Annotated in this window: 51 protein-coding genes and 1 tRNA gene; 42 read left to right on the forward strand and 10 right to left on the reverse strand. The window is 66.1% G+C overall.

Going from position 1 to position 54463, the window contains the following annotated elements; genetic code table 11:
• Positions 1-13: 13 nt before the first annotated feature.
• The 5 genes from GNZ21_RS02920 to GNZ21_RS02940 form a co-directional block, all read right to left on the reverse strand.
• Positions 14-1147 carry a Fic family protein gene (locus GNZ21_RS02920; protein WP_229659574.1) on the reverse strand — a complete coding sequence of 378 codons (1134 nt, stop codon included), beginning with the start codon at positions 1145-1147 and terminating at the stop codon, positions 14-16.
• Between the two features lie 114 nt (positions 1148-1261).
• Positions 1262-1729: an RES family NAD+ phosphorylase gene (locus GNZ21_RS02925; RefSeq protein WP_157321187.1), complete on the reverse strand. Its 468-nt coding sequence runs from the start codon at positions 1727-1729 to the stop codon at positions 1262-1264.
• Positions 1730-1763: 34 nt separating this feature from the next.
• Positions 1764-2549 (reverse strand): ABC transporter permease, encoded by a 786-nt coding sequence (locus GNZ21_RS02930; protein WP_157321189.1) that lies wholly within the window; start codon positions 2547-2549, stop codon positions 1764-1766.
• A complete protein-coding gene (locus GNZ21_RS02935; protein WP_157321190.1) occupies positions 2542-3318 on the reverse strand; it encodes an ABC transporter permease in 777 nt (258 codons plus the stop codon). The genes GNZ21_RS02930 and GNZ21_RS02935 overlap by 8 nt, the downstream gene beginning before the upstream one ends.
• A gap of 4 nt (positions 3319-3322) precedes the next feature.
• A complete protein-coding gene (locus GNZ21_RS02940; protein WP_157321192.1) occupies positions 3323-4093 on the reverse strand; it encodes an ABC transporter ATP-binding protein in 771 nt (256 codons plus the stop codon).
• A gap of 75 nt (positions 4094-4168) precedes the next feature.
• Between GNZ21_RS02940 and GNZ21_RS02945 the strand changes: the two genes are divergently transcribed.
• A complete protein-coding gene (locus tag GNZ21_RS02945; protein WP_157321194.1) occupies positions 4169-5614 on the forward strand; it encodes a helix-turn-helix transcriptional regulator in 1446 nt (481 codons plus the stop codon).
• Here GNZ21_RS02945 and GNZ21_RS02950 read toward each other — a convergent pair.
• Positions 5601-6506: a LysR family transcriptional regulator gene (locus GNZ21_RS02950; RefSeq protein WP_157321195.1), complete on the reverse strand. Its 906-nt coding sequence runs from the start codon at positions 6504-6506 to the stop codon at positions 5601-5603. The genes GNZ21_RS02945 and GNZ21_RS02950 overlap by 14 nt on opposite strands.
• Before the next feature lie 81 nt (positions 6507-6587).
• Between GNZ21_RS02950 and GNZ21_RS02955 the strand changes: the two genes are divergently transcribed.
• The 21 genes from GNZ21_RS02955 (at position 6588) to nucS (ending at position 28336) form a co-directional block, all read left to right on the forward strand.
• Complete coding sequence (locus GNZ21_RS02955) at positions 6588-7259, forward strand: LysE family translocator (RefSeq protein WP_157321197.1); 672 nt, start codon at positions 6588-6590, stop codon at positions 7257-7259.
• Between the two features lie 16 nt (positions 7260-7275).
• On the forward strand, positions 7276-8952 hold the full coding sequence (gene argS, locus GNZ21_RS02960; RefSeq protein WP_188503762.1) for an arginine--tRNA ligase: 1677 nt from the start codon (positions 7276-7278) through the stop codon (positions 8950-8952).
• 17 nt (positions 8953-8969) lie between these two features.
• Entirely contained in the window at positions 8970-10430 is a 1461-nt protein-coding gene (gene lysA, locus GNZ21_RS02965) for a diaminopimelate decarboxylase (protein ID WP_157321199.1), read from the forward strand.
• 51 nt (positions 10431-10481) lie between these two features.
• The gene (locus GNZ21_RS02970; protein WP_157321200.1) at positions 10482-11858 is read left to right on the forward strand and encodes a homoserine dehydrogenase; all 1377 of its coding nucleotides are present in this window, start codon (positions 10482-10484) and stop codon (positions 11856-11858) included.
• A gap of 13 nt (positions 11859-11871) precedes the next feature.
• Positions 11872-12987 carry a threonine synthase gene (gene thrC, locus GNZ21_RS02975; RefSeq protein WP_157321202.1) on the forward strand — a complete coding sequence of 372 codons (1116 nt, stop codon included), beginning with the start codon at positions 11872-11874 and terminating at the stop codon, positions 12985-12987.
• The gene (thrB, locus tag GNZ21_RS02980) at positions 12984-14033 is read left to right on the forward strand and encodes a homoserine kinase (protein WP_157321204.1); all 1050 of its coding nucleotides are present in this window, start codon (positions 12984-12986) and stop codon (positions 14031-14033) included. Before thrC ends, thrB begins: the two co-directional genes overlap by 4 nt.
• A gap of 207 nt (positions 14034-14240) precedes the next feature.
• Positions 14241-16154, forward strand: coding sequence for a transcription termination factor Rho (gene rho, locus GNZ21_RS02985; protein WP_373868457.1), 1914 nt, complete (start codon positions 14241-14243; stop codon positions 16152-16154).
• A gap of 125 nt (positions 16155-16279) precedes the next feature.
• Positions 16280-17362, forward strand: coding sequence for a peptide chain release factor 1 (gene prfA / locus GNZ21_RS02990; RefSeq protein WP_157321261.1), 1083 nt, complete (start codon positions 16280-16282; stop codon positions 17360-17362).
• Complete coding sequence (prmC, locus tag GNZ21_RS02995) at positions 17355-18239, forward strand: peptide chain release factor N(5)-glutamine methyltransferase (RefSeq protein ID WP_157321205.1); 885 nt, start codon at positions 17355-17357, stop codon at positions 18237-18239. Before prfA ends, prmC begins: the two co-directional genes overlap by 8 nt.
• A complete protein-coding gene (locus GNZ21_RS03000) occupies positions 18236-18892 on the forward strand; it encodes an L-threonylcarbamoyladenylate synthase (RefSeq protein ID WP_188503761.1) in 657 nt (218 codons plus the stop codon). The genes prmC and GNZ21_RS03000 overlap by 4 nt, the downstream gene beginning before the upstream one ends.
• A complete protein-coding gene (locus tag GNZ21_RS03005; RefSeq protein ID WP_157321207.1) occupies positions 18889-20034 on the forward strand; it encodes an MraY family glycosyltransferase in 1146 nt (381 codons plus the stop codon). Before GNZ21_RS03000 ends, GNZ21_RS03005 begins: the two co-directional genes overlap by 4 nt.
• Positions 20031-20426: a hypothetical protein gene (locus tag GNZ21_RS03010; protein WP_157321208.1), complete on the forward strand. Its 396-nt coding sequence runs from the start codon at positions 20031-20033 to the stop codon at positions 20424-20426. The genes GNZ21_RS03005 and GNZ21_RS03010 overlap by 4 nt, the downstream gene beginning before the upstream one ends.
• Positions 20427-20613: 187 nt before the next feature.
• Positions 20614-21423, forward strand: a complete 810-nt coding sequence (gene atpB, locus GNZ21_RS03015; RefSeq protein ID WP_373868456.1) for a F0F1 ATP synthase subunit A — start codon at positions 20614-20616, stop codon at positions 21421-21423.
• A gap of 83 nt (positions 21424-21506) precedes the next feature.
• Positions 21507-21710 (forward strand): ATP synthase F0 subunit C, encoded by a 204-nt coding sequence (locus tag GNZ21_RS03020; protein WP_150460167.1) that lies wholly within the window; start codon positions 21507-21509, stop codon positions 21708-21710.
• Positions 21711-21796: 86 nt separating this feature from the next.
• Positions 21797-22357, forward strand: a complete 561-nt coding sequence (locus tag GNZ21_RS03025; protein WP_157321211.1) for a F0F1 ATP synthase subunit B — start codon at positions 21797-21799, stop codon at positions 22355-22357.
• Complete coding sequence (locus tag GNZ21_RS03030; protein ID WP_157321213.1) at positions 22357-23184, forward strand: F0F1 ATP synthase subunit delta; 828 nt, start codon at positions 22357-22359, stop codon at positions 23182-23184. Before GNZ21_RS03025 ends, GNZ21_RS03030 begins: the two co-directional genes overlap by 1 nt.
• 84 nt (positions 23185-23268) lie before the next feature.
• Positions 23269-24891 (forward strand): F0F1 ATP synthase subunit alpha, encoded by a 1623-nt coding sequence (atpA, locus tag GNZ21_RS03035; RefSeq protein WP_157321215.1) that lies wholly within the window; start codon positions 23269-23271, stop codon positions 24889-24891.
• Between the two features lie 46 nt (positions 24892-24937).
• A complete protein-coding gene (locus tag GNZ21_RS03040; protein WP_157321216.1) occupies positions 24938-25819 on the forward strand; it encodes a F0F1 ATP synthase subunit gamma in 882 nt (293 codons plus the stop codon).
• A gap of 15 nt (positions 25820-25834) precedes the next feature.
• Positions 25835-27292 (forward strand): F0F1 ATP synthase subunit beta, encoded by a 1458-nt coding sequence (gene atpD / locus GNZ21_RS03045; protein ID WP_157321218.1) that lies wholly within the window; start codon positions 25835-25837, stop codon positions 27290-27292.
• A 6-nt stretch (positions 27293-27298) separates the two neighbouring features.
• Entirely contained in the window at positions 27299-27565 is a 267-nt protein-coding gene (locus tag GNZ21_RS03050; protein ID WP_157321220.1) for a F0F1 ATP synthase subunit epsilon, read from the forward strand.
• A gap of 78 nt (positions 27566-27643) precedes the next feature.
• Positions 27644-28336, forward strand: a complete 693-nt coding sequence (gene nucS / locus GNZ21_RS03055) for an endonuclease NucS (RefSeq protein ID WP_188503759.1) — start codon at positions 27644-27646, stop codon at positions 28334-28336.
• A 158-nt stretch (positions 28337-28494) separates the two neighbouring features.
• Here the strand turns inward: nucS and GNZ21_RS03060 are convergent, their stop codons facing one another.
• Entirely contained in the window at positions 28495-28806 is a 312-nt protein-coding gene (locus GNZ21_RS03060; RefSeq protein WP_229659573.1) for a hypothetical protein, read from the reverse strand.
• A 140-nt stretch (positions 28807-28946) separates the two neighbouring features.
• Between GNZ21_RS03060 and GNZ21_RS03065 the strand changes: the two genes are divergently transcribed.
• Both GNZ21_RS03065 and GNZ21_RS03070 read left to right on the forward strand, forming a co-directional pair.
• Positions 28947-31037, forward strand: coding sequence for a hypothetical protein (locus GNZ21_RS03065; RefSeq protein ID WP_157321224.1), 2091 nt, complete (start codon positions 28947-28949; stop codon positions 31035-31037).
• Between the two features lie 22 nt (positions 31038-31059).
• Positions 31060-31998, forward strand: a complete 939-nt coding sequence (locus GNZ21_RS03070; protein ID WP_157321225.1) for a co-chaperone YbbN — start codon at positions 31060-31062, stop codon at positions 31996-31998.
• A 173-nt stretch (positions 31999-32171) separates the two neighbouring features.
• On the opposite strand, the gene GNZ21_RS03075 is transcribed toward GNZ21_RS03070, so the two are convergent.
• A complete protein-coding gene (locus GNZ21_RS03075; protein ID WP_157321227.1) occupies positions 32172-32687 on the reverse strand; it encodes a DUF3515 family protein in 516 nt (171 codons plus the stop codon).
• A 68-nt stretch (positions 32688-32755) separates the two neighbouring features.
• On the opposite strand from GNZ21_RS03075, the gene GNZ21_RS03080 reads away from it, so the two are divergent.
• The 12 genes from GNZ21_RS03080 to GNZ21_RS03135 are packed head-to-tail and all read left to right on the forward strand — an operon-like array spanning position 32756 to position 44141.
• A complete protein-coding gene (locus tag GNZ21_RS03080; RefSeq protein ID WP_157321229.1) occupies positions 32756-33847 on the forward strand; it encodes an LCP family protein in 1092 nt (363 codons plus the stop codon).
• Positions 33848-33875: 28 nt separating this feature from the next.
• A complete protein-coding gene (locus GNZ21_RS03085) occupies positions 33876-34889 on the forward strand; it encodes a DAK2 domain-containing protein (RefSeq protein ID WP_157321231.1) in 1014 nt (337 codons plus the stop codon).
• Positions 34886-37069, forward strand: coding sequence for an ATP-dependent DNA helicase RecG (locus GNZ21_RS03090; protein ID WP_157321233.1), 2184 nt, complete (start codon positions 34886-34888; stop codon positions 37067-37069). Before GNZ21_RS03085 ends, GNZ21_RS03090 begins: the two co-directional genes overlap by 4 nt.
• A gap of 19 nt (positions 37070-37088) precedes the next feature.
• Positions 37089-37646, forward strand: a complete 558-nt coding sequence (gene rsmD / locus GNZ21_RS03095; protein ID WP_157321235.1) for a 16S rRNA (guanine(966)-N(2))-methyltransferase RsmD — start codon at positions 37089-37091, stop codon at positions 37644-37646.
• 56 nt (positions 37647-37702) lie between these two features.
• Positions 37703-38920: a glycosyltransferase family 4 protein gene (locus tag GNZ21_RS03100; RefSeq protein ID WP_157321237.1), complete on the forward strand. Its 1218-nt coding sequence runs from the start codon at positions 37703-37705 to the stop codon at positions 38918-38920.
• Positions 38921-38933: 13 nt separating this feature from the next.
• A complete protein-coding gene (coaD, locus tag GNZ21_RS03105; RefSeq protein WP_157321238.1) occupies positions 38934-39413 on the forward strand; it encodes a pantetheine-phosphate adenylyltransferase in 480 nt (159 codons plus the stop codon).
• A 34-nt stretch (positions 39414-39447) separates the two neighbouring features.
• Positions 39448-40371, forward strand: a complete 924-nt coding sequence (gene galU / locus GNZ21_RS03110) for a UTP--glucose-1-phosphate uridylyltransferase GalU (protein ID WP_157321240.1) — start codon at positions 39448-39450, stop codon at positions 40369-40371.
• 20 nt (positions 40372-40391) lie between these two features.
• Positions 40392-40976, forward strand: coding sequence for a YceD family protein (locus GNZ21_RS03115; protein WP_308805469.1), 585 nt, complete (start codon positions 40392-40394; stop codon positions 40974-40976).
• Between the two features lie 33 nt (positions 40977-41009).
• Complete coding sequence (rpmF, locus tag GNZ21_RS03120; protein WP_044494594.1) at positions 41010-41213, forward strand: 50S ribosomal protein L32; 204 nt, start codon at positions 41010-41012, stop codon at positions 41211-41213.
• A 55-nt stretch (positions 41214-41268) separates the two neighbouring features.
• On the forward strand, positions 41269-41970 hold the full coding sequence (rnc, locus tag GNZ21_RS03125) for a ribonuclease III (protein ID WP_229659572.1): 702 nt from the start codon (positions 41269-41271) through the stop codon (positions 41968-41970).
• A 16-nt stretch (positions 41971-41986) separates the two neighbouring features.
• Positions 41987-43204 carry an LCP family protein gene (locus GNZ21_RS15820; RefSeq protein WP_157321244.1) on the forward strand — a complete coding sequence of 406 codons (1218 nt, stop codon included), beginning with the start codon at positions 41987-41989 and terminating at the stop codon, positions 43202-43204.
• The gene (locus GNZ21_RS03135; protein ID WP_157321246.1) at positions 43194-44141 is read left to right on the forward strand and encodes a glycosyltransferase family 2 protein; all 948 of its coding nucleotides are present in this window, start codon (positions 43194-43196) and stop codon (positions 44139-44141) included. The genes GNZ21_RS15820 and GNZ21_RS03135 overlap by 11 nt, the downstream gene beginning before the upstream one ends.
• Here GNZ21_RS03135 and GNZ21_RS03140 read toward each other — a convergent pair.
• Entirely contained in the window at positions 44101-45159 is a 1059-nt protein-coding gene (locus GNZ21_RS03140; RefSeq protein WP_157321248.1) for a glycosyltransferase family 2 protein, read from the reverse strand. The two genes, GNZ21_RS03135 and GNZ21_RS03140, sit on opposite strands and share 41 nt — an antisense overlap.
• A gap of 85 nt (positions 45160-45244) precedes the next feature.
• Between GNZ21_RS03140 and GNZ21_RS03145 the strand changes: the two genes are divergently transcribed.
• Positions 45245-45315: transfer RNA gene (locus GNZ21_RS03145), tRNA-Gly, on the forward strand.
• Between the two features lie 61 nt (positions 45316-45376).
• A complete protein-coding gene (locus GNZ21_RS03150; RefSeq protein WP_157321249.1) occupies positions 45377-46492 on the forward strand; it encodes a glycosyltransferase family 4 protein in 1116 nt (371 codons plus the stop codon).
• 95 nt (positions 46493-46587) lie between these two features.
• On the opposite strand, the gene GNZ21_RS03155 is transcribed toward GNZ21_RS03150, so the two are convergent.
• Positions 46588-47103 carry a hotdog fold thioesterase gene (locus GNZ21_RS03155; RefSeq protein WP_157321252.1) on the reverse strand — a complete coding sequence of 172 codons (516 nt, stop codon included), beginning with the start codon at positions 47101-47103 and terminating at the stop codon, positions 46588-46590.
• Positions 47104-47256: 153 nt separating this feature from the next.
• Between GNZ21_RS03155 and polA the strand changes: the two genes are divergently transcribed.
• The 4 genes from polA to rpsA all read left to right on the forward strand — a co-directional run bounded on the left by polA (position 47257) and on the right by rpsA (position 54152).
• The gene (gene polA, locus GNZ21_RS03160) at positions 47257-50022 is read left to right on the forward strand and encodes a DNA polymerase I (protein WP_157321266.1); all 2766 of its coding nucleotides are present in this window, start codon (positions 47257-47259) and stop codon (positions 50020-50022) included.
• Positions 50023-50139: 117 nt separating this feature from the next.
• On the forward strand, positions 50140-51033 hold the full coding sequence (locus GNZ21_RS03165; RefSeq protein WP_157321254.1) for a polysaccharide deacetylase family protein: 894 nt from the start codon (positions 50140-50142) through the stop codon (positions 51031-51033).
• A 16-nt stretch (positions 51034-51049) separates the two neighbouring features.
• Positions 51050-52432 carry a GNAT family N-acetyltransferase gene (locus GNZ21_RS03170; RefSeq protein ID WP_157321255.1) on the forward strand — a complete coding sequence of 461 codons (1383 nt, stop codon included), beginning with the start codon at positions 51050-51052 and terminating at the stop codon, positions 52430-52432.
• 220 nt (positions 52433-52652) lie between these two features.
• Positions 52653-54152, forward strand: a complete 1500-nt coding sequence (gene rpsA, locus GNZ21_RS03175) for a 30S ribosomal protein S1 (protein ID WP_157321257.1) — start codon at positions 52653-52655, stop codon at positions 54150-54152.
• Positions 54153-54463: the final 311 nt, after the last annotated feature.

The following is a 54463-nucleotide window of genomic DNA, read 5'->3' on the forward strand; positions in this document are numbered from 1 at the left end:
CATAACCCTCAAATTACACGCTTGAAGGATCACCACTCATACACCACACCACCGGACTTGACCACACGCGATTCCGCTTCAAGCCTGAGCGTTCCTCAAGCACTCTCCGGTCCACCAGTTGGGACAGTGCTCGCTGAGCGGCCACCTGGTTGAGTCCCAGCCGCCGTTCGAGAAAGGCCGCGTTGATCACCGGGTGGGCCACCAGATGCGGCAGCACTTTCCAGGCTGAAGCTTGGCGTCTCAGTCCCTGCATCGCCTGAGCAGAGGCCTCCAGTTCGGCGCTCAGATCGTCGACGAGCTGGGTGCCTGAGGATGCGGCGAACAGGGCAGCCTCGGTGAAGCAGGTGACCAGGGGAGCGGCCTCGCCCTCCCGGTAGGTGGTCAGAGCCCTGTAGTAGGTGGAGGTCTGCTTCAGCAAACCTGCCGAGAGCGGAGCTGTGGTGGTCGTGACCAGTCCTCTGGCCTTCAGCAGAGCGTGCACCAGGGCGCGCCCCGTTCTTCCGTTGCCGTTTTCAAACGGGTGGATCGTCTCGAACTGAGCATGGGCCAGAGCCGCCTGCAGCAGTGTGGGCAGGTCCAACCGGTCCATGAAACGGACGAGATCCGCCATCGCGGGTCCGATGTACTTGGCTTGGGGAGCAATATGGCTGGCTCCAATGGGTGAGACCGCAGATGTCCCGACCCAGACCAGGGAGTCCCGATAACGGCCGGCGTACCGTTCAGACGCTGGCTGCTCCTCCACCAGGATCCGCTGCATCGCCAGAATTGCCTCTTGGTCTAGTTTCTCGGCCAGGTCCAATGCCGCCTCCATCGCGCGGACATTGCCCATCACGATGCGTGCATTCTGACTGGTGGTTTGCTCCAGTTCCGCAAGCGCCAGCTGCCGCGCCCCAGCGGTGAGCTGCTCAATCTGGGACGACGATGCCGACTCAGTGCGCAGCAGAATGGAGCTCATAGGTCCCAGAGTGGTGCTGGCTGGGCCCAATGACATGCGCGCATAATCATCGAACCTGCTCAGTGCAGCAGTAGCTTCCTCGATATCGGCAGCCAGGGCGGGCGGCAGGGTGAGCTCAAGATCGGCGATGCGCGCCGGGAGCGCCGATTCATAAGGTCCTGAGGCTGCGGTGAGGCGCCGCCGCCCTGTCATCCCATCACCCTGGGCGTGCCAATGGTGCCGCTCCCGCGCGGTTGGGGGAACCGAAAGTGTCAGCATGGCGCCAATCAGACTTACATTTTTAGAGATACTGTAAGTACTTGAGGCTCATAGGGTCACCTGAGCGGTTGCGGGCTGGTTCCAGCGGAAGAGCACCAGATGCCATAGGCCAGGTGCCTTCCGGGAGGGGTCGATCAGCCCGTGGGCACCCAACTCTTCCAGGCGTCGTCGTACCTTCCACGACGGCGGCTCCTGGCCCGCCGCTGCCAGTGCCGTCCATTCCGCCGCGGCGTCATCGAGGCTGATGCCGGCCTGTTCCCGGCTGCGGGCGTCCCGGAGGTCGAAGATCCGATCGGCCTGGACTGAGACCTCGATGATCTCAAGCTTTACAGCGCGATCACCCCGATGCTTGATCATGGCCGCGGCCACACCGTCGCGGGAGGAGCTGAGGTACAGCGTGGGCTGGTCAGCCCGCGAATACCGCCCCGCGCTCCGCGAACCGGCCAGGGCATACTGCCGGTGCTGCGGATCCACGGCCCGGTAGAACGTGCCCACTACGCGGTGCAGCATCTCCATCCCTGTGATCCTTCCAGATAGAGCGGACAGCCGGTTATTCGGAAAAGGCGATGCTTCCGTCGCGACGGCCCACACTGGCGAAGAGGGAGAACGCCGCGGCGGCCACCGCAGCCCAGCCCAGTCCGGTGGTCAGCAGCAGCGCTACAGGGGCCAGCAGCTCGGCGGACGGCCCGGAGGTGTGCAGTGCGCGGATCACTTCCAGCCCGTGGGTCAGCGGTACCGCCTGCACCAACAGCTGGACCCCTGCAGGCCAGGCAGTCACAGGGACGACGACGCCGCAGCCGAGCATGATGCCCAAATGCCCCACATTGCCGAGCACATTCCGCCAGCCGGGGGTACGCAGGGCTGCCGCGGCCAGGGTCAGTGCCACCGCATACATGGACAGGGACACCAGTATCAGCACCGGCACGGCCAGCACTGCGGCCCCAATGCTCCAGCCGATGCCCAGTGCCGGCCCCAGCACGAAGAGCGCCGCGGAAGCGGTGGCCACCCCGCTGGGGACCCATTGCAGCGATCTGCCGAAGAGCACCGCCCACAGGGCAGCCGGGGAGGCCAGAATCAGCGGCAGGGTGCCGGCCTTCTTCTCCCAGGTGGTGGAGGCGACTGTGAAGAAGACTTCAACTACGGTGACCATCACGGCCTGTCCGATGAACAGGAAAACCACTGCATCAGGGTCCTCCAGAAGCAGTCCGATCAGAGCGAAGAAGATCACCTGCGCCAGGATCCGGCCCAGCCAGCCGAAGGTCCAGGTGACCGGAGAGTACAGGGCGCGCATATCGGCCCAAGCCACTCTGCTGGCGGCAGTGATCACACTAAGCATGGGTCAGCCTCCCGGTTCGCTTCACACGCTGCAGAGCTCGATCGAGCAGGAGCAGGCTCAGGGCCAATCCGGCGGCGCCCAGGGCGGTGATGACCAACAGCCTCAGCCACAGCTGCTCCACCGGAGCCGGAGTGATGGCATCGCGCAACAGATCCGAGGACCAGGAGAGGAACACCATCCTGGCCGGGACCTCCACCCAGACGGGCAGCAGCGAGACCGGCACCAGCACTCCGCCGAGCACAAAGAACGGATAGCTCAGCGAGTTCTGAAAGATGCGGGCTGAGCGGGCCAGCACGAACACGCTGGACATCACGGCCGCCCAGCAGGTCATCGCACCCACGGTGACCATCACCGCGGCAGCCAGCGCCCAGGGGTGAGCCACCGGCACCGGGAACCCCGCCATCAGGCTGCCCACCAGCCACGCCTCGGCGAATCCCACGAGAGACAGTGCGGTCACTGCGGCTATCCGGCCGTAGAGCACCGCCGCGAAAGGGGCGGGGGCGGCCAGCAGCCCCTCCAAGGAGCCGTTCTCCCGCTCGAAGGAGATCAACTCACCGGCGGTCAGCAGGGCGGTGGACCACATCGCCATCAGGCCCGGGGCCAGCACCGCATAGCTGATCAGCTCGCCCCTGTCGGCGTAGAGGAACATCGAGACGAACACCATGGTCAGCAGCGGAGTGGTGATCAGTGAGAGCATCCAATCGGCGTTGCCGCGCATGTGGCGTAGCTGAGTGCGGAAGCCCGCGGCCGCAGCGGTGAGGAGCTGCATCGGCTCAGACCTCCATCCCGCCGGAGCGGGCAGCGGTGCTGCGGATCAGCCCGAAATACAGTTCCTCCAGGGACCCAGGCTGCGGGGGCTGCTCCAGGTGGGTCAGCACTCTGCCGCGGTCGATGACCGTGACAGTATCGGCCAGGGCCTCGGCCTCCTGCAGGTCATGGGTGGTCAGCAGCACGGTGCGGCCCTGGGAGCGTAGATCGGTCACCAGGGTACGGAATTCCCGGGCTGAGACCGGGTCCATGCCCACGGTGGGCTCATCCAGGATCAGCAGCTGGGGCTCGGCCACCAGTCCGCGGGCCAGGTGCAGGCGCTGCTTCATGCCCCGGCTGAAGGTCTCCACCAGCTCACCGGCTCGCTCGGCCAGGCCCAGCTGCTCCAGCAGCTGCTGGGCCCGCTGCCTTCCCGCCCTGCGCGGCAACCCATACATACTGCACCAGAACCACAAGTTCTCCTGGGCGCTCAGCCGGTCATAGAGCCCCCGGTCCCCGCCGAAGACGATGGCGATCAGCCGGCGCACGGCCGCGGCCTCCTTGACCACATCCCGGCCGAGCACCGCCGCGCGGCCAGAGCTGGGCAGCAGCACGGTGGAGGCGATGCGGCACAGCGTGGTCTTGCCCGCACCATTGGGGCCCAGCAGGGCATGGACCCCGCCGGCAGGCAGGCTCAGGCTGACTGAGTCCAGAGCAGTTCTGGGCTGCCCGCCGCGGCTGGTGAAGCAGCGGGTCAGTCCGGCGGTCCTTAGAGCCGGAGTGGGTGTTGAAGCCATACCTCTCAGTCTGAGTAGGATGACGACGCCGCCCCCTAGTCAAATATGCGTAGGTTCCCTCGGTAGGCTGGCAGGGTGAACCCCGATACCTGCCGGAAGCTGCTGGAGCAGAGCGACTCCGCCTGGCTGGCCGGAGATGTGCACGGCACCTGGGCGAGTCTGGAGGCCGCCCGAGAGGCAGCAGGCGATGCCCCTGCACTGCACGCCGAGGTCATGGCCTGGCGCTCAACGGCTCTGCTGCGGGCCGAGAAGCTCCAGCCGGCACTGGATGCCGCCCAGCAGGCCTTGGCCGGAATCACCGCTGGCGGGGATCCTGCCCACCGATTGGCAGCTGCCCACGCCCGGGTCAGCGCGGCCAGCGCAACCGGGCTGATGGCAGAGGATGAGGCAGAGCTCCGGGAGGCGATCACGGCACTGGAATCCGCCGCCGAGGACAGGGACCCCGCCACGGTCAGGGCACGAGCCCGTGCCCTGACCAATCTCATGGTCCTGCACCTGGATAAGCTGCTCGGCGCCAGACTGCACCTCAGCGAGGCGGAGGCTGAGGCCTGGTCCCGGCTCAGCTGGGCGGACACCCTGGCCGAGGAGCTCAACGCACAGACCCACGTGCTGCGCCTGGCGGTGGACCTGGCCTTCAGCACGGGCCAGTGGGAGCGGGGTTGGCGCTATGCCCTCAGCCCCGCAGTGGAGCGGCTTGCCCGGAATGAGCAGGTGGCGCTGCGCTGCAAGGCGGCGCTGCTGGCCTGGGAGCGCGGAGATCTGCCCGGCGCTCGCAGCCTCGGCCAGCAGGCCCTGGGGCTCACCGCTGCGGTGAGCGTACATTGGGTGCGTCTCTACGGTTACTTAGGCGGGGTGATCGCCGCGGCCGCAGGGGCGGGCTCTCTGTCCACGGCACTGGAGGCCTACCGCGGTGCGGTGCCCTTGGAGGCCCATGCCACGCGCCGGAACCGGGCGGCGGCGGCCAGCAGAGTGGCACTTGACGCGGGAACGCCAGCAGATCAGGTCCGGAGCTTCTTCGAGCGGACCATCCAGGCCCACCCGGGGGACGTCTCTACACACCACAATCTTGCCGAGGTGGAGATTCTGCTACGGGATGCCGAAGGCAGGCCGTTCGACCCGGAACTGCTGAAAGTGGCTCAGCAATTCCCCAATCCGCCCTATCTGCGGGCACGGTTCCACCTGGCGGCTGCCCGCTCCCTGCACCGAACCGGCCGGAGGCTCTCCGCTCTCATTGAGCTACAGCATGCTCGCTACGCCCTGCGGTCCTGGCCCGGCAGAGTTCTTCAGCATGTGGAGAGGGCGGCAGCCGGCGTCGTCGTTCCTTTTCCTGTGACCCCGGCGCAGCAGAGAGTGCTTGACCTGCTGGTTGAAGGGTGGGGCAACCGGGACATCGCAGCGGCCCTGCAGCTGAGCGAACGCACCGTGGCGGTGCATACCGCGGCCATGCTGCGCAGTGCCGGGGTCGGGTCCCGGACCGAGCTGGTCGCCCAGGAGGTGGCCCGCCGGATCAGCCGGCACTGAGCTCAGCGGCCTGGTCCCTAAGGCAGTCCAGCGCGGCGGTCACCAGAGGGTCTGAACCGCTGGAGCAGCGGATATGCGCCACGATCCGCCGCCGCACCTGCGGACTGTGAATGGGCCGCACCGCCACATCGCGGGGCAGGTCGGCCAGCGCGAGCTGAGGAAGGATCGTCACACCCAGACCGGCGGCGATCAAGCTCAGTGCTGCGTGGTGGTCATCCAGGCGTGCGCTGTAGGCCGGGGTGAAACCTGCCGCCTGGCAGCCCGCAAGGATGATCCTGCCGGTGGGGCTGTCATAGATGTCGTGGTCCACCCACGGTTCCCCGGCCAGCTGGCCCAGCGCTACGGCAGACTCTGCACAGAGGCGGTGATCGCGCGGCAGCACGGCGGCAAACTCGTCCAGCCCCAACCCCTGGCGCTGATAGCCGTCCAGGGATTCAGGTGACTCATCAAGGGACTCATTGCGGATGTCCAGATCCGCGGGCCGGCGGCCCCGCCCGCTGTGCGGCTCGTTGAGGCTCACCTCCACTGTGACTGCCGGATCCAGCTGCCGAACCCTGCGCACGACCTCCGGGATCCACTCCTTGGCCACTGAGGAGAAGCAGGCGATGGCCAGATGCCGGCTGCGGCGGCTGCGCAGATCCTCCACCGCCCGGTCCAGCCGCCCGAGCTCAGCCAATGCCGCGCCGGACTGCTCGGCCAGAGCCAGCCCCGCAGAGGTGGGGCGGATGCCCCGGCCGTCCCGCTCAAAGAGCTGCAGCCCGGTCTCCCGGCCCAGCGCAGCAAGGTGCTGGCTCACCGTGGCGGGAGAGTAGTGCAGGTTCCGGGCGGCGGCCTGCACGGACCCGGCAGCGATCACTGCCTGGAAGACCCGGAGGCGCTGCGGGCTGAGCATCCTGCCATTATCAGTCAATACCGAACAATTCGCCAGAATTCATTGCTTGTCCCATCCTGAATGGGATTGCAGGATGGAGTGGTGACCCTCAGCACCTACCTGGCCTTCCTCGGCGTCGCCGTGATTCTGGCGGTGACTCCCGGGCCGGACACTCTGCTCTCGCTGCGCTACGCCCTGGTCTCCCGGCGGGCCGGGGCATTCGCCGCTGCGGGCTCCTCCTCAGCGATGTTCGTCTGGGCCGCTCTGGCCGCGCTGGGACTGGCCGCCCTGTTCGAGGCCTCGGACATCGCCTACTACCTGGTCAGCCTGCTGGGCGGCTGCTATCTGCTCTGGCTGGGGGCCCGCACCTCGCTCACCGCCCGTGGCCGCTTCCGCAACGCTGGGGTGATCGCAGCCGCCGGCCTGCAGGAAGCGGCACCGGTGAAGACCAGCACGACGACGCCCAGGACGGCCTATTTTGCCGGGGTCGCCACCTGTATGACCAACCCCAAAGTGGGTCTGTTCTTCCTCGCGCTCTTCCCGCAGTTCACCCCCACCGGCACCAGTCCGCTGTTCGCGATCGCGGTGCTGGGCGGAACCGTCGTGGCCACCGTCTACGCCTATCTCATCGGCATCGTGCTGCTGGTCGACGCCGCCAACCGCTGGCTCTCCAACCCTCGGGTCACCGGCTGGATCGAACTGGTCAGCGGCCTGACCCTAGTGGGGCTGGGCCTGTACATGCTGGTCACCGGAGGCCTGGGGTTACTGCCCTAACCCGTAGGATGGACGGGTGACTCCAGAAGAACTCTCCTCCGTTGTGAACACCACTCTCGCCGAGGCCGTGGCCGCCGGCGACGTCGTCCTCGATACCCTCCCCGACGAGGTGCGAGTGGAGCGGCCCAAGAGCCGCGAACACGGAGACTGGGCCACCAATATTGCGCTGCAGCTGGCCAAGCCAGCCAGGATGAACCCCCGCCAGCTTGCCGAGATCCTGGCCACCAGACTCAGCGAGCACGCCGGGATCAGCGCAGTGGACATCGCCGGCCCCGGGTTCATCAACATCACCCTTGACGCCGCCGCAGCAGGACAACTGGCCCAGACCATCGTGGAGGCCGGGGACAGCTACGGGCACAACACCGCCCTGAGCGGGCACACCGTGAACCTGGAATACGTCTCGGCCAACCCCACCGGCCCCCTGCATATGGGCCACACCCGGTGGGCGGCCGTAGGCGATGCCATCGCCCGGGTGCTGCGTGCCTCCGGTGCCGCCGTGACCGCCGAGTACTACATCAACGACGCCGGCAACCAGATGAACGTCTTTGCCGCCTCCGTACTGGCCGCCATCCACGGTGAGCCCACCCCGGAGGGCGGTTACCCTGGCGAGTACATCCAGGAGCTGGCCCGGCAGGTGGTCACCGAACGCCCTGAGGTCAAAGACCTGCCCCGGCAGGAGGCCCTGCCGGTGGTGCGGGAGCTGGCCTACACCGCGCAGATGGCTCAGATCCGCAAGACCCTGGCCGCCTTCCACATCACCTTTGACGTCTACTTCTCCGAGAAGTCCCTGCACGATGCCGGCAAGATCGAGGAGGCGGTCTCCACCCTGCGCGCCCAGGGGCATGTCTATGACCACGAGGGCGCGGTATTCCTGCGCACCACAGACTTCGGCGATGACAAGGACCGGGTGCTGATCAAGGCAGACGGTGAACCCACCTACTTCGCCGCGGATGCCGCCTACTACCTGAGCAAGCGGGACCGCGGCTTCGAAGAGAAGATCTACCTGCTCGGCGCCGACCACCACGGCTACATCGGGCGGCTGAAGGCCATTGCCGCCTGTGCCGGGGACGCCCCGGAGAGGAACATTGAGATCCTCATCGGTCAGTTGATCAGCGTCAAGGGTGCCAGGCTCTCCAAACGCGCTGGAAACATGATTCTGCTCGAGGACCTCATCGAATGGCTGGGCGCCGATGCGCTGCGCTACACCCTGGCCCGCTCTCCAGCAGACTCACCCCTGGATGTGGACCCGGACCTGCTGCAGTCCAAGACCAACGACAACCCGGTGTTCTACGTCCAGTACGCACATGCCCGGGCCTGCAATGCCGCCCGCAATGCCGAGGCCCATGGCGTGGGCCACACCGCACCCGATGGGACATCAGGGTTCGACGCCGCCCTGCTCAGTCATGAGCGGGAGGAGGAGCTGTTGGCCCACCTCGCCAAGTTCCCCAATACGGTGGCCCGGGCCGCCCAGCTGCGCGAACCGCACCGGGTGGCCCGTTATCTGGAGGACCTGGCCGCGGCCTACCACGCCTGGTATGCCAAGTGCCGGATCGCCCCCAGCGTGCATGAGGACGGCACTGTGGAGGAGGTCACCGACCTCAACCGCAGCCGGCTGTGGCTGAACTCCGCCACCGTCCAGGTGCTGCGCAACGGCCTGGCCCTGCTCGGGGTCACCGCACCAGAGAAGATGTGAGAGGCAAAGCTGTGAGCATGACACCAGAACAGACGCCGCCACCTCACCCTCTTGCCCCTGAGTGGCTCACCCCGCGGCAGAGCACCGAAGACCTAGAGGCCAAACTGCTCCCCAGTGACGCCTCACGCACCGAACAGGGGGAGCTCACCCTGGGCGGTGTGCCGGTCAGTGAGCTGGCCGCGACCTACGGCACCCCGCTCTATGTGGTCTCCGAGGACGACTTCCGGGCCCGCGCCCGCGGGTTCGTAACGGCCTTTAGCCAGGCCTTCGCCCCGGAGACTGAAGTGGACGTCTTCTATGCCGGCAAAGCCTTCCTCACCACCCATGCCGCCCGCTGGGCAACAGAGGAGGGCCTGAACATCGATACCGCTTCCGGCGGCGAACTCTCCATCGCCCTGGCTGCCGGAGTGGAGCCGAGCCGGATCGGACTGCACGGGAACAATAAGTCCGATGCCGAGATCACCCGCGCCGTGGAATTGGGCCTGGGCCGGATCATCGCCGACTCCCTGGAGGAAATTAGCCGCATCTCCACTATTGCCGGCCGGCTTAACCGCACCGCCAATGTGATGCTGCGCCTGACCCCCGGAGTCCACGCCTCCACCCACGAATACATCGCCACCGCCCATGAGGACCAGAAGTTCGGGCTCTCGGTGACCCCAGTGCCGGGCACTCAGACCGCAGACCCCAACCCCTACCTGGGCTCCCCGGCCTGGAGCGCAGTGGAGCAGGCCCTGGCCGCCCCGGGGGTGGAGCTGATCGGTCTGCACTGCCACATCGGCTCACAGATCTTCGAACCCACCGGATTCGAACTCGCCGCCCAGAAGCTGATCGGGTTCCTGGCGCGAGTTGAGGCCGCCAGTGGCGCGGTGCTGCCTGAACTGGATCTGGGCGGCGGGCACGGCATCGCCTATACCGAGGCTGATCACCCCCGCCAGCCTGAGGAGATCGCCCAGGCGCTGGCGGCTGCCGTCCGGGCAGCCTGCGCCGAGCAGGGCATCAGCATTCCGCGGATCAGCATCGAACCCGGGCGCAGCATTGCCGGACCTGCCGGAGTCACCCTCTACAGCGCCGGCACCACCAAGGATGTGGTGGTCCAGGACGGCATCACCCGCCGCTATATCGCAGTGGACGGCGGGATGGGGGACAATGCTCGGCCGGTGCTCTATGACGCCGACTATTCCGCAGTGCTCGGCTCCCGGAAGGTCACCGGAGAGCACATTCTGTCTCGCATCGTGGGAAAGCACTGCGAGTCCGGTGACATCGTGGTCAGAAACGTATACTTGCCAGCGGCCGTCACCAGGGGGGACATCCTTGCTGTGCCGGCCACCGGGGCGTACTGCCACTCGCTGTCCAGCAACTACAACTACCTCACCCGGCCCGCTGTGGTCGCGGTGAAGCAGGGTCAGGCTCAGGTGCTTATCCGCCGGGAGACCGAAGAGATGATGCTGGCCCGCGACACTGGCTTCGCCCCCGACTGACCAGCTAACGGCGTCGCCCCCGGCGCCGAGCACTCCACTGAAGAGGTGACCATGACCCAGCTCCCCACGCCGTCTCAGTCCATATCCGGTGAGATGATCACCATCGGCTTGCTGGGCGCCGGGAACGTGGGCGCCCAGGTGGCCCGGACCCTGGTGGAGGACCGAGAGCTGATCTCAGCCAGAGTCGGCGCCCCGGTGCGTCTGGCCGGAGTCGCGGTGCGCGACCCCGAGACCCCGCGTGACTGGAAGGTCCCGGGCGAACTGCTCACCACTGACGCCGAGGCGCTGGTGGACAGTGTGGACCTGGTCATCGAACTGATCGGGGGCATGGAGCCCGCCGGTGCCCTGATCGAACGTGCACTGGCCCGCGGCGCGGCAGTGGTCACCGGCAATAAGGCATTGCTCGCCAGCCGCGGTGCAGAGCTCAACGCCCTTGCCGCTCATTCCGGCGGGCTGCTGCGCTATGAGGCCTCGGTCGGCGGGGCCATTCCCATCCTGCGGCCCATCGAGGAATCGCTTTCCGGGGACCGGATCACCAAGGTGATGGGCATCGTCAACGGCACCACCAACTACATCCTGGACCAGATGGACACCACCGGGGCGGCCTTCGGCGATGCCCTGGCAGAGGCCCAGAAGCTCGGCTACGCCGAGGCGGACCCCACTGCCGATGTGGCAGGGCATGATGCCGCCGCCAAGGCCGCCATCTTGGGCACTCTGGCCTTCCACGCCCCCTTCAGCTTCGACGACGTCTACTGTGAAGGCATCACCGAGGTCAGCGCCGATGACATTGAAGCTGCGGCGGCCTCAGGCTATGTGATCAAGCTGCTGGCCATCGCCGAGAAGCACTCAGCGGGCCAAGCACCCGGAGTGGTGCTGCGGGTGCACCCCACCCTGCTGCCGCGCACCCATCCGCTGGCCAGCGTCCGTGGCGCATTCAATGCGGTGTTCGTGGTGGCGGAGAATGCCGGTGAGCTGATGTTCTACGGGCAGGGCGCAGGCGGCAAGCCCACCTCAAGCGCCATTATGGGAGACGTGGTGGCCGTGGCCCGAACTGTGCTGATGAAGAAGGGGACCGGCACATCAGTGCCCGATGCCCCCAGCATCTCCGGTGAGGCGGGCCTGCCGGCACTGCCCATTGAGAAGGCCACCACCCAGTACTACATCGACATGGAGGTAGCCGACCGCGAAGGCGTGATCGCCGGGATCGCCCGGGTGCTGGCCGATCACCACGTCTCCATCGAATCCATGCGTCAGCCCGGTTCGGTGACCGTAGAGGGTGAAGTGGAGGACAGTGACAATGGGGCCAGAGTCCAAATCGTCACTCACCTGGCCAGTGAGAAGAACCTCAGCGAAACCGTGCAGGCGCTGCGCGGGCTGGACGTGGTCAAGACTGTGAACTCGGTGCTGCGCGTCGAGGTGGAGAAGTAGGGGAGCAGAAAAGATGGCACACCAGTGGCGCGGGGTCATCCGCGAATACTCCGACCGGCTCCCCGTCAAAGAGGAGGACCGGATCATCACCCTGGGCGAGGGCGGCACCCCGCTGATCCACGCCCCGGCCCTCTCAGACCTGGTCCAGGGTGAGGTCTATCTGAAGGTCGAGGGGATGAACCCCACCGGCTCCTTCAAAGACCGGGGCATGACCATGGCGATCACTGCAGCGGTGGCCCAGGGAGCCAAAGCAGTGGTCTGCGCCTCCACCGGAAACACCTCCGCCTCGGCCGCCGCCTATGCCACCCAAGCCGGGCTGACCTGCGCCGTGCTGATCCCGGCCGGGAAGATTGCCATGGGAAAACTGTCCCAGGCCGTGGCCCACGGTGCCGAGATCATCCAGATCGACGGCAACTTCGACGGTTGCCTGGAGGTGGCCCGCAAGCTGGCTGAGAACTATCCGGTGTTCCTGGTGAACTCGGTGAACCCCTCGCGCATCGAAGGGCAGAAGACCGCCGCCTTCGAGGTGGTGGACTTCCTGGGGGAGGCCCCCGACTATCACCTGCTGCCGGTGGGCAACGCCGGCAATATCACCGCCTACTGGAAGGGCTACCAGGAGTACTCCCAGCCCTGGACCAACCAGCACACCGGGGCAACCGTGGAACCGGTTGCCACCAGGACGCCGGTGATGTGGGGCTTCCAGGCCGCCGGGGCGGCGCCGATCGTGGCCGGTCACCCAGTGACCGAGCCGGAGACGGTGGCTACGGCCATCCGGATCGGTAACCCTGCCTCCTGGGAGCAGGCCGAGGCCGCACGGGACACCTCCGGAGGCGTGATCGAGGCGGTCACCGATGAGCAGATCCTCTCCGCCCACCGCTGGCTCTCCGCTAAGGAGGGTGTCTTCGTGGAACCCGCCTCCGCCTCGGGGGTGGCCGGGCTGCTCAAGAAGCACGCTGCAGGTGAGGTCCCGGCCGGCAAACGATGGGTCATCACCGTCACCGGCCACGGGCTGAAGGACCCCGACTGGGCGATCAACAACCCCGAGGTGGTCTCCGGCGGCACCGACTACGCCGCACCCACCCAAGTGCCTCAGGATGTGGCAACTGTGGCCCGCACCCTGGGACTGTGAACCGGAAGATGTCAGCTCATCCGGGAAAACTGGGCCAGGGTCTGGCCCCCGATGCTGCAGCCGGCGCCCCGGTCAGCCAGCAGCTGCGCGAACCGCTCCGCGACCCGCTGAGCTTCCGGCTGTCGGTGCCGGCCACCAGCGCCAACCTAGGCCCCGGCTACGACTCGCTGGGCCTGGCGCTGGAATGGCGGGATGAGATCAAGGTGACAGCCAGCCCCCGCGCCGAGCCGGCCGCCCCAGAGGTGAGCGTCCGGGTGCACGGTGAAGGCGCGGCCGAGCTGCCCACCGATGCCTCACACCTGGTGGTCACCGCCGTGCAGCGTATCCTGGCCGCCAAGGGCTATTGGCTCCCCGACCTTCAGGTCCATGCGCACAATACGATCCCGCACTCCCGCGGACTGGGCTCCTCGGCGGCAGCCATAGCCACTGCTGTGCTCACCGCCGGCCAGCTGCTGCCCGGCGGGCTCAGCGCAGAGGAGCAGCTGCAGATCGGCGCGCGGATCGAAGGCCACCCGGACAACTACGTCCCAGCGCTGCGCGGCTCGGTAGCCATCTCCTGGCAGGCCGCTGAGACCCCACAACCGGTGTTCCGGACTGCGCCTCTGAGCCCCCACCCGGAACTGACCTGTGTGCTGGCTGTGCCCAGCTTTATGCAGTCCACCCAGGCGGCCCGCGATCTGCTGCCGGTCACCGTGGCGCATCAGCAGGCGGCCAGAAACAGCTCCCGGGCCGCACTACTGGTCCACGCCATCACCACTGAACCCGCCCTGCTGCTCGATGCCACCGAGGACTACCTCCACCAGGAGTACCGGCGGGCAGCCTTCCCGCAGTCCATGGCGCTGGTGGACCAGCTGCGCGCAGCGAACTATGCCGCAGTGATCTCCGGCGCCGGCCCCGCCGTACTGGTGCTGACCGAGGCCAGCCGGGCGGCGTCCTGCGTTGAACTGGTGGGCACCATCGCAGACTCCGCCGGTGGTGCGGACACGTTTGCGGCCAGAAGTCTGCCAATAGCGCGCACAGGTGCTACAGTGGAGGTACTGCAGTGATCGACGTATCACTGAGTAGCTTTCGCGCAGTTCGCGCTCTCCCAGATGGGCTGATCATCAGAACCGCACCCCGTGCGTAGCCCATACTGTGTGTCTTTACCTGCACGCACAGGGAATCTTCAGCCGTAAGTGTGCGCGAAAGCCTGACATGGAAACCGTTGGCTGCATCTGAACGCAGCCTGCCCGACGAGGGAGAAGGAAACCTTCGTGACAGAAATCACCACTGCGGACACCCCGCAGGATGTGAAGAACACCACTGACTCCAATGGCACCGGCGGCGGTCTGGCCGGTCTCAAACTGGCCCAGCTGAAGGCGCTGGCCTCCCAGCTCGGCATCGCCGGCTCCTCCCGGATGCGCAAATCCGACCTGGTGGAGGCGATCTCCGCCCATCAGCGCGGCGGAGCGGTCGCCGACCGGGGCAGCAAGAAGTCCGAGCCCGCTGCCGGTGAGGAGGCACCCAAGGCCGAGCGCAACGGCCGCGCCAAGCAGAAGACCAAGGACCAGAATGCGCAGGAGCAGAAGGCGCAGGACCAGTCCGAGCCTTCAGCTGCCGAGCAGGAGACCAATGACGACGACGCCGCCCCGGCAGACCGTGACCAGAAGCCCGAACAGGGCGCCGGCCGCGGCCGCAACCGGCGCGGGCGCAATGACCGGAACCGCAATGAGGATCCGCAGAAGCAGCAGGGCGGTGACAACCAGGCCGCCTCCCCGGAGAAGAAGTCCGAGGAGACCCAGTCCCAGCGTGAGGACCGCGGGGAGAACTCCGGTCAGGACCGCCAGGACCGTCAGGGCGGGCGCCATGAGGATCACAGCGATCAGGGCGGCAACCGTCAGGACCAGGATGACCGCGGAGACAACCGCGAGGACCGGCGCAACCGGCGGCGGAACCGCAATGACCGCAACCGCAACCGCCGCGACCGCAATGACCGCAACCGTGGCCCCGAGTTCGACGACGAGCAGGTCACCGATGATGACCAGCTGATCCCGATCGCCGGCATCCTGGATGTGCTGGACAACTACGCCTTTGTGCGCACCTCCGGCTACCTGCCCGGCCAGAACGATGTCTATGTCTCCCTGCAGCAGGTCAAGAAGAACAACCTGCGCAAGGGTGATGTGGTCACCGGCTTCATCAAGGCCCCGAATGAGAACCAGAAGCAGAACAAGCGGCAGAAGTTCGCCGCCCTGGTCAAAGTGGAGAAGGTCAACGGCCGCCCCGTGGAGGCCAATACCGACCGGGTCGAGTTCAATAAGCTCACCCCGCTCTATCCCCAGGAGCGGCTGCGCCTGGAGGGCGATCCCAAGAACCTCGCCCCCCGCGTGATCGATCTGGTGGCCCCCATCGGTAAGGGGCAGCGCGGTCTCATCGTCTCCCCGCCCAAGGCCGGTAAGACGATGATCCTGCAGTCCCTGGCACAGGCCATCAAGACCAATAACCCCGAGGTGCACCTGATGATGGTGCTGGTCGATGAGCGCCCTGAGGAAGTCACCGATATGCAGCGCACCGTCGATGGTGAGGTCATTGCCTCCACCTTCGACCGGCCTGCCGATGACCACACCACAGTGGCCGAGCTGGCCATCGAGCGCGCTAAGCGTCTGGTGGAGCTGGGCAAGGATGTTGTGGTTCTGCTGGATTCGATGACCCGCCTGGGCCGCGCCTACAACACGGCAGCCCCGGCCTCCGGGCGTATCCTCTCCGGTGGTGTGGACGCCAATGCGCTCTACCCGCCCAAGCGGTTCTTCGGTGCTGCCCGCAATATCGAGAACGGCGGTTCGCTGACCATCCTTGCCACCGCCCTGGTGGAGACCGGGTCCAAGATGGACGAGGTCATCTTCGAGGAGTTCAAGGGCACCGGCAATATGGAGCTGCGGCTCTCCCGGCGTCTGGCCGATAAGCGGATCTTCCCGGCGATCAGCGTCTCGGAGTCCTCCACCCGGCGCGAGGAGAACCTGCTCTCCGGTGATGAGGTTCAGATCATGTGGAAGCTGCGCCGCGTGCTCTCGGGCCTGGAGCAGGAGCAGGGTCTTGACCTGCTGCTGAAGAAGATCAAGGAGACCGGCTCCAATGCTGAGTTCCTGCTGCTGACCCAGAAGACCACTCTGGGCGGCAACGGCGATAAGTAGCGTGCTGAGACAGACCCCGTCCGTGCCCTCCACCGGGCACCGGCGGGGTCTTTTCAGATCACCTGGCCGCCGCGTCGTCGTACTGGACTGAGGAACCCCCATAAATGACTGAGATCAATCCCCGCATGTTTGACTCCGTGGGCACTCTGCTGGCAGAGCACAAGGAGCTGCAGATCAAGCTCGCCGAGCCCGAGACCCATGCCGATCAGGCGCTGGCCCGCAAGCTCGGCCGCCGCTACGCCCAGCTCAACGGGGTGGTGGAGGCCCACAGCCGGTGGACCCAGCTGCAGGACGATCTGGAGACCGCCCAGGAGTTCGCCGCCGATGATGCCGAGCTGGCCGCCGAGGTGCCTCGGCTGCAGGCGGAGCTCGAGGAGGCCTCCGAGAAGCTGCTGCGGATGCTCATCCCGCGGGATGAGAACGACGCCCGCAACGCCATCCTTGAGATCAAGGGCGGTGCCGGCGGCGATGAGGCGGCCCTCTTCGCCGGGGACCTGCTGCGGATGTATACCCGCTATGCCGAGTCCAAGGGTTGGAAGACTGAGATCATCTCTTCGACCCCTTCAGACTTAGGCGGCTACAAAGACGTTCAGATGGCGGTGAAGGCCAATACCACCGATCCGGCTGAGGGTGTCTATGCGCATCTGAAGTTTGAGGGCGGGGTGCACCGCGTTCAGCGCGTCCCGGAGACGGAGTCCCAGGGCCGTATCCACACCTCTGCCGCCGGGGTGCTGGTGCTGCCGGAGGTGGATGAGCCGGAGGAGATCGAGATCGCCCAGAACGATCTCAAGATCGATGTCTACCGTTCCTCCGGTCCGGGAGGGCAGTCGGTGAACACCACTGACTCCGCGGTACGGATCACCCACCTGCCCACCGGCATCGTGGTGGCCATGCAGAACGAGAAGTCCCAGCTGCAGAACAAGGAGGCCGCCATGCGGGTGCTGCGCTCCCGGCTGCTGGCCCACCAGCAGGAGCAGCTGGACGCCGAATCGGCGCAGGTGCGCAAGTCCCAGGTGCGCACTATGGACCGCTCAGAGCGCATCCGCACCTACAACTTCCCGGAGAACCGCATCGCCGACCACCGCACGGGGTATAAGGCATACAACCTGGACGCGGTGATCAACGGTGATCTGGAAGCGGTGGTCCAGTCCTGCATCCAGCTCGATGAGCAGGAGCGGCTGGCCGCCCTCTCTGATACTGATGACTGAACTGGACCAGCTGCTGCGCCGAGCAGCGGCAGCGCTGGCCGAGGCTCAGGTGCCCAGCCCCCAGGCCGATGCTGAGCTGCTGGTCGGCCATGTCCTGGGCATCAGCAGGGGAGAGGTCCAGGCGGCCGTCATTGCGCAGCGGCAGATCCAGCACGACGCCGCCGAACGGCTCACTGCCCTGGTCGCCGAGCGTGCCCGCCGCATTCCGCTGCAGCATCTCACCGGCCGTGCACCCTTCCGCAGCCTGGAGCTGCGGGTGGGCCCCGGGGTATTCATCCCGCGACCGGAGACCGAGACCATCGTGGAGCTGGTGCTGCAGCGGCTGGGTAAGCTGGCCTCCGGCGGCACCGCCCAGCCCCGGGTGGTGGACCTAGGCACCGGATCCGGGGCCATCGCGGCCTCCTTGGCTGCTGAGTTTCCACAGGCCGAGGTCCATGCCGTGGAGGTCTCCGCAGCGGCCGCGGCCTGGGCTGAGCAGAACTTCGAGAGCCTCCCGGCGGGCGCAGCCGGGATCACCCTGCACCGCTGCGACCTGAGAGACTTCACTGAGGCCGGATTCGACGTCGTAGTGTCGAATCCGCCGTATATACCGCCCGGTATGGTGCCGGCCGAGGCGGAGGTCCGGGAGCATGATCCCGAAATCGCCCTCTACGGCGGGGGAGCGGACGGGCTTCAGCTTCCCCGGGCAGTCATCGAGACCGCCAAACGCATCCTCAAACCCGGAGGCTGGTTCATTCTGGAGCACGCTGAGGTGCAGGCCGAGGCTCTCAGTGAGCTCTGCGCAGCTGACCCGGAGCTGGAAGCGGTCAGCACGCACCAGGACCTCACCGGCCGGGACCGTGCCACCAGCGCAGTCGTGAAAGAATACAGCGCGTGAGTCAGACGATCGATGTGACCAACCCCCAGCAGCGCGAGTCCGGAATCGAGTCCGCCGCCGCAGCCGTCCGGCGCGGCGAGCCGGTGGTCCTGCCCACCGATACCGTCTACGGGATCGGGGCCGATGCCTTCAGCCCGCAGGCGGTGGCCGTGCTGCTGGCCGCCAAAGGCCGCAACCGCTCGATGCCACCTCCGGTGCTGATCGGCCGGGCCGAGGTGATGGATGCGCTGGCTGACGAGATCCCAGACTCCGCCCGCAGGCTGGCGGAGACCTTCTGGCCCGGCGGGCTGACCATCATCCTGCGCGCCCAGCCCTCCCTGGCCTGGGACCTCGGAGAGACCCGTGGCACAGTGGCGCTGCGGATGCCCGCCGATGAGATCGCGCTGGATCTGCTCAGTGCCGTAGGCCCGATGGCGGTCTCCAGTGCCAACCGCACCGGTATGCCCGCAGCCACCACCGCGGTCCAGGCACGCGAAATGCTCGCCGAGGCGGTCGCTGTCTATCTCGAAGGCGGAGAGCGCAGCGCCCAGCAGGCCTCCACGATCGTGGACTGCACCGCAGAGCCGCCCCGAGTGGTGCGTCTAGGCGCGGTGCCGCTGCATGAGCTGCAGGCAGTGGTCCCCGGCACGCTTGGGCTGGAGCCCCCTGAATGATCTACTTCCTGATGGTGCTCACAGTCTCGGCGGTGGTCACCTATCTGCTGACCCCGCCGGTGCGCAGGCTCTCCCTGCGGCTGGGCATCTACACCGGCATCCGCTCCCGTGACATCCACACCGAGGTGAAGCCGCGCTGGGGCGGTGTGGCCATCTACCTGGGGCTGATCGCCGGGATCGCGGTTTCCGCGCTGATCCCGCTGTTCGCCGGGATCTTTGCTGATATCACCCAGGTGCTCGGGGTGCTGCTGGCGATGACGCTGATCGTGATCACCGGAATGGCCGATGACGCCTGGGACATCCACTGGCTGATCAAGCTGGTAGCGCAGATCGGCTCAGGGTTGATCCTGGTGCTGCACGGCATTCAGCTCGAAGTCATGCCGGTGGGCTGGCTCGGCGTGGGCGGACCCGTGCTGCAGAGCATGCTCACCGTGTTCCTGGTGGTGCTGACCATCAACGCGTTCAACTTCATCGACGGGCTGGATGGATTGGCCGCAGGAGTTGCCGCGATCGGTGGAGCAGCCTTCTTCATCTACACCTACCTGCTGACGCTGTCCATCCGGGAGTTCGAGCCCTCCCATCTGGCCACGCTGCTGATGGCGGTGCTGGTGGGCGCCTGCCTGGGCTTCCTGCCGCATAACTTCCACCCCTCCAAACTCATCATGGGCGACACCGGGGCGATGCTGCTGGGATTTGTCATGGCCGCCGGTGCACTGATCGCCACCAGCTCCCTGGAGCTGCACCAGGAGCAGTTCCGGTTCCGGAACATCCCGGCCTATATGCCGGTGCTGCTGCCCCTGGCGGTGATGGTGCTGCCGGTGCTGGATCTGGTGCTCGCAGTGATTCGCCGTACGATCCGTGGGCAGAGCCCGTTCAGCCCGGACCGGGGCCACCTGCACCACAAGCTGCTGGATTCCGGCTACTCGCACCCCCAGGCTGTGCTGCTGCTCTACCTCTGGGCCGCTGTGATCGCCTTCGGCTCGATCTCCTTCAACTTTCTGCCCTGGTGGCTGGTCGGCTCAGCTATGGCGGTGACCCTGGCAGTGGCCACAGTGCTCACCCTGGGACCCTGGCTGCGCCGGCGCGCCCAGCGCGTCAACGCCCGTGCCGCTGGGCGCACCGCAGGCAGGAGCAGCGGATGACCACCGGATGGCGCAGAGTGCTTATGACGACGACGGCTGCCGGCCTGATCTGCCTGGCCGCCAGCACTGCCCTGGCCGCCCTGGTGAGCGGGGCAGCAGCGGCTGCCTCAGCTGCCGCCGCCGGGGGCCTCGTCGTCGTCCTCTCCTTCCTGTCCCTGGGGCTGATCGACTGGGCGGAGCGGCACCGGCCCCAGCTGGCCATCCCGCTGTTCATGATCGGGTTCGCGCTCAAACTGGCCGTGTTGGCCATGGTGCTGCCGGCAGTGCGGGTGGGGGACTGGCTCGACGGTGCCTGGGCACTGGGCGCCGGCACCGCCGTGCTGCTGGTCTGGCAGGTGGCCGAAGTGATGAGCTTCGCGAAGATGCGGCTGGCCGTCTCCGCGCCGGAATGAGCCGATGGGGGAAATTTCTACCGTCTGTAGTAGTGTTGTCTCAGCACGGATCACGTGCTGCAATCCGCTGTCTAAGCTTTGGTAGGCTTAGCGCGGGCTGCGGCAGGTAATCTCTGCGCCGACTTCCCTCGCCCGAAGCCGAGATCAGCATGTCTCGATCTTTCGACGACCGATGAGAGGACCAGCGTTGTCATCGCTTGCCCTGAGTGCCGCCGAAGAGGACGGCTTCCAGCCGCCTACTATCAGTGAAACCCACCTCCCGGAGATCTTCCCGTGGATGGCCGAATGGGGCACTGGCTTCGGCAAAAACATGCTGATGGCGATCCTGGCCGTCCTGCTCATCTGGTGGCTCTTCAGCGCCGGAATCCGCAAGCAGGCCCTGGTGCCCGGACGCGGACAGTTCCTGGCCGAGGGCGCCTACGCCTTCGTGCGCAACACCATCGGCCGTGACATCCTCGGGGATAAGCACTTCAAGCCCTGGATCCCGTTGCTGTTCACCGTGTTCTTCTTTGTGCTGTTCAACAACCTGTTCGGCGCGATCCCCGGGCTGCAGATGCCCACCTTCAGCCACGCCGGCCCGGCCTACGCCATGGCCGCCCTGGTCTGGATCACCTGGGTGGTACTGGGCTTCAAGCTGCACGGCGCGAAGTTCATGAAGCTGATGACTGTGCCCTCGGGAGTCCCCAAGCCGCTGCTGATCATCCTGACCCCGCTGGAGTTCCTCTCCAACTTCGTGATCCGCCCGCTGACCCACAGCCTGCGTCTGATGGCAGTGATGCTGGCCGGCCACATCATCGTGATGCTCTGCGGCTCCGGCGCCGAGTTCCTGATCACCCAGCAGGAGGGCGTGCTCAACACCGGGCTCGGTATTGCGATCCTGCTCGGCTCCGTTCCGCTGTACTTCCTGGAGCTGATCATGATGGTGCTGCAGGCCTTCGTCTTTGCCCTGCTGACCGCCATCTACATCCAAGGCTCCATAGAAGCCGACGCGCACTGACCACTTTGACCACCTGACCCCTAAGTTCCCGTACGAGTTCCCGGTGAAAGCCACCGGGAGCGAGACAAGAAAGAGAGAAACACATGGACGGCTCCCTGAACATGCTCGGTATGGGCATCGCCGGACTCGGCGCTGCCATCGCCATCGGCCTGGTCTTCGCTGCCTACCTCAACGGTGTGGCCCGCCAGCCCGAGGCTCAGCGCGTGCTGCAGCCGATCGCGCTGCTCGGCTTCGCTCTGGCTGAGGCTGTGTTCATTCTGGCCATCGTCTTCGCCTTCGTGCTCTAGCCCCACGGGCCCAGAGCACAGCTGAGCTGCCGGGGACCCCGGCAGCCGAAGAAGACCACTAGATCCGAGAAAAGATGGGTGAACACATGATCAGCACAGCACTGGTCCAGGCAGCGGAGTATGAGGATGCCAATCCGCTGTTCCCCAATATGTGGGAATTCGCTGTGGCCGGCATCGGGTTCCTGGTGCTGCTCTTCATCGTCATCAAATGGATTGCTCCGAAGTTCGAGGAGACATACCAGAACCGCATTGAGGCGATCGAGGGCGGCATCAACCAGGCCGAGGAGGCCAAGGCTGAGGCCGCTGCGCTGAAGGCGGAGTACGAGAAGCAGCTCTCCGACTCCCGCACCGAGGCCGCTGCCCTGCGCGAGGAAGCTCGTGCTGAGGCCGCACAGATCGTGGCCGAGGCCCAGGAGAAGGCCGCTGCCGAGGGCGCCCGCATCCGCGAGCAGGCCCACGCGCAGATCGAGGCCGACCGCGCCGCCGCAGCTGCCCAGCTGAAGGCTGACGTCGGGTCCCTGGCCACTGAGCTGGCATCGAAGATCGTCGGCGAGGCGCTCAACGACGATGCCCGCTCCCAGCGGGTGGTCGACCGGTTCCTGGCAGATCTCGACGCTGAGCAGCAGACCCAGGGGGCAGCACAGTAATGGCAGTCCAGTTCAGCGGGTCCAGCGCCTCCAGCGAATCCTTCGCCTCGCTGCAGAGCGACCTGGCGGAGACTCTGGCCTCCGCCGAGCTCGCGGTCGCCGATGAGCTGTTCAGCGCGCTGGACGTCATCGACAGCTCCGCGGCGCTACGCCGTTCGCTGACAGATCCGGCGCTGGAGCCGGCCGCCCGCACCGGGGTGGTCGCCTCGCTCTTCGGCGCCAAGGCCCAGCCCAGCACTGTGCGCATCCTGGAAGCAGTGGTCTCCCGGCGCTGGGGTGCTGAGCGCGATCTCGGTGACGCGGTGGAGGCCCTGGCCGTCTCCGTGGTGGCCGCCAAGGCTGAGCGGGACGGCCTGCAGGGGCTTGAAGCCCTGGAGTCCGCTCTGTTGAGCTTCCGCCGCACGGTTGCTGACTCCCATGAGCTGCAGCGCGCGCTCACCGAGCAGCAGGCTCCGGCCGAGGCCAAGCAGAAGCTGGCCGCGGCACTGAGCCCGCAGGTCTCAGCAGAGGCCCGGCTGCTCATCGACCGGGCCGTCACCGCCCCGCGCGGGCTGCGGCCCTCAGCACTGATCGAACGCTTCGCCGAGCAGATCGCAGCCCGGCAGCAGCGTTGGATCGCTCAGGTGACCGTGGCAAAGAACCTGGACAGCTCCTACCTGGAGAAGCTCTCTGCCAGCCTGGACAAGTACTTTGGCAGAGAACTGAAGCTGGACGTCGTCGTCGATCCCACAGTGGTCGGCGGCATCAGAGTTCAGGTGGGCGATGAGGTGGTCGACAGCACCGTCTCCTCCCGGCTGAACAGCCTGAGCCGAAAGATTTCCCGCTAGCGCCCAGCGCTGGCCCAAGAACACCAACTGAACCGTACGGCCGTCGCAGACGGCCGCTGAATACAGGAGAGCAGGGAGAAGCAGATGGCCGATCTGACCATCAACGCCGACGACGTTCGCAATGCCTTGAACGAGTTTGCGGCGTCCTACGACCCGGGAAGCGCTGAGCGCACCGAGGTCGGTCGCGTAATCTCCGCGGCCGACGGCATCGCACGAGTCGAGGGACTTCCCTCGGCCATGTCGAACGAGCTGCTGCGCTTTGAGGACGGCACACTGGGACTCGCCCAGAACCTCGACACCCGTGAAATCGGCGTGGTCATCCTCGGCGAGTTCTCCGGCATCGAAGAGGGACAGGAAGTCACCCGTACCGGAGAGATCCTCTCCGTGCCGGTGGGTGATAAGTTCCTGGGCCGCGTAGTGGACCCGCTGGGTACCCCCATCGACGGCCTTGGCGAGATCGAGGCAGAGTCCCGCCGCGCCCTGGAGCTGCAGGCTCCCGGCGTGACCCAGCGGAAATCGGTGCATGAGCCGCTGCAGACCGGCATCAAGGCAATCGACGCCATGATCCCGATCGGCCGCGGCCAGCGCCAGCTGATCATCGGGGACCGCCAGACCGGCAAGACCGCCATCGCCATCGACACCATCCTGAACCAGAAGGACAACTGGGAGACCGGCGATGTGAACAAGCAGGTCCGCTGCGTCTACGTGGCTGTGGGCCAGAAGGCCTCCACCATCGCCGCAGTGCGCCAGACCCTCGCTGAGCAGGGCGCGCTCGAGTACACCACCATCGTGGCCGCCCCGGCCTCCGACCCCTCCGGCTTCAAGTACCTGGCACCCTTCGCCGGCTCCGCCATCGGCCAGCACTGGATGTACGGCGGCAAGCACGTGCTCATCGTGTTTGATGATCTCTCCAAGCAGGCTGAGGCCTACCGTGCGATCTCGCTGCTGCTGCGCCGCCCGCCGGGACGTGAAGCATTCCCCGGCGATGTGTTCTACCTGCACTCCCGCCTGCTGGAGCGCTGCGCCAAGCTCTCTGATGAGCTCGGCGCCGGTTCGATGACCGGCTTCCCGATCATCGAGACCAAGGCCAACGATGTGGGTGCCTTCATCCCCACCAACGTCATCTCCATCACTGACGGCCAGATCTTCCTGCAGTCTGATCTGTTCAACGCCAACCAGCGCCCCGCGGTTGACGTGGGCATCTCGGTCTCCCGAGTCGGCGGCGCCGCACAGACCAAGGCTATGAAGAAGGTCTCCGGAACCCTGAAGCTGGACCTGGCCCAGTACCGGGACATGCAGGCCTTCGCCATGTTCGCCTCGGACCTGGACCCGGCCACCCGTGCCCAGCTGACCCGTGGTGAGGTACAGACCGAGCTGCTCAAGCAGCCCCAGTACACCCCTTATCCGGTGGAGGAGCAGGTCGTGTCTATCTGGGCCGGCTCGCAGGGCCACCTGGACGATGTCGATGTCAGCGACGTCAAGCGGTTCGAGGCCGAGTGGATCGACTACCTCAAGCGCAAGACCGATGTGCTGACCAACATCGCCGCCAGCGGCAAGCTGGAGGATGACACGGTTCAGGCGCTGAAGTCCGGCATCAAGGACTTCAAGGCCCAGTTCCAAGCAGGGGCCGGCGAGTCCCTGGTCGGCACTGAGGAAGCCATCGCCATGGACGCTGCCGAGATTCAGCAGGAAGAGCTCAAGGCCTGATCGCCGCCAGAGTCCAGCTGAACCTCTGACCTAAGGAAGGAATCGCATGGGAGCCCAGATCCGGGTCTATCGCGACAAGATCCGATCGACATCGTCGATGAAGAAGATCTTCAAAGCGATGGAACTGATCGCCACCGCACGGGTGGGCAAGGCGCGTTCGCGTGCCCAGGCCTCCACGCCCTACGCCGAGGCCATCACACGCGCCGTGGCAGCCGTGGCCGCTCAGAACGATATCGACCACGTGCTCACTGAGAAGGTGGCCGAGCCCAAGCGTGCCGCGGTGCTGGTCATGGCCTCCGACCGTGGCCTGGCAGGGGCTTACTCCACCAATGTGATCAAGAAGTCGGAGTCGCTGCTGGCGACTCTGAGGGAACAGGGTGTGGAGGCACGCCCCTATCTCTACGGCCGCAAGGCACAGGCCTTCTACGATTTCCGGTCCCGCGAGTATGACCAGGTCTGGACCGGCAATACGGACAACCCCGATGTGACTGTCGGCCGGGAGATCGGCAAGGCACTGGTGGACCGGTTCGTGCAGCCCACCGAAGAGGGCGGGGTGGACGAGATCTACCTGGTCTACACGGAGTTCCAGTCCATGGTCACCCAGGAGCCGGTGGTCAAGCGCCTGCTCCCGCTGGCCGTGGTCGAGGATGAGACCACTGTGCACCCGCTCTACGAGTTTGAGCCCTCCCCGGAGGAGGTGCTGGACGAGCTGCTGCCTAAGTACATCGAGTCCCGCATCTTCTCAGCCATGCTGGAGGCCTCGGCCTCTGAGCTGGCTGCCCGCCAGAAGGCCATGAAGTCCGCCGGCGACAACGCCAACGACCTCATCCTGAAGTACACCCTGCTGCGCAACAACGCGCGCCAGGCCGAGATCACCCAGGAGCTCTCCGAGCTCATCGCCGGTGCCGACGCGCTGGCGTCGTCGTAATTGAAAGTGAGAGAGATGACTGCCACTACTGCAGAACAGCCCACAGAGGCCGTGCAGCCCGGTGCGACCGGCCGGGTCGCCCGTGTCATCGGCCCGGTGGTGGACATTGAGTTCCCCGCCGACGCGATCCCCGCGATGTACAACGCGCTGACCGCCGAGCTGACCCTGGGTGGTGAGACCTCCACCATCACCTTCGAGGTCGCAGCCCACCTGGGCGATAACCTGGTCCGCGCCATCTCCCTTCAGGCCACCGACGGCCTGGTGCGTGGGGTGCAGGTCCAGGACACCGGAGCACCCATCTCGGTGCCGGTGGGCGACAGCGTCAAGGGGCATATCTTCAACGTGCTCGGCGAGACTCTGGACATTCCCTCCGACCAGCTGGAGGTCACCGAGCGCTGGCCCATCCACCGCCAGGCACCCGGCTTCGACCAGCTCGAGGGTTCCACCGAGATGCTGGAGACCGGCATCAAGGTGATCGACCTGCTGACCCCCTACATCAACGGCGGCAAGATCGGCCTCTTCGGCGGCGCCGGCGTGGGCAAGACTGTGCTCATCCAGGAGATGATCACCCGTGTGGCCCGCAACTTCGGCGGCACCTCGGTGTTCGCCGGTGTGGGCGAGCGTACCCGTGAGGGCAACGACCTCTGGGTGGAGATGGAAGAGGCCGGAGTGCTCAAGGACACCGCTCTGGTGTTCGGCCAGATGGATGAGCCGCCGGGAACCCGTCTGCGCGTGGCGCTGTCTGCGCTGACCATGGCGGAGTACTTCCGCGATGTGCAGAACCAGGATGTGCTGCTGTTCATCGACAACATCTTCCGCTTCTCCCAGGCCGGCTCCGAGGTCTCCACCCTGCTGGGCCGGATGCCCTCCGCAGTGGGCTACCAGCCCAACCTTGCCGACGAGATGGGCGTGCTCCAGGAGCGCATCACCTCCACCCGCGGCCACTCCATCACCTCGATGCAGGCTGTCTACGTGCCCGCCGATGACTACACCGACCCGGCCCCGGCCAACGTCTTCGCACACCTGGACGCCACCACCGAGCTGGACCGTGCGATCGCCTCCCGCGGTCTGTACCCGGCCGTGAACCCGCTGACCTCGACCTCCCGCATCCTGGACCCGCAGTACATCGGTCAGGAGCACTACGACTGCGCCACCCGGGTCAAGCAGATTCTGCAGAAGAACAAGGAGCTGCAGGACATCATCGCGATCCTCGGTGTGGACGAGCTCTCCGAGGAGGACAAGATTCTGGTGGCCCGTGCCCGCCGGATCGAGCAGTTCCTCTCCCAGAACACCTACACTGCGCTGCAGTTCACCGGCGTGGAGGGCTCCACCGTGCCGATCAAGGACACCATCGAGGGCTTCAACGCCATCGCCAACGGCGATCTTGACCACATCCCCGAGCAGGCCTTCTACAACATCGGCGGGCTCGACGACGTGGAGCGCAAGTACGCCGAGCTGCAGAAGCAGGGCTGATCTGCCATGGCTGCACTCGACGTACAGGTAGTTGCCGCAGACCATGCGGTGTGGTCCGGTGAGGCCAAGTCCCTCACCGGCCGCACCGTGGAGGGTGATATGGGCATCCTGCCCGGGCACACCCCGGTGCTGGCCCTGCTGGCCGAGGGGGAGCTGACCATCGAACCTGTGGACGGCGGCGGCCCCATCAAGGCCCATGTCAAAGGCGGCTTCTTCTCCGTGGATGACGACAAGGTGACAGTGGTCGCTGACGAGGCGGACATTCGGAGCTAGTTCCGTATCTCTCACTTTCCGCTGATGGCCCCCGGTTCGCCGGGGGCCATCAGCGTCTTTCCGGTAGGGTGGTCTGCTGTGCGATTGGTGATTGCGACCTGTTCGGTCAACTACTCCGGCCGGCTCAACGCCCAGCTGGCCGAGGCGAAACGACTGCTGATGATCAAGGCCGACGGGGCGGTGCTGGTACACGCTGACGGCGGGTCCTATAAGCCGCTGAACTGGATGTCCCCGCCGGCCATCATGCGAGTGAGTGAGCCGGACTCTGAGCAGCGTGAAGCCGGCATCACCGAGGTCTGGACCGTCTCGGCGGAGAAGTCCGATGACGAGCTGAAGATCCTGATCTCGGAGATCCACCACGACTCATCCCATGAGCTGGGCACCGACCCTGGTTTGGTCAAGGACGGGGTGGAGGCCGACCTGCAGCGGCTGCTTGCCGAGCAGATCGAACGGCTGGGGGAGGGTCACCGGCTGATCCGCCGTGAGCATGCCACCCCGATCGGCCCGGTGGACATCCTGGCCAAGGGGCCCAGCGGCACCGTGGCTGTGGAGCTCAAGCGCCGCGGGGACATTGACGGGGTGGAGCAGCTCACCCGGTACCTCGACCTGCTCAACCGGGACCCGCTGCTGGCCCCGGTGCAGGGAGTCTTCGCCGCCCAGCAGATCAAGCCCCAGGCCCGGACTCTGGCCCAGGACCGGGGGATCCGCTGCGTAGTGCTGGACTATGAGGATATGAAGGGCGAGGAGTCCGGGGCACCACGGTTGTTCTGAGTCGGTCCCGTGGCCGCGCACGCCACGACCTGGCCCGCACAAACGCTGGTGCGTTTCTACGGGGCCCGGAGGTCGCGGTTCCCGTCGCGGCCACTCTTGGCCGGCTGCAGTGGCGCCGGCCTTCGCGCCTGAAGTCGTCGCATCGCTGTGCTGGCTCCTCAGCTGCTGATGCGCCAGCAGTGGCTGTGCCAGTGGCGGCGCTCCGAGGCTGCGAATTCATCACCGAGTACCGAGTCGGCCCGCCAGGCCACCACATGAGCGGTGCCGGCGCTGATGGTCAGTCCGCAGCCGGGGCAGCTGTAGTCCTTGGCCGCGGCCGCAGCGGAGATGTGCCTGAGGTGGTACTCGCCGTCCCGGCGCTGAACTCGCCCCGCGGCGATTCCTCCCGGTGCCAGGAACTGAGTGCCCAGCGGACGGTGCTCCTGCTGCCATTTGGAGGCGCCGCGGCGTCGTCCCTTTCCTTTGCCCACAGCAACCATTCTCCCAGAGCCCACAGGCTGAAAGAAAGCTGAATTGTAACCATATCGTTATCTTCGGTATGGTAGGGCGCTGGACATTCCCGAGCGGACCCTCGCAGGTCCACACCGCCACATATAAGGACTACACCCCAGTGCGAATCTTTTCTGCCATCATTGCGTTCCTGGCCGGCCTGGCGCTGGTCGGCTTCGGCGTCGACCGGCTGACCGCCGAGACCGAGGAGACACATACCGTCCAGACAGAGGGCGCCGAGGATGCCCCCTTCACCGTGATCACCGATGATGTGATCGACGCCGAGGACGGCCGTGATGAGTTCACCATCGAGGCCGAGGGGGAGTACCTGATCGCGGTCGGCCGTACCTATGACATTGAGGCATGGCTCGGCGACGCCGCCCACAACCGGGTCACCGGTTATGAGGCGTCCGAGGATCCCGAGCAGCCTTCACGCATCACCGCAGAGTTCATCGACGGCGAGACCGATATGCCTGATCCCACAGACTCAGACCTCTGGGTCAGTGTGGAGAGCGCCGAGGGAGAGACGCCCTACCGCTGGGACACCCCGGATGAAGCTGGTGACTGGGCGCTGCTGATCTACCGCGAGGACTTTGAGCCGGCCCCCAATTCCATCACCACCACCGAGACCGTAACCTTCAGCAATGAGGGCGGCGTGTGGATGATCATCGGCGGTGCCCTGCTGGTGCTGCTTTCCCTGGTGCTCTTCTACTGGGCAGTGGGCACCCCGCGGCGGAAGCGCCGCAAGGCGGATAAGGCCGCCGCAGCTGCACCTGCCGCGGCAGGGGCTGAGTCCGGTCACGCAGCGGAGGATGCCGAGGCCGAGAATGGTCGCGAGGACCAGGAACCCCAGGACACCGCCAATGCCTGGGTGATCCCTGGCGTGGAGACCGGAAACGTTCCCGCAGTGGAGACCGCGCAGCCCGACCAGCCCACCGCGCTGGCCCCCGACACCGAGAACGAGGGGGAGGACCAGGCTGACCAGGTTGACCAGGACCACGCCGACCAGGAGGAGGCAGATCAGGAGGAGGACCCCGATCAGGATCCGCCCGCCCCATCCGGCGCTGACGAGGGCCGCACTCACAAGCTGCCCAGCTGGGCGCAGGGCCTGCGGGACCGGCTGGGCCGCGGCAGGTCTCCCTTCGCTGCAGTGCTGGCCATGCTCCTTGCGCTGGCCGCTGGCTTCGGCCTGGGCGGACCCGCCTACGCCGCTGCGGATGAGGACGCTCCGGAACAGCCTGACCCCGAGGAGCTGGAGGAGGAGACCGAGGCTGAGGCTGAGGTCGAGACCGAGGAGGTTCCCTCCGAAGGCTACTCCGTGCTGCTGAGCTCCCAGCTGGACCGCATCCTGGAGGATGTGGCCCAGACTGTGGCCGCCGCTGACGAGGAGCAGGATGCCGAGCTGCTGGAGGACCGGGTAGCCGGCGAGGCCCTGGAATACCGGGAACTGGCCTACCGCAACCATGATTTGGCCGATACCGCCCTGCCGAACCCCATCGGCACTGAGGTGCTTTCTGCTGCCGTCTCCGGGGACCCGGAGTTCCCGCGCCAGGCCATGGTCATCGTGGAGGAGCCGGAGTCGGAGTCACTGCAGATCCTCTTCCTGGAGCAGGCCACTGCCCAGGAGAACTACAAACTCACCCATTCGACCATGATGGCCCCCGGCACCGAGTTCCCCACCTTCTCCCCGGAGCAGGGCGGCATTTCAGTGGCCGACCCCGGCGATGCTGAGGATGAGAACTCCCCGGCCCGGGTGCTCAGCAGCCTGTCCCGGTGGTTCGTGGACGATGGCCACGACTTCGGCGAACAGGTGAGCGAGAGCCTCTACATCCAGGCCCTGCACGAGTACCACGAGGAGCTCAGCGAGGCGGCCGATGACACCGAGATCAACTTCCCCAACCCCGAAGTCGACTATGAGGACCTCTCCGCGATTGAGCTGCCCGACGGCACCGTGGTGCTGGCCGGTTCCTTCGATATGACTATGGAGATGTCACCCCTGAGCGACGGCGACACGATCTTCCTGGACCACGACCTGGTCGTCGAGATGGTAGGCACCGACTGGACCACCTTCGACACCCAGATCACCTCCCGTGAGTACGTGGTGGTCCAGATCCCGCCGGCCGACTCGGAGGAAGAGATTGTGCTCATCGGTGTGGACAATCTGATCGCTGATGCCAATATCGACACCCCGGACTGGTTCGACGAGTACTGATCCGCGGCTAAGATGAGGGCTGATGAGTGAGAATCCTTCAGCTAACCAGCGCACAGTCAATGCCCATGGTGCAGTAGACCTCTCCGCCCTGGCGGAGGGCTCCGGCCAACAGCCTGCCGCTTCCGGCTCCCGGCCAGGCGGTCAGGACTCCTGGACCGCCGCAGTGGCGCCGCAGCAGCTGCAGCAGATCGTGCAGCTATCCGCCCAGGTTCCGGCCCTGGTGCTGATCCACGGTGAGGATGCGGTCTCCCAGCAGTTCCAGAGCGCCCTGCAGCGGGCAGTCGACGCCCAGCGGGGACGGATCGTACTGGCCACCATCGACGCTGCAGCAAGCCCGGAGCTGGCCCAGCAGGCCGGCAAACTGCCGGTGGTCACCGCCTTCCTCTCCGGCCAGCCGATCGCGGAGTTCGACTCCTCCGCCCCGGTGGAGCAGCTGCCCCAGGTGGTCACCCAGATCCTTCAGCTGGCCACCCAGAACGGGATCACCGGCACGGTGAAGCCCCTGGCAACCACAGCAGGGGAGCAGGACGCCGAGGCCGAGCCTGAGGTGCCCCCACTGCACCAGAAAGCCCACCAGGCACTGGAGCAGGGCGACTACGACGCCGCGGTGGCCGCCTTCGAGCAGGCGGTCAAGGAGAACCCGGGCGATTCTGAGGCCAAACTGGGCATCGCCCAGGTCCGGCTGATGAAGCGCACCCACGGTGCGGATCTGGCCGCCGTGCGCCAGCGTGCTGCGGAGAATCCCGATGATGTCCAGGCGCAGACCGATGTGGCCGATATCGATGTGCTCGGCGGCCATGTGGAGGACGCCTTCAACCGGCTGATTCGGTACATCCAGAGTCACTTCGGCGATGACCGGGAGACGGCCCGCAAGCATCTGGTGGAGCTGTTCAGCATCGTCGGCGACTCCGATCCCAGGGTGGCCGCCGCCCGCAAGAAGCTCGCAACGGCGCTCTTCTGAGTTTGTCCCGCGAGCGCGCGCGCCACGACCTGGCCCGCACAAACGCTGAGGCGTTTGCGCGGGACCCAGAGGTCGCGGTTCCCGTCGCGCCCGCTCTCGCTCGGCTGACGCCGAGCTTCACGACCTGAAGTCGTCACTCCGTTCCTCACACGCTGCCTCGCTTCACCTGCAGCTCACAGCTCGCTCTCCGGGTCGACGTCGTTCATCGCCAGGCATTCGCGGGACTGATCGATCCGGGTGACCGGGGCGGAGAGGGCCACCTGCACATCCATCATGGTGGACTCATTGATGTGCTCATTCTCGATGAGCAGCTCCACTGCGGGTTCGCGCCCGTAGCTGATCAGCTGGGTGTGCTCCTCATGCTCCACCCAGACCCAGTCCACCCCGGAGGGGGCCACACACGGCAGCTCCGTGGGTTCCAGCACCGGCTCTACACCGCAGCGCAGCACCACCGCCAGCGGGTCCCCCCAGGCGGAGGTGGCCTGGGAGGCGGTGGGACGCTGCTCGAAGCCCCCGATCTGTTCCGGCAGGGTGAGCATCACCTCCGCACAGTCTGGATGATGGGCCTCCGGGGCGGCCTGCACATCTGCGGTGGAGGCGCAGGAGGCCAGAGCCCACCCGGCAGCGCAGAGGGCCAAGGCTGCGGCCCACCGGTGTGTCGCAGTGTCAAGGGCAGGGAATCCAGGCACGTGACATATTCTGTAGGAATCTTTCACTGTGCGCTAACCGCACCACTCGCCTCATGAGGAGAACACCGATGACTGCTGTCGGTCCCGCCGAGCAGTTCTTCGTCCACGATGACGATGAGCCGCCGCGCCGCAAAAAGAAGAACAAGAGCGCCCGCTGGATCCTGGGGGCAATGGCCACTCTGGTGGTTCTGGGCCTGGTGGCGGCCGGGGCCTACCTGTTCAGCCTGCACCGCTCCTACAGCAGCAATGTCAGTCACTTCCCGGAGCTCAGCGAGGAGGATGCCCAGGAGATCCTCCCGCCGGAGGAAGAGCGGCCCGAGCCCACTGAGGCCACAAATATCCTCCTGCTGGGCACGGACGCCAACGGGGGCTCAGGTGATAATGAGGACCTGCCCCGGGTGCCCGGTGGCGGGCGCAGCGACACCCTGATGCTAGTCCACATTCCGGAGGACAGCGACTCTGTCCAGGTGATCTCGATCCCGCGAGACCTGTGGGTGGAGATCCCCGGCGGGCGGGGCTGGCATAAGGTCAACGCCGGGCTGGCCCTGGGTGGGGAGAACGGCCACTGGCTGACTGCAGCCACAGTGGAGCAGCTGCTGGATGTGCGGATCGACCATGTGGCCGCCATCGACATGCTCGGATTCGTAGGAATGGTCGAGGCCCTGGACGGGGTGCGCGTCAACTCCAGCTACCCGGAGTCCTTCACCACCAATGAGGGCTACACCTTCACCCCCGGCAGCCAATATATGGATGCCGATCAGGCCCTGAGCTTTGTGCGCCACCGCAGCAGCTTCCCCGACGGAGACCTGCAGCGGATCCGCAACCAGCAGGCCTTCATCCGTGCCGTGATCCAAGAGGCAGCCACCCCCTCCACCCTGGCCAACCCGGTGCGCACCAACGATATGGTCGCCACCTTCGCCGAGCATATGATCACCGACCCGGATCTGACCTCCACCCGGGCCGCAGCGCTGGCCTGGGACGGGCGTGGGGCGCTGAACAACATCAGCTTCTCCACCCTGCCCACCGCAGGCTCCGGCTGGTCTTCTGACGGGCAGTGGATCTGGCACCAGGACCTCGAGGAGCAGCAGCGGATATCCCAGGCCATGTGGGAGGGCACCTTGGACGAGTACCTCAACGAGGACGACGCCGCCTCGGAGTGATCTCCGGAACATGAATTAGGCTTCTCAGGTGGGCACTAAGGGAAAAATCAGAGGGGCTGCGGCCGCACGGCACTGGTTCGCCCTGGCCGAGGACACCCTGCAGACCCACCGGCATCGCCTGGACCGGATCAACGTCTACCCGGTGGCTGACTCGGATACCGGAGGCAATATGCTCGCCACCATCCGCTCCAGCAGGGCTGCGGTGGAGCAGACTTCCGGGGATGACCTGGGACAGCTCCTGGCGGCTGCCGGAGAGCAGGCCATGGGCGCAGCCTACGGCAACTCAGGCACCCTGCTGGCAGTGCTGATCCGAGGCTTCGCCGAACCTCTGGAAGGGTTGGAGCGGCTCACGGTGAGCGCGCTGAGCCGGGGGTTTGACCGCGCCAGCCTGCGCGGTTGGTCAGCTCTGTCCAACCCTGTGGACGGAACTATGCTCTCAGTGCTCGATGCCGCCCGGGACGAGGCTGCCCGCTGCGCCGCCGCGGCTGAGCAGCCGGAGTCCCGAGTCGCCCTGGAAGCCGCGATGGACCCGGTGCTCCGGGCGGCCCGTGCCGCCCTGGTGCAGACCGAGCGGCAGCTTGACGAACTCAGCCGCGCCGGAGTGGTGGACTCCGGCGGCCTGGGCCTGCTCATGGTGCTCAGCGCCCTGGCCGCCACGGTCCGCGGGACCGCCGTGGAGCAGAGCATCTTTGAGGGACTGGCGGGCTGGGACCTGGAGCCGGGGCAGCACAGCCGCGCCTCGGCGTCGTCCTCCTCCGGAGCACCTGCCGAGCTGATGGACGGAGTGGAACTGATGTGCACTGTCCGGCTGAACCCCTTGGGTGCGGCCTCACTGCGGCACCAGTTGGATGAGCTGGGAGAATCGGTGATCATCACCCCCATCGGCGCAGACCCGGACCCTGAAGGTGCGCTGCGCTGGCGCATCCACGTGCACACCGCAGACCCGGAGGCCACACTGGCCGCCGTCCAACAGGCGGGCCCCTTGGAGTCCAGTACCAGCACCCCGCTGAGCCGCGGCCGGGAGGACGGAGCCGGACGGTGAGCGGACCGGTGTTCCCCGACTCCCCGCTGCGGATGGTGGTGCCCAAGGGGCAGGCGCCGCGGATCGAGCGGGCCTTCGGCTACCGCACCGCCGAGGACCTCATGCGGCACTTCCCGCGTAGATACGTCCAGCTCAACGACCGCTACAGCCTCGATGAGCTGCAGGTGGGGGAGGTAGTGAGCTTCTTGGCCACAGTGCTGCAGCAGAAGGAGCGCAGACTGCGCCAGCGCGGGGGGTTCATCGTGGATGTCACCGTGGCCGACCAGCTGGGCAACACCCTGCAACTGAGCTTCTTCCACGGCTACCTGGCCAGGCGTCAGCTCACCGAGGGTACTGCGGCACTGTTCTACGGCAAGGTCACTGAGTTCCAAGGCAGCAAGAACATGACCAACCCGGAGTTCGAGGTGATCATGACCGGCGACGGCCAGCCGGTCAGCAGCTGGGGGATCGAGGCCGAGCATCCCGAGCGGATGCCGCTGCCGCTCTACCCCGGCTCCGGGGAGGTCTCGGCCTTCACAATGCGGCGCTACATCAAAGAGGCATTCGAGGCCATCGACTTCTCCGCCTGGACCGATCCGATCCCGGAGCATATCCGCCGGGAGGAGGGCATCCCGGGGCTGCATGATGCCTATCAGAGCGTGCACCGGCCGGTGCTGGCGGCAGATGCCGAGGCTGGGCTGCGGCGCTTCCAGTTCGAGGAGGCGCTGATCCTGCAGGGCTCCCTGGGACGGCGCCGCCGGGAAGCCGCCCAGCTGCCCGGGATCCCAGCCCCGCGGCGCAGCGGCGGAGTCCTGGAGGCCTTCGACGCCCAGCTGCCCTTCGAGCTCACCGAGGGTCAGCGCCGCTGCGGGGAGTGGATCGCCCAGGACCTGGAACGAAGCCGCCCGATGAACCGGCTGCTGCAGGGGGAGGTCGGCTCCGGAAAGACCCTGGTGGCGCTGCGGGCGATGCTGCAGGTGGCCGACTCCGGGGCCCAGGCCGCACTGATCGCTCCCACAGAGGTGCTCGCCGCCCAGCACGCCCAGTCCCTGCGACGGATGCTCGGCGAATTGGCCCAGGACGATCTGTTCACCGCCGGCGACCAGAGTCCGAACGTCAAGCTGACCCTGCTCACCGGCTCCATGAAGACTGCTGAGCGCCGGCAGGCCATGCTGGACATCGTCACCGGGGAGGCCGGGATCATCGTCGGCACCCATGCTCTGCTCAGCGAGAAGGTCAGCTTCCTCAAGCTCGGCCTGGTGGTGGTCGATGAGCAGCACCGGTTCGGGGTCCAGCAGCGCAATGCCCTGCGCGAGCGCTATACCCCCACCCCGCATATGTTAGTGATGTCGGCCACCCCGATCCCCCGATCAGTGGCGATGACAGTCTTCGGCGACCTGGAGCTGACCGTGCTGGCCGGACTGCCCGGCGGGCGCAGCCCGATCGAGACCTATGTGGTGCCCACCCAGCGCGGCCCCGAATGGATCAACCGGGTCTGGCAGCGGGCTGCGGAGCAGATCAGCCAGGGCCACCAGGTCTTCGTGGTCTGCCCGGAGATCACCAATGAGCAGGGCTCCTTGGACGCCTCGGTGGAGCTGATCAGCCAGCGGCTGCAGCAGGTGGAGCAGCTGGCCGGGGCTCGGACGGCAGTGGCCCACGGCAGGCTGCCGGCCGAGGAGGTGGCTGAGACCATGCGCGCCTTCGAACAGGGCAGGCTGGACGTGCTGGTGGCCACCACCATCATCGAGGTCGGCGTGGATGTGCCTAATGCCACCACGATGGTCATCCTTGACGCCGACTCCTTCGGGGTCTCGACCCTCCATCAGCTGCGCGGGCGGATCGGGCGCGGAACCACCACTACTAACCGGTGCTTCCTCGTCACCCGGCTGCCCGAGGACCACCCCTCGGTGCAGCGGCTGCATGATGTGGCGCAGCACACCGACGGGATGCACCTGGCCCGGCTGGACCTGCAGCGGCGCCGGGAGGGAGACGTGCTCGGTGCCAGCCAGGCCGGGGTCTCCAAACATCTGAAGCTGCTCAGCGTGATCCGCCACGAGGAGATCATCAGCCTGGCAGCGGCCCATATCGACACCCTCTTCGACCGGGATCCGGAGTGGAAGACCGCCCGGGAGCTGCACCAGGCGGTAATGGCCTGGGAGGCCGAGCACAGCGAAGCCGTCGACTTCGCTGACCAGGGCTGAGCGGCATACGCTGTACCCCATGGCACGGATCATTGCAGGCAGCCATAAGGGGCGCCGGCTGGCAGCGGTTCCGGGGGAGGGCACCCGCCCCACCAGCGACCGGGTCAAGGAATCGCTGTTCTCCCGGCTGGAGGGCTACAACGCCATCGACGGCGCCGTAGTGGTGGATGTCTTCGCCGGCTCCGGTGCCCTAGGCTTTGAAGCACTCAGCCGCGGCGCACGCAGCCTGGAGGCAGTGGACCTGGCAGAGCCCGCATACCGGGTGCTGACCAAGAACGCCGAGCTCTTCGCCGGCAGCGGCCAGGTGAGCCTGCACAAGGCCCAGGCCCTGCGCTATCTCAGAGGCCGCACCGGCGAACCCATCGAGCTGCTGTTCCTGGACCCGCCCTATGACCTGCCCGAGCCGGAGCTGACTAAGGTGCTCACCGCAGCGGCCCCCCAGCTGCATGAGGCTGCCACAGTGGTGGTGGAGCGGAATGCGCGCTCCCCGGAGCCCAGCTGGCCCGGCGGCGTCGTCCGCTTCCATGAGAAGACCTACGGCTCCACAAGACTATGGTTGGCAGAACCGGGGGCCTGAGCGTCCGCTGCGGCAACAGGTCGCGGCGTGCGTGCCGCCGGGAATAGACTGACCTGGTGCGCGTCGTATACATCCATCAGCACTTCAACTTCCCCTGGGAGCCCGGCTGGCAGCGGCCCTGGCAGTTCGCCCGTCGGCTGGTCGCGGCCGGACATGAGGTCACCGTGATCTGCGGCGGCCGGGAGTCCGCGCGCCACCAGATGGAAGGGGTGGATGTGAAACGGCTGGCGGTGCCCTATGAGAACGCCATGGTCTTCCAGCAGCGGGTGCGCTCGTTCGTCTCCTTCATGGCCCGGGCCAGCTGGGCGGCCGCGGCGGTGGATGCCGATGTGGTCTTCGCCTCCTCCACCCCGCTGACCACTGCGGTGCCGGGCATCATCGCCTCGAAGTGCCGCCGCGCTCCGTTCGTATTCGAGGTCCGGGACCTCTGGCCGGAGGCCCCGGTGGCCCTGGGCTTCCTGAAGTCCCGGCCGGCAATCCGGGCCGCCGAGGCCCTGGAGAAGTTCGCATACCGCTCCGCCAAGCACGTGATCGCCCTTTCCCCCGGCATGGAGGCCGGGGTCAAACGGGTCTGGCCCCGGGCCGCGACCACAGTGGTGCCCAATGCCTCCGATGTGGAGAACTTCGCCCCCGCCCGGGCAGACCGTGAACAGATCCGGGCGGATCTGGGCTGGGCCGAGGACGAGACGGTGCTCTTCTATGCCGGCAGCTTCGGAGTCACCTACGACGTGCCCTGGCTGATCCGGCTGGCCGGGGAGCTCAAGGGCCGCAGCCAGAAGTTCCGGGTGGTGGCCTACGGCGAGGGCGCTGCCACCGCGGACTGCCGCCGGACCGCCCGCGAGTACGGATTTGCCCCGCTGGAGATCCTGCCGGGCAAGATCCCGCGCACCGAGATCGAACGGATGCTCCCAGCTGCTGACTTCGCGGTATCCACTCTGGTGGACAATCCCGCCCTGGAGATCAACTCACTCAACAAGGTCTTCGACGCCCTGGCCGCTGCCCGTCCGGTGCTGTTCAACCATGCCGGCTGGCTGCCCGAGGTGCTCAGCGCAGCCGGTGCCGGCTGGCAGCTCTCCCGGGATCCGGCCACTGCCGCCGAACAGCTGGTGGGCAAGCTCAGCAGCGGGGAGATCAACATGGCGGCAGCCTCCGCCGCAGCCCTGGAGCTGGCGCAGCAAGAATTTGACCGGGACCTGCTCTTCGAGAGGTTCCGCCAGGTGCTGGAGGCCGCCGCAGGTCTCAGCAGCAAACATATTACGACGACGCCAGCTTGAGGTGGGAAAACGAATGCAGTCAGCAGTGTGCCCAGGATCCTTCGACCCGATGCACAACGGGCATGTGGAGATCGTCGCACGGGCGGTCAACCTCTTCGAGGAGGTCGTAGTGGCCGTCTCCGCCAATATGCACAAATCCCCCATGTTCAGCCTGGAGGATCGGATAGAGATGGCCCAGGAGACCTTCTCCTATCTGCGGGGAGTCAGCGTAAAGCCGCTTCCCCCCGGGGTGCTGCTCACCGATTTCTGCAAGGAGGTCGGGGCATCGGCAGTGGTCAAGGGCCTGCGCGGTGCCCATGACCTGGCCTATGAATCCTCCATGGCCACGATGAATCGGCACCTCACCGGACTGGAGACGGTGTTCCTCACCGCCGACGGGCGTTATACCCACCTGTCCTCCACCCTGGTTAAGGAGGTCCATTCCCTGGGCGGAGACGTCTCCGAGTTCATTCCCCGTGCCGTGCATAAGCGGCTGAGCGCTGCCGACATGTAACAGAAATGTATTGTACGCACGATAAGGTAGTGGCATGAGCAACGCCACACCGATCACAAAAGCAGTTATCCCAGCGGCCGGTCTGGGCACCCGGTTTCTGCCAGCTACTAAGGCGATGCCCAAGGAGATGTTGCCGGTGGTGGATGAGCCGGCCATCCAGTATGTGGTTGCTGAGGCCTCCAAGGCGGGTTTGGAGGACATTTTGATGATCACGGGTCAGAACAAGCGGGCCATGGAGGATCATTTCGATCGGGCTCCTGCTTTGGAAGCCACCCTGCGGGATAAGGGTGATGAGAAGAAGCTGGCTGCGGTGCAGAAGGCCACCGGGCTGGGGGATATCCACTATGTGCGTCAGGGTCAGGCGCTGGGGTTGGGTCATGCGGTGCTGTGTGGGAAGCAGCATGTGGGCAATGAGCCGTTTGCGGTGTTGTTGGGTGATGATCTCATCGATTCTCGGGATACGTTGCTGACCACGATGCTGGCTACTCAGCAGGAGTTGGGTGGGTCGGTGATTGCGGTGATGGAGGTGCCTCAGGAGAAGGTCTCGGCCTATGGGGTGGTCGATGCTGGGGGTAAGGATAAGGAGCCTGGTCCTGATGGTGATCCGGCTCAGGTGGTGCCGGTGCACCGGTTGGTGGAGAAGCCTCCGGTTGATGAGGCGCCCAGCAATCTGGCGATCATTGGGCGGTATGTGCTGCATCCGGCGATTTTTGAGGAGTTGGAGCGGACTCCGCCGGGTAAGGGTGGAGAGATTCAGCTTACTGATGCTTTGCAGGCGATGGCTGCTAAGCCTGCTGCCGAGGGTGGCGGGGTTCATGCGGTGGTCTTCCGGGGGCGTCGGTATGACACCGGGGATAAGCTCAGCTATATCAAGGCGGTAGTGACTCTGGCGGTGGACCGGGAGGATCTGGGCCCTGACCTGAGGACATGGCTCAAAGAGTTCGCCCAAAACCTCTGAGTCCTGTAGGATGGACCGCTGTGAAACATCCACAGCAGGAGAATCTGCTGCACGTGGACGTCAAGGAGCTCAAAGGCCACCCTGGGGCCCAGCAAACTCTCTCCACCACAGTTGAAGCCCCCGCAGGGTTAGGTACAGTGCTGGTCGGCATCGCCGAAGGCAGTGAGCTGCATCTGGACCTGCGCGCCGAGTCTGTGCACGAGGGAGTGCTGCTCACCGGGACCGCCTCGGCAGAGGTGACCGGCCAGTGCGGGCGCTGCCTGGACCCGATCAGCTACCCGCTGACCGTCGATGTCATGCAGCTCTACTCCTGGGAACCCCAGGAGGCCTCCAGCCCGGAGGAGGATGACGAGGAGACTCGTCATGTCACCGAGGGGCTGCACATTGACGTTGAACCGGCGCTGCGGGACCTGATGGTCTCCGCGCTGCCGTTCCAGCCGGTGTGCCGGGCAGACTGCCCGGGACTGTGCTCCCAGTGCGGATTCCGCATGGAGGAGGACCCCGGTCACGCCCACGAGCAGCTCGACCCACGTTGGGCCGCCCTTGCCGGCCTGGCAGACCAACTGAATGAATCGGATGAAGACGGCGCCGCGGCGTCGTCGTAGTCAACTGAAAGCAACGAGAGAGAAGAGGACACCGTGGCTGTTCCAAAGCGGAAGAAGTCCCGTGCCAACACCCGTCACCGCCGGTCGCAGTGGAAGGCCGAAGTGCCTACCCTGGTCAAGACCGTGGAGAACGGCCGTGTGGTCTACAGCCGGCCTCACCAGGCCAAGCTGGTGACCGACTCTGCCGACACCCCGCTGTTCTACGAGTACAAGGGCCGCAAAGTCGCCGACGCCTGATCGCACTGGTCCGTACGGATTGAGCGAGTCAGAGACGCTTCAGAAGAGCCTTGGGGTGCATATTGCCCCCGAGGCTCTTCGTCTTGCCCTGACCCACCGCTCCTTCGCCTATGAGAACTCCGGGCTGCCCACCAACGAGCGCCTGGAGTTCCTGGGCGATGCCGTGCTGCAGCTGGTGGTCACCGACTACCTCTACAGCAGCTTCGAAGACCTCTCCGAGGGAGATCTGGCCAAGCTGCGACCGGCCCTGGTCTCTACCCGAGCGCTGGCGCGGATCGCGCGGAGCCTGGAGCTGGGGCCTCATATCCGCTTGGGCGAGGGTGAACTGCGCACCAACGGGGCGGCCAAGGATTCCATCCTGGCCGACACAATGGAGGCGATCATCGGTGCCTGCTACCTCACCAACGGGTTCGAGACAGCCCGCACGCTGGTGCTGCGGCTAGTCACCCCGCTGCTCAGCGACAAAGAGGCGATGACCGCCGGCAAGGACTGGAAAACCACCATCCAGGAGCTTGCCGCCGCCCGGGAGCTGGGCGAGATCCGCTACCAGATCGAGGACTTCGGCCCCGATCACCGCAAACACTTCCGCGCCACCGTGACCATCGGGGGTCAGGCCTACGGCCAGGGCACCGGGCCCTCCAAGAAAGAGGCTGAGCGCGACGCCGCCCGGGTCACCGTGGAATCCTTGACGGGCGGTCAGGGTGAGCCGGATATCCTTACCCTGGTCCTGGACCGGTACCTGCCGGAGGGACAGTGAAAGGAGGGCTGCGCCGGTGACTGAGCCGCACCGTCCCCGCCGTGCCCGGAGCGGGACCGTCCCACCGGCACCGCAGTCTTCGGAGCCGCAGCGCAGAAGCCGCCGCACCGCCGGAGGTGCTGCCACGAAGAAGCGCCGCCGTAGTACCACCATCATCGTTTCCATCCTGGCGGTGCTCATCGTGCTGGGGCTGATCGCTGCGGCGGTGGTCTATCACTATGTGAACCGGATCCAGACAGTGTTCGAGGAGGAGCGCAACGTCATCGAGGAGCTCGACAGCCTCGACGACGAGACCGCCTACCGCACCTCTGAGAACACCGTGAACGTCCTTCTGTTGGGCTCGGACAGCCGCGGTGATCAGGAGCAGGCCTACCGTGAGGCCACTGGTGAGGGTGGGGAGCGCTCCGATGCGATCATGCTGGTGCATATCCCAGAGGACCGCTCCGGGGTCTACATCATGTCCATCATGCGCGACCTGTGGGTGGAGATCCCCGGTTATGGCTACGGACGGATCAACTCCGCCTTCTCCGAGGGCGGGCTGGAACTGGCCGTGGACACCATCGAGGAGATGCTCTACACCCATATCGACCATGTGGTGACCATTGACTTCGAGGGCTTCCAGGACCTCACCACCGCCCTGGGTGGAGTCTACGTGGACAATCCGCGCGCCTTCTCCGCAGGCCAGGCCAACCCGGACTTCTACCCGGAGGGCACAATCCGCCTGGAGGGCTCCAATGCCCTGCGCTTCGTCCGGGAGCGGAAGTCCTTCCCCACCAGCGACTACATCCGGGTGGAGAACCAGCAGCTGGTGATGCGCGCCATCGCCGAACGCTTCCTCTCCGGGGACACACTGTCCAATCCCAACCGGATCCTAGCGGTGCTGGAGGCTATTCTGCCGTTCATGGAGATGGATGACGGCCTGGATTCCGAGACCATCGTGGGCTACGCCATGGATATGACCAGCCTGCGCGCCAATGACATCCATACCTTCACCATGCCTGCAGGCGCACCGCATACCACCGCTGCCGGCGCCGAGGTGATCCTGCCTGACGAGGAGATGATGACCCTGCTGCGCCGCTCCCTGCAGGCGGAGAACATGGACGGATTCATGGACTACATGGACATTATCGACGGTGAACAGAGCCCCGGGACCTTCACCCAGCTGGAGGACGATGAGCCGCTGAGCACCGAGCTCGGCCGCATGCTGGGCGAGGGCCTCAGCCGTGAGGACTGAGCTGAACGCCCACACTACCTGGGTGTTGGTCTGTACCTATCGGCGCAACGACCTGCTGCAGCAGCTGTTGGCCTCCCTGCGCGGGGTGGATATGCCGACAGGGAGCAGTCTGGAGCAGCCGCAGCTGATTGTGGTGGACAACGCCCCGCATCCGGAGGCTGAGTCCCTGGTCCGCGCTGCCTATCCGCAGGCTCACTACCTCCACCAGCCCAAGCCCGGGATTGCCACTGCCCGCAACACCGCCCTGCAGGAAGTGCCAGCCGATGCTGCGGCGGTGATCTTTGTGGACGACGACGAGAAAGTCACCCCCGGCTGGTTCACCGCACTGTTGGAGACCGCAGCAGTCTCCGGCGCTGACGCTGTGGCCGGGCCGGTGATCCCCGAGTTTGAGCAGGATGAGCCGGACTGGGTGGGCTCCTACGGTTATGTCCGGCGCACCGATTTCCCCACCGGGCCCCACCAGCGGCGTCTGGCCACCAACAACACGCTGGTCCGGGCACACTGGTTCGGTCCGGCCGGGCCGGCTGGCCAGGGGCTGCGGTTCAACGAGGCCTTCAACTTCATCGGCGGCTCCGACTCTGAACTCTTCGAACGGATGCTGCGCGCCGGAGCACAGTTCTGGTGGTGCGCCGAGGCTGAGGTCTCCGAGTATGTTCCGGCGCAGCGGGCCACTAAGGAGTGGCTGCGCCGCCGTGCTGTGCGCGGGGGAGCGGTGCGTGCCGCCAAGCAGCGGCTGCGCTCGGGGCCGGCGGCAGCGGTGGCCCGCACTTCCGCTGAGGGGCTGGCCCGGGCTGGATACGGCTCCCTGCGCAGGTTCAGCAAACGGGTACGACGCCGCCCCATCACCTACACCGACGACTACTACCTCTGTGAAGGGCTGGGTATGCTGCAGGCGCTCACCGGCCGAGGACGCGCGGAGTACGCGCGGAAGGGCTGAACCGCCGCAGCGCCCGGACCGCCAAAGGCTTTACCCCTTCTGCGGAGGGCAGCCCGGGGCGGCGGAAGAACGCCATCGCCTCTGGGTAGCGCCAGTGATGGGACCGCGGGTCCACATAGATCTCAGCGATCTGTCTCAACACGGCGCGGGCCTGGGGGCGCTGATCCCGGGGCACCTGGCGCAGTTTGGGCAGGTACCAGGCAAAGGTCGGCTCGAAGCCGTGCCGGAGGTAGTTGGTAAGCAGGCCGGTCTCCTGCAGCCACTCAGCCTGGGCACGCTCCCGGATCAGGCACTTCTCAAAGTAGCCCGGGGTGACCGTGTTCACCATGGAGCCCTCCGTATGGGCATGGTAGGCGTAGATCTCCTCATGCACCGGCACAAAGGCCTCTGCAGCGGCGAAGAGCTGGCGGAAGAACAGCGAGTCCTGCCCGGCGGCCCCCACCACCTGCCGGATCCCGGTGTCAGTGAACCACTGAGTGCGCAGCAGATAGCTGGAGAGGTTGCTGGGCCGGAACCGAGCCCGGACCAGAATGTCAGCCCCGGCCCGGAAGACCGTTCCCTGCTCGCCCTGCAGCGGCACCTTGGCGTAGTGGGAGGTGTTCGCCACATGCTCGGTGCGATCGGCGTAGATCCGCTGCTGGTTGCCCACGGCCAGCTGGGCCTGCCGGTGGCGATCCAAGGCTACCGCCAGGGGCCAGGGCCCGGCTCCCAGGAACTCGTCATCGGGGTCCAGGAAACCCAGGTACTCGGTATCGGCAAGGTCGAACCCGGTATTGCGCGGGCGGGAGGCGGAGCCGGAACCGCCGCGGGGCAGGAACTGCGCGGCGACGTTGCTGTGGGCCGCTGCCAGCTCAGCCACTGCCTCGCGTGTGTCCTGGTAGGTGGAGCCGTCGTCGATGAGCAGTATGTGCAGCTGTTCAAAGTCGGGCAGCCGGATCAGTGACGGGAAGGCGCGGGTGCGCAACAGTTCGCCGTTGTTGAACACCGGCACAATGATGCTGATTCTGGGCTCTGCCACAGTGCCGACTCTACCGGTAGGTCGGAGCTGAGTCGGCAGATCAGCGCCGAATGCGGTATAGTTTCCGAGGTCCTCACTGGATTGTGGGGGTGTAGCTTAATGGTAAAGCACCAGCCTTCCAAGCTGGCTACGCGGGTTCGATTCCCGTCACCCCCTCTGTGCATTCCGGCCGCGTGCGGCGGCCGCGGCCTGAGACCTGAGGGGCACTATGAGCAGCATGCCGCGTGTTCGGTTTCAGATTCAGCCCACGGTCTCCCACTACCGGGAGCCCCTGGTGCGCCGGCTGCTGGAGTCCAGCCGCTTTGCCCTTGACCTGGTGGGCAGGTTCAAAAACTCCGAGGCGGACCGGGCTGACCGCATCCATTCTGCCTCCGCAGCCACTCTGGCCCAGGTGACTCCGCTGAAGACCCGTGCGCTCAGCCTGCTCTGGTGGCAACTCGGAGACGTCTCAGCGGTATGGCGAGGCGGCTATGACGCCTATGTGCTGGAAGGCCGGGTCTACACCCTCTCCGCCTGGGCCGCCGGGGCAGTGGGCAAACTGCGGGGCCGGAAGGTGCTGCTGTGGGGCCACGGCTGGAAGCGCCCGGAGTCCGGCCCCAAACGCTTACTGCGGCTGAGCTTCTATGCCCTGGTGGACGGGCTGCTGGTCTACGGGGACCAGGCCCAGGATCTGGCGGTGCAGTATGGGCTGCCGGCCGAGAAGGTCCGAGTGGTCTACAACTCCCTGTACTCCGCTCAGCAGCTTTCCCAACAGCCGGTACGCAGCCTGGACCGCGACCCCCGTCCCACCCTGATCTACTCCTCCCGCCTCACCGCCCGGCACCGGCTGGATCCGCTGGCCCAGGCCCTGGCTCATTGGCCGGCAGACCGGCCGGCACCCCGTGTGGTGGTGGTCGGCGAGGGCACCGAGCGCCCCCGACTGGAACAGGTCTTCGCCGCTGCCGGGGTCCAAGCGGAGTTCCTGGGTGCGGTCTACGAGTTCGACCGGCTCAAGGAGCTCTACGCTCAGGCAGATCTGGCACTGTCAGTCGGCGGCGCCGGGCTCAACGTCATCCAGGCACTCGGGTTCGGGGTGCCGGTGCTGGCAGAGGCCGGACACCGGGACTCCAGCCCTGAGATCGAGGCCGTCATAGCAGGCCGGACCGGAGCCTATTACGACCCCACTACCCCCGGCTCGCTGCGCAGCGCACTGCTGGAACTGCTGGAGAACCCCCAGGAGCTGGACCGGCTGGGCCGCAACGGACTGGAGCTGGTCCGCTCCCGCTACACCGCTGAGGCCCACGCCGAGGCCATCGAAGCGGCACTGGACCACTTTCTGGGCAGGTCTGCATAAGGCTGTGCGCGTTGCATGAGGATATTTCCCTAGGCAATGCGCAAAGTGCTACAGAAAATAGAAACGCAGGGCGAGGTCCGCCGCGCGCGCGGCGCTCAGCTGCGTGGGGCGAGGATCATATTGGTCATCCGGGCGGTGGAGAGCCGCCGCCCGGCGTCGTCGGTCATCACAATCTGATGCACACACAGCTGTCTGCCCAGGTTGATTGGAGTGCAGGTGGCGGTGACCAGCCCCTGCGTGGCCGAACGGTGGTGGGTGGCAGAGAGTTCGGTCCCGACCACCGCCCGCTCCAGCCCCAGGTTGGCCCGCACATGGAAGATCGAAGCCACCGAGCCCAAAGTCTCGGCCAGCACAAAGTGCCCCCCGCCGTGGAAGATCCCGGCATTCTGCTCATTGCCGGCCACCGGAAGAGTGGCCACCATCTTCTCCGGGCTCATCTCAGCGAACCGCATGCCCAGACGCACGCACATCGCCGAGACCCCGTGCGGACCCATCCAGTCCCAGTACTGCTCGGGCACCCCGGCCGCAGCCATCCGAGCACGCCGCTGCTCCTCAGTGGGAATCGGGGTCGGAACTCCAGGGGCCGGAGGGAAATTATCCTGATCGCTCATATGGGTACCTTATAGCCGCCGGTGACCGCGGAGAATTTCGGCGCAGTGCTGGATAGAAGTCACAGCGGCAGGAGCCAAGGGCCCCGGGGAGGCAGGTAGGCTAAGACTGTGAGCAACGAGGGCAATAAGCTGCTGGTGATCGACGGGCATTCAATGGCGTTCCGGGCGTTCTACGCCCTGCCGACCGAGTCTTTCCAGACCAGCACCGGGCAGTACACCAACGCCGTGCACGGCTTCACCAATATGCTGCTGAAGTTCATTCGGGAGGAACAGCCCACCCATATCGCTCTGGCCTTCGACCTGGACACCCCCACCTTCCGGCACCAGTCCTATGACGAGTACAAGGGCGGCCGGGACAAAACCCCTGCGGAGTTCGACGGGCAGATCGAGCTGATCAAAGAGGTAGCGGCGGCACTGAACATCCCTGCGGTCACGGTGGAGGGCTATGAGGCCGATGACATCGTGGCCAGCTACGTCACCCGGGCCGAGGCCGCCGGCTGGCAGACCCTGATCGTCTCCGGGGACCGCGATGCCCTGCAGCTGGTCACCGAGAACACTCACTTGGACTACCCCACCACCGGGGTCACCAAATCTGTGCGCCTGGACCCAGCGGGAGTGCAGGCCAAGTACCTGGTTCCGCCTGAGAAGTACCCAGACCTGGCCGCTCTGGTCGGGGAGAGTGCGGACAACCTGCCCGGAGTGCCTAAGGTGGGGCCCAAGACTGCCGCCAAGTGGATCGCGGAATACGGCTCCACCAGAGGGATCATTGAGAACGCCGAGGCCATCAAGGGCAAGGCGGGGGAGAACCTGCGCGCCGCTCTGGCCGATGTGGAGCGCAACCTGGAGCTCAACCGGCTGGTCACGGACCTGGATCTGCCGGTGGACCTGGAGCAGTGCGTGCTCGCCCCGCCTGACCGGGAGGCGGTGGAGCCACTCTTCGACGCCCTGCAGTTCAACCAGATCCGGGAGCGGCTCTTCGAGACCTTCGCCGCCCGGTTCCCGGAGGCTGATCTCTCCGCTGAGCCCACCCAAGCGCTGCCGCAGATCCAGACAGCGCACGACGCCGCCTCGCTCACCTCGTTCCTGGAAACGCACCAGGACCGTCCCCTGGCCCTGAGCCTGTGCCTGGACCGCTCCGGGGAGTCACTGTCCACCAAGGCCAAACGCGATGAGGCGGCCCGCCTGGCCGAGGTGCTGGCAGTGGTGCTCACCCCGGCGTTGTCCTCGGCTGACAGTGCCGAGGCGGTGACGGCTCTGACAGTGCCGCTGACCCAAGCGGATGCGCAGTTGGAGGCCGCGCTGGCGGACTGGCTGGCTGATCCCACCACCCCCAAACTGATTCACGACTACAAAGACGCCGGCAAGCGGCTGGCCTGGCGTGGGCTGAGCCTGCGCGGGGCGGTGGAGGACACCCTGCTGTCCGGCTACCTGGTGCAGCCGGACCGGCGGAACTTCGGCTTCCCGGAGCTGGTCACCCAGTACTTGGGCGTCTCGGCAGAGCCGGCCGACTATATCGGCGGTGAGGAGTTCCGCCGGACTGCCGAGAGCGAGGGAGGCCAGCTCTCGCTCTTCGATGAGGACGCGGCGCCTGGGGTGACCAGGGAGGACCTGGCCCGGGCTGCGGTCCATGGCATGCTGCTGCATTCGCTCTCTGCCACCCTGCACGCCGAGCTCACCGAGCGGAAGGCGGAGAAGCTGCTCTATGAACTGGAGCTGCCGCTGGCTGAAATCCTGCTGCAGATGGAGCTCACCGGCATCGCGGTCAGCCGCCAGAGGCTGGAGTCCCTGGACGCGGAGTTCCAGGAGTCCATCAGCGGTTCCGCTGAGGCCGCCTATGCGGTGGTGGGCCATGAGGTGAACCTCGGCTCGCCCAAGCAGCTGCAGGCGGTGCTCTTCGAGGAGCTCGGCCTGCCCACCACGGGGGTGAAGAAGAACAAGACCGGCTACTCCACCGATGTGGAGACGCTGCAGGACCTGCTGGCCAAGACCCAGAACGAATTCCTGGTGCATCTGATGAACCACCGGGACGCCTCCAAGCTGCGCCAGACCGTCACCGGGCTGATCGAAGCCATCGGTGACGACGCCCGCATCCACACCACCTACGCTCAGACCGTGGCGGCCACCGGGCGGCTGAGCTCCCTGCACCCGAATCTGCAGAACATCCCGGTGCGCACCGAGTCTGGCCGCAAAATCCGTGACGCCTTCGTAGTGGGCGAGGGCTACGAGACCCTCCTGACCGCCGACTACTCCCAGATTGAGATGCGCATCATGGCACATCTCTCCGGGGACCAGGCGCTCATCCAGGCCTTCAAGGAGGGCGAGGACCTGCACAACTTTGTGGGCGCCAGGGTATTCGGGGTGGGCACCGAGGAGGTCAGCCCCGAGCAGCGCTCAAAGGTCAAGGCGATGAGCTACGGGCTGGTCTACGGGCTGAGCAGCTTTGGGCTCTCCAAACAGCTGGGCATCGGCGTGGATGAAGCCCGGGAGCTGATGAACGAGTACTTCGAACGCTTCGGTGCGGTACGCGATTACCTGCGCGATATCGTCAGCCAGGCCAAGAAGGACGGCTACACCGAGACCATCTATGGGCGCCGGCGGTACCTGCCGGATCTGACCAGCGACAACCGGCAGCTGCGTCAGATGGCCGAGCGGGCTGCGCTCAACGCCCCCATCCAAGGTTCGGCAGCGGATATCATCAAACGGGCCATGATCAGCGTGGACGCCGCCCTGGCCGAGGCGCAGCTGAGCTCCCGAATGCTGCTGCAGGTCCACGATGAGCTGGTGCTGGAGGTGGTACCAGGGGAGCGTGAGCAGGTTGAACAGCTGCTCATCGAGCGGATGGGCGCCGCCGCCGAGCTCACTGTGCCGCTGGACGTACATGTGGGTGCGGGTCACTCCTGGCACAGCGCCGCCCACTGACGGCCCTGTGCGGGCACCTGGCTGTGCTCGGCTCGGTCACAAGGCTTCCCGGCCTTGCTTCCCTCGCCTCCCTTGCCATGCACTCCGCACAGAACCGTCACCCGTTAGGCTGACCGGATGTCCTTCGACCGCAGAGCATTCCTCGGCCTGAGCGCCGTCTCCGCTGCCGGGCTGCTCACCGGCTGCGGGCCCGGGGAGGCGCGTGGGGCGGCGTCGACCCTTATCCGTCCCGAGCCACCGCACCCTGTCCCGTCCCCGGACCCCACCCAAACCTCCGAACCCTCCGAATCCACCGGGCAGCAGGAGCCGCCGAGCCTGGAGGAGCTGCAGGCGCAGCACGGACAGCAGCAGCCCCAGGAGTGGGGCTTGGAGACCTCCGGGGTGATCACCAGCTTCACACCCAGCGGCAACCAGGCGGTGCTCACTCTTGATGCCTGCGGCGGGCGGGGCAGCGGAGGGTACGACGCCGCCCTGATCGACTCTCTGCGCCAGGCAGGGATCGCTGCCAGCCTCTTCATCAATAAGCGGTGGGCACAGGAGAACTATGGGATCACCCAGGAGCTGATCGAGGACCCGCTGTTCGAGATCGCCAATCACGGCACCCAGCACAAGCCGCTCTCGGTGACCGGGCAGCAGGCCTATGGGATCCCCGGCACTGAGTCGCTCGAGGAAGCCTACGCCGAGATCATGGACAACCAGCAGTTCTTCCGGGACAGCTTCGGCCTCGAACTGCCCTTCTTCCGTGCCGGCACCGCCTATGTGGATGAGGTGGCCGCACAGATGGCGCAGCAGCTCGGCACGCCAGTGGTGAACTTCTCGGTCAACGGTGACGCCGGGGCCACCTACAGTGCCACGGAGGTGCAGCGCGCGATGCGCGAGGTCGGGCCCGGAGACATCGTGATCGGCCACTTCAACCAGCCGGATTCCCAGGTTGCCGCCGGGTTCGGCCAAGCACTGCAGGAGGCCGCCGAGCGCGGCATCGAGTGGATGACGCTCAGCCAGGTGCTGTGAACGATAGGCTTATCGGGTGAGCACAGATTACTCGCCCAAGACACCCCAGATCGCACCGCTGGCCGAAGGGCTGGTGAGCCGCAGCTTCCCAGCCGCGCTGACGGCTGAAGGGGACCCGGAGCCGGAGACCCAGGCTTTCGTCCGAACCGTCGGCTACAACTTCTACGATGACCGCAAGCCGGAGGAGCATGTCCGGCGCTCAGTGACAGCCTCCGCCGCAGACGGGCGCCAGCTCCACGGGGTGTACCTGGACCCGGGCTTCGCCTCCCTGGAGCCCTGGGGTGATATGTACGAGAAGATCGGTTTCGACTCCCAGCACCCGGTGGGCACATTCGTGGACTATGACAAGACCCTCAACGCCGGGGGAGCCGAGCCCATCCCGGCCCGGCTGATCACCGGGGTCGGCGTCAGCCCGAGCTTCCGGCGGCGCGGGATTCTCAAGCACCTGATGACCGCCGGCCTGGCGCGCGCAGTGCAGGATGGTCTGCCGCTGGCTGCGCTGACCGCCTCCGAGGGATCCATCTACGGGCGATTCGGCTTCGGCCCGGCCACCCGCGAGGCCTCGGTGGAGCTGGACCTGCGCCCCGGAGCCGAAGGCTTCTCCCTGCGCACCCTGCCCACCGGCCGGGTGCTGGTGATCGACCCCAGCCGTGCCCGGGAGACCTTCGAAGAGGTCTTCGCGGCTTTCCATACGCGCACCCGAGGCTCGGTGGACCGTCAGGAGCGGTACTACCGGCACGAGTCGGGGGAATGGTCCGCGGAGGACCTCAGCACCGAGGACAAGAAGCTGCGCGGTGCAGTCCATGTCCGAGAGGACGGCACAGTGGGCGGCTATGTGGTCTACCAGTTCGAGGGGTGGGAGAACGAGCCCACTACGATGCGAGTCCACTCCCTGGTAGCCGCTGATCCGACCAGCAGCGTAGAGCTGTGGCGGTTCATCGCCGACCTGGACATCGTCCACCGGGCCACCTACCGGACCGCTCCGGTGGAGGAGCCGCTGATGCACGCCCTGACCACACCGCGGACGCGGAAAGTCACCGAACTCGGCGATATGCTCTGGGTCCGCATCCTCAACCCGGTGACCGCCCTCGAGGCCCGGGCCTGGAGCGCCGAGGGCGAGTTCAGCCTGAGCCTGACCGACCCGCAGGGGATCGCAGCCGGCACCTTCACCGTCTCCGTCAGCGGGGGAATGGCCCAGGTGACCAGTACTGAGAGTACGACGACGCCCCAGCACTTCCACCTGGATGTGGAGGCTCTCAGCTCTCTCTATCTGGGGGATGTCTCGGTGCTCACCATGCGCGATGCCGGCAGGATCACCGCGGAGGAGGAGGCCGACTGGGGTGCCCTCGCCGCCACCTTCGACTCGCCCACCAAGCCCTACTGCGCCACCCATTTCTGAGTTAGTTCCGGCACAGTTGTGCCGCATTGCCGCGGGAGTATAGACTGATCGGGCGCGTTCTGCGCACAGAGTCGTGTCTGACTTCTGACAGATCCCGCTCGAGAATCATACGGAGTTATTCGTATGTGCTTGAGCGCCCTGCAATTGTCCGCCGCTCAGTGCCTGCAGCAAGAACAGTGCACTGACCCAACCACACAATCCAACTAGGAACACCTACTACATGACCACCACTGCAACCGCACCCGGTGCCCCCCAGGTCGCCATCAACGACATCGGAACCGCTGAAGAGTTCCTCGCCGCCGTCGATGCCACGATCAAATACTTCGACGACGGAGACATGGTGGAAGGCACCATCGTCAAGGTCGACCGCGATGAGGTCCTCCTGGACATCGGGTACAAGACCGAGGGCGTAATCCCGTCCCGCGAGCTGTCCATCAAACATGATGTTGACCCGGACGAGGTAGTCGCTGTCGGCGATAAGATCGAGGCTCTGGTTCTCCAGAAGGAGGACAAGGAAGGCCGTCTGGTCCTCTCCAAGAAGCGTGCCCAGTACGAGCGCGCCTGGGGCGATATCGAGCGCATCAAGGATGAGGACGGAGTTGTCACCGGCACCGTCATCGAGGTGGTCAAGGGCGGCCTGATCCTGGACATCGGCCTGCGCGGCTTCCTCCCCGCATCCCTGGTAGAGATGCGCCGGGTGCGCGATCTGGCCCCCTACATCGGCCAGGAGATCGAGGCCAAGATCATCGAGCTGGACAAGAACCGCAACAACGTGGTCCTGTCCCGCCGCGCATGGCTGGAGCAGACCCAGTCCGAGGTCCGCTCCACCTTCCTCAATAAGCTGGAGCGCGGCCAGGTCCGCAACGGTGTGGTCTCCTCCATCGTCAACTTCGGGGCCTTCGTGGACCTCGGCGGAGTCGACGGCCTGGTCCATGTCTCCGAGCTGTCCTGGAAGCACATCGACCACCCGCAGGAAGTCGTGGCCGTCGGCGATGAGGTCACCGTGGAGGTCCTCGAGGTGGACATGGACCGCGAGCGTGTCTCGCTGTCCCTGAAGGCCACCCAGGAAGACCCGTGGCAGACCTTCGCCCGCACCCACGCCCTGGGCCAGATCGTGCCCGGCAAGGTCACCAAGCTGGTGCCCTTCGGCGCATTCGTCCGTGTGGAAGACGGCATCGAGGGCCTGGTGCACATCTCCGAGCTGGCTGTCCGCCACGTGGACCTGGCAGAGCAGGTCGTCTCGGTGGATGACGAGGTGTTCGTCAAGGTCATCGACATCGACCTGGAGCGCCGCCGCATCTCGCTGAGCCTGAAGCAGGCCAACGAAGGTGTGGACCCCGAGGCAGAGGACTTCGACCCCGCTCTCTACGGCATGGATGCCGAGTACGACGAAGAGGGCAACTACAAGTACCCCGAGGGCTTCGACCCCGAGACCAACGAGTGGATGGAAGGTTTCGAGGAGGCCCGCGCCGCCTGGGAGGCCCAGTACGCCGCCGCTCAGGAGCGGTGGGAGAAGCACAAGGAGCAGGTGCGCAAGGCTATCGACGCCGATGCAGAGGCTGCCGCCGAGGCCACCGTCTCCGGCTCCAGCTCCTCCCGCAAGGAGAAGGCCCCCTCCGGCCCGTCCAACTACTCCTCCCAGCAGGAGACTGAGGATGCCGGAACCCTGGCTTCCGATGAGGCACTGGCAGCGCTCCGGGAGAAGCTCACCGGTAAGTGAAGCTCACCGGCACGTGATGCTTAGCTGACTATTAGCTGAACAGAACCCGTCTAATCCGTGAGGATTGGGCGGGTTCTGTTGCTTAACGTCACGTTTCGTGGCTACGGTGGGGCCCTGATCAGGGCCTGAGTGGGCCTGAGCCGCTTACCGAAAGGAACACATGCTCGAGAAGGTTCACGACCTGTTCAGGCTCCGCACAAGCCCGGTCATCTTCTTCGTCTCCGTTGGTCTGATCGCCGCTTTCGTTATAAGGGGTATCCATTTAGGTGCCAAAGCCCTGATCAGCGTCAGTTGAGGGTCTGTGAGCGCGG

It is taken from the genome of Nesterenkonia alkaliphila (genome assembly GCF_009758175.1).
Classification (GTDB): Bacteria; Actinomycetota; Actinomycetes; order Actinomycetales; family Micrococcaceae; genus Nesterenkonia; species Nesterenkonia alkaliphila.

Bases quoted from the DNA above. Each gene is read 5' to 3' on its own strand.
- GNZ21_RS02920 (WP_229659574.1), bottom strand. From the start codon at position 1,147: ATGACAGGGCGGCGGCGCCTCACCGCAGCCTCAGGACCTTATGAATCG.
- GNZ21_RS02925 (WP_157321187.1), bottom strand. From the start codon at position 1,729: ATGGAGATGCTGCACCGCGTAGTGGGCACGTTCTACCGGGCCGTGGAT.
- GNZ21_RS02930 (WP_157321189.1), bottom strand. From the start codon at position 2,549: ATGCTTAGTGTGATCACTGCCGCCAGCAGAGTGGCTTGGGCCGATATG.
- GNZ21_RS02935 (WP_157321190.1), bottom strand. From the start codon at position 3,318: ATGCAGCTCCTCACCGCTGCGGCCGCGGGCTTCCGCACTCAGCTACGC.
- GNZ21_RS02940 (WP_157321192.1), bottom strand. From the start codon at position 4,093: ATGGCTTCAACACCCACTCCGGCTCTAAGGACCGCCGGACTGACCCGC.
- GNZ21_RS02950 (WP_157321195.1), bottom strand. From the start codon at position 6,506: ATGCTCAGCCCGCAGCGCCTCCGGGTCTTCCAGGCAGTGATCGCTGCC.
- lysA (WP_157321199.1), top strand. From the start codon at position 8,970: ATGACACCAGAACAGACGCCGCCACCTCACCCTCTTGCCCCTGAGTGG.
- GNZ21_RS02970 (WP_157321200.1), top strand. From the start codon at position 10,482: ATGACCCAGCTCCCCACGCCGTCTCAGTCCATATCCGGTGAGATGATC.
- thrC (WP_157321202.1), top strand. From the start codon at position 11,872: ATGGCACACCAGTGGCGCGGGGTCATCCGCGAATACTCCGACCGGCTC.
- prfA (WP_157321261.1), top strand. From the start codon at position 16,280: ATGTTTGACTCCGTGGGCACTCTGCTGGCAGAGCACAAGGAGCTGCAG.
- prmC (WP_157321205.1), top strand. From the start codon at position 17,355: ATGACTGAACTGGACCAGCTGCTGCGCCGAGCAGCGGCAGCGCTGGCC.
- GNZ21_RS03005 (WP_157321207.1), top strand. From the start codon at position 18,889: ATGATCTACTTCCTGATGGTGCTCACAGTCTCGGCGGTGGTCACCTAT.
- GNZ21_RS03010 (WP_157321208.1), top strand. From the start codon at position 20,031: ATGACCACCGGATGGCGCAGAGTGCTTATGACGACGACGGCTGCCGGC.
- GNZ21_RS03020 (WP_150460167.1), top strand. From the start codon at position 21,507: ATGGACGGCTCCCTGAACATGCTCGGTATGGGCATCGCCGGACTCGGC.
- GNZ21_RS03025 (WP_157321211.1), top strand. From the start codon at position 21,797: ATGATCAGCACAGCACTGGTCCAGGCAGCGGAGTATGAGGATGCCAAT.
- GNZ21_RS03030 (WP_157321213.1), top strand. From the start codon at position 22,357: ATGGCAGTCCAGTTCAGCGGGTCCAGCGCCTCCAGCGAATCCTTCGCC.
- atpA (WP_157321215.1), top strand. From the start codon at position 23,269: ATGGCCGATCTGACCATCAACGCCGACGACGTTCGCAATGCCTTGAAC.
- GNZ21_RS03040 (WP_157321216.1), top strand. From the start codon at position 24,938: ATGGGAGCCCAGATCCGGGTCTATCGCGACAAGATCCGATCGACATCG.
- atpD (WP_157321218.1), top strand. From the start codon at position 25,835: ATGACTGCCACTACTGCAGAACAGCCCACAGAGGCCGTGCAGCCCGGT.
- GNZ21_RS03050 (WP_157321220.1), top strand. From the start codon at position 27,299: ATGGCTGCACTCGACGTACAGGTAGTTGCCGCAGACCATGCGGTGTGG.
- GNZ21_RS03070 (WP_157321225.1), top strand. From the start codon at position 31,060: ATGAGTGAGAATCCTTCAGCTAACCAGCGCACAGTCAATGCCCATGGT.
- GNZ21_RS03080 (WP_157321229.1), top strand. From the start codon at position 32,756: ATGACTGCTGTCGGTCCCGCCGAGCAGTTCTTCGTCCACGATGACGAT.
- rsmD (WP_157321235.1), top strand. From the start codon at position 37,089: ATGGCACGGATCATTGCAGGCAGCCATAAGGGGCGCCGGCTGGCAGCG.
- coaD (WP_157321238.1), top strand. From the start codon at position 38,934: ATGCAGTCAGCAGTGTGCCCAGGATCCTTCGACCCGATGCACAACGGG.
- galU (WP_157321240.1), top strand. From the start codon at position 39,448: ATGAGCAACGCCACACCGATCACAAAAGCAGTTATCCCAGCGGCCGGT.
- GNZ21_RS03150 (WP_157321249.1), top strand. From the start codon at position 45,377: ATGCCGCGTGTTCGGTTTCAGATTCAGCCCACGGTCTCCCACTACCGG.
- GNZ21_RS03155 (WP_157321252.1), bottom strand. From the start codon at position 47,103: ATGAGCGATCAGGATAATTTCCCTCCGGCCCCTGGAGTTCCGACCCCG.
- polA (WP_157321266.1), top strand. From the start codon at position 47,257: ATGGCGTTCCGGGCGTTCTACGCCCTGCCGACCGAGTCTTTCCAGACC.
- GNZ21_RS03165 (WP_157321254.1), top strand. From the start codon at position 50,140: ATGTCCTTCGACCGCAGAGCATTCCTCGGCCTGAGCGCCGTCTCCGCT.
- rpsA (WP_157321257.1), top strand. From the start codon at position 52,653: ATGACCACCACTGCAACCGCACCCGGTGCCCCCCAGGTCGCCATCAAC.